The organism is Microbacterium suwonense (genome assembly GCF_030296555.1).
In the GTDB taxonomy this organism is placed as follows: domain Bacteria; phylum Actinomycetota; class Actinomycetes; order Actinomycetales; family Microbacteriaceae; genus Microbacterium; species Microbacterium suwonense.
The window spans coordinates 2,920,359-2,978,029 of record NZ_AP027728.1; the positions used below are offsets into that span (position 1 = coordinate 2,920,359).

A 57,671-nucleotide genomic window follows, 5' to 3' on the forward strand; every position below is an offset into this window, starting at 1 on the left:
CGACTGGACGAGCATCCGCAGGCCAAAGTCGAGGCCGCCTCGATCGCGCTCATCCTCGACATGACCCGCCCGTGGATCTGGGATCGGCTCGACGTCCTCACCCGGCAGCGCGTCATCGACTACCTGACACCCGTCGTGGGCGACGACACCTACCCGCGCAACAACTGGGTGTGGTTCCGCATCGTCGTGCAGACCTTCCTGCGCTCGGTCGGCGGACCCTGGTCGGCTTCCGACATCGCCGCGGACCTCGCCCGTCACGATTCCTTCGCGCGCGGCGACGGCTGGTTCTCGGACGGCGACGAGCGCGCCTACGACCACTACGTCGGCTGGGCGCTGCACCTGTACCCGGTGCTCTGGTCGCGCATGCAGGGCGCCGCCGAACTGGCGGCCGAGCTGGGTGAGGACCGCTTTGCGCGCGACGTCGAGGCGCTCGACCGCTACCTGCAGGATGCCGTGCACCTGGTCGGCGCCGACGGTGCGCCGCTCATCCAGGGCCGCAGCCTGATCTACCGCTTCGCCGCCGCCGCACCGTTCTGGGTCGGCGCCCTCGCCCAGGTGCCGTCCACGGATCTCGGAACCCTGCGGCACGTCGCGATGGGCGTCATCGCGCACTTCGACGAGCACGGCGCCCCCGACCAGGACGACCTGCTGAGCATGGGCTGGCACGCACCGTGGCGGCGGCTCGCGCAGAACTACTCCGGTCCGTCATCGCCGTACTGGGCGGCGAAGGGGATGCTGGGCATCGCGCTTCCCGCCGACCACCCGGTGTGGGCCGCCCCCGAACCGGCGCCGGGCTCCGACGATCTGCGCACGATCGCGCCGGCCGGCTGGATCGTGTCCGGCACCGCATCCGACGGCATCGTGCGCGTGATCAACCACGGCACCGACCACGCCGAGCCGGATGCCGAGGTCGGCGACTCCCCGCTGTACGCGCGGATGGGCTACTCCACCGCGTCCTCGCCGCTGCTCAACGGCGACGCCTGGGCCGAGCCGCTGGAGCAGTCCGTCGCGCTGGTGGACGCCGCCGGTCGCGCCACGCACCGGGCGGGCATGGCCCTGCTGCGGATCGATGCGGATGCCGACGGCGGCGTCGCAGTGGCAGCATCCGTCAGCCGTGTGCACTGGATCGACCCTGCCGAGGTGCAGGTGCGGCACGGCTCGGGGATCACCGGAGCGGTGACCGTCGCCGGGCGGATCACCACCTGCTCGATCGTCCGCGGTGCGTGGGAGGTGCGGCTGGTGCGCATCGACGTGCGCGACGGTGCGGGCCGTGACGCGGCGCTGCGCATCGGCGGATGGGCGCTGGCCGGCGAACCAGGACAGGTCGAGACGACGGTGTCGACGGATGCCGCATCCGCGCGCCTCGACGACCTCGTGAGCATCGTGGTGCCGCTCACGCCGGGTCTCGCTCCCGGCATCGAACGGCGGACGGATGCCAGCCCCCTCGGCCCCGACGCCGCCGTCCCCGTCGTCACGGGCGCCCCCGAGGACGGTACGTGGATCGCCGCGGCCGTGCTGCTCGGCGGCGCGGAGCCGCCGGCATCCGTCCCCTCGCTCGAGCTCCACGCCGAAGCAGCAGTGGTCGGCTGGCCGGACGGACGGCGCACGACCACCCGCCTGCCGCGGCCCAGCGGCGCCTGATACCAGAACACACCCCCGGACCCGCACGGGTCGATCGCAATCACGAAGGAGCACGAACAGCATGAACAGAAAGATCCTCGCTGCCGGCAGCATCGCGGCTGTGGCCGCGCTGGCGCTCGCCGGATGCAGCGCCGACGCCGATGAGCCCGCCGAGCCGGGCGGGCCCATCACGCTGAGCATGTCGGCGTGGAGCATCGACACCACGCCCGAGTTCCAGGCGCTCGCCGACGCGTTCCACGACCAGAACCCCGACATCACCATCGACCTGAAGGAATACGACCCGACCGACTACAACACGCTCGTCACCGCCGACCTCGCCGCCGGATCCGGCCCCGACATCATCACGCAGAAGGAGGTCAAGTACGTCACCACCCTGCAGGAGGGCGGTCAGCTGCTCGACGTCTCCGATGTGAAGCTGCCCGACGGCATCGGCGGTGCGGACTCGTACACGGTCGACGGCGTCGCCTACGCCACCCCGTACCGCCAGGACTCGTGGGTGCTGTTCTACAACAAGGATCTCTTCGAGAAGGCCGGTGTCACCGAGCCCGACGGCTCGTGGACCTGGGACGACTACGACGCGGCGGCCGCGAAGCTGACCGCCGGCGCGGGCGGCGCGAAGGGCAGCTACACGCACCGCTGGCAGTCGGTGGTGCAGGGCTTCGCCAACGCGCAGACCGGTTCGGACATCCTCAAGGGGAAGTACGACTACATGAAGCCGTACTACGAGCGCGTGCTGAAGCTGGACGCCGACGGCGATCAGGTCGACTTCAACACCTCCAGCGCGAACCAGCTCACCTACCAGGGCGAGTTCGGCAAGCAGAAGGCGGCGATGATGCCGATGGGCACCTGGTTCGTCGCCACGCTGATCGCCCAGCAGGCCTCGGGCGATGCAGACGACTTCGACTGGGGCATCGCCCCGATTCCGCAGCTGGACTCGTCGACCACCGGCACCGACAGCATCCCGGTCACCTTCGGCGATCCGACCGGCTTCGGCATCAACGCCGCGGTCAGCGCCGAGAAGGCGGCCGCTGCGAAGAAGTTCCTCGAGTTCGCCTCCAGTGAGGATGCCGCGCAGGTGCTCGCCAACATCGGCATCACCCCGGCGCTGAGCAGCGATGCGGTCGCCGAGACCTACTTCGCGGTCGCCGGGGCGCCCACCGATGACCTGTCGAAGTTCGCCTGGTCGACGCACAAGGTGCTGCCCGAGAACCCGACCTCGAGCAAGACCGCGGCGATCCAGGGCATCCTGGGCGACATGCACACCGCGATCATGTCCGGCTCCGCCGACGTCGACGATGCGATCGCCGAGGCAGAGGACCGCGTCGCCAACGAGGTGGGCCTGGACTGAGCCCAGCGGGGCCGGCCGTCTCGGCCGGCCCCGTGTTCCGCGCAGATGAGGATCTGCGCGGCCGATGCAGGAATCCGCGCATGATGAAGGAATCCCGATGACCCGCACCATCGCACCCGAGGCGCCCCTGGGCCGGTCGCCTCGCCGACGCCGCTCGGCGCGCGTGCGCCGCAGCACCCTGATCGGCTGGACGTTCATCCTGCCGAACTTCGCCGGCTTCGCGGCCTTCACCCTCGTGCCGGTGGTGATCCTGTTCTACATGGCGTTCACCAACTGGAACGTCTTTGGCAAGGCCGATTGGATCGGCCTTGCCAACTTCCAGCGTCTGCTCGGCGACAACAGCTTCCGCAATGCGTTCTGGAACACCATCTACTACTCGGCGATGCACATCCCGCTGACCATCGTCGTCTCGCTCGGGCTCGCGCTGCTGCTGAACAACAAGCTGCGCGGCGTGGCCTTCTTCCGCACCGCGGCCTTCTTCCCCTACATCACCTCGATCGTCGCGATCGCCGTGGTGTGGAACCTGCTGTTCAGCCCCGACTTCGGCCCGATCAACGCCGTGCTGCGCGCGATAGGGATCGAGAACCCACCGGGATGGCTGACCTCGAAGGACTGGGCGCTGCCCGCCGTGGTGATCGTGAGCACCTGGCGTGACATGGGCTACTACATGATCCTGTTCCTGGCCGGCCTGCAGACCGTGCCGCGCGAGCTGCACGAGGCCGCGCGCGTGGACGGTGCGAACACATGGCAGCGGTTCGTCAACGTGACCCTGCCATGCCTGCGTCCGACGATGTTCTTCGTCACCGTCATGCTCACGATCAACTCGCTGAAGATCTTCGACCTCATCCTGGTGATGACCGAGGGCGGACCGGGGCAGGCGACCATGGTGCTCTCGCAGTTCATCTACCGCAAGGGCTTCGAGGAGTCGCAGTTCGGCTACGCCTCGGCGGCCGCGGTGGCGTTGTTCTTCCTGTGCATCGTCGTCACCATCGCCCAATTCCTCTGGAACAAGAGGAGGAGCATCTGATGACGCAGACCCAGCTCATGGTCACGGGCGAGAAGCGGATGCGGCGCCTCTCCGACCCCGTTCCCCCGGCGGCCGTCGCGGAGCACGACGGGCAGGACGCGTGTTCGGCTACGCGGCGCTGATCGTCTTCGCCATCGGCCTGCTCGCCCCGTTCGCCTGGATGCTGCTGAGCTCGCTGAAGTCGTCGAACGAGGTGTTCTCGGCACCGATCGTCTGGTGGCCTGAGACCTTCGTCTGGCAGAACTACGTCGACATCTGGGCCAAGTCCGGGATGATGGTCTGGATCCGCAACACCCTGCTGCTGGCCGTCGTGGTCACGTTCCTGCAGGTGCTCACCGGATCGTTCGCCGCCTACGGCTTCTCGCGGATGCGGTTCCCCGGCCGAGACGTGCTGTTCCTCGCGTACGTCGGCACGATCGCCGTGCCGTGGCAGTCGTACATGATCCCGCAGTTCATCCTGCTCTCGAACCTGAAGGTGTCCAACACCCTGTGGTCGATCATCCTGATCCAGGCCTTCGGCGCCTTCGGCGTGTTCCTCATGAAGCAGTATTACGAGACCATCCCGGAGGAGCTCAGCGAGGCGGCGCGGATCGACGGCCTCAGCGAGTACGGCATCTGGCGGCGCATCATGGTGCCGCTGTCGGTGCCGGCCATCGCGAGCCTGGCGCTGCTGACCTTCGTGAACACCTGGAACGACTACCTGGGGCCGCTGATCTACCTGCGCAATCCCGATCTGTGGACGATCCAGCTGGGGCTGAAGAGCTTCGTGTCCAACCTGTACGACACGAACTACGCGCTGCTGTTCGCGGGACTGTGCATCTCGGTCGTCCCGATCGCGATCATCTTCATGCTCGGCCAGAAGTACTTCGTCGAGGGCATCGCCACCAGTGGCATGAAGGGCTGAACCATGAAGCGCGTCACGCACGACACCTGGGCGGCGATCCTGGGGATGCTGTACCTCGGGCTGATGGTGAACCTGCTCCTGCTCGTGACGGCATCACCGCTGGTGGTGCTGCTGATCACGACCGATCCGATGCGCTCGTGGCCGCTGATCGCGGTGGTGGCGCCCCTTGCGGCGCCCGCGCTCACCGCGGCGTTCGGCACCTTCCGGGCGTACGGCGAGGGCGAGACGCAGGTGGTGCGCACGTTCCTGGCGGTGTGGCGCGACACGCTGCGCAAGGCGCTCGCACTGGGCGCGATCGTCGTGGGTGCGGCCGTCGTGCTGCTGGTCGATGTGCGCGCACTGTCGGACACGACCGCGTCGGTCGTGGTCGTGCCGGTGCTGCTGCTGCTCACGCTGCTCGTGGCGGCCACCGGGCTGCTGGGTGCCGTCGCGCTCGCCGAGGTGCCGGCTGCCCGCCTGCGCGATGTGCTCCGCGCCGGCCTGTACCTGGGTGTGCGGCGCTGGTACTTCCAGCTGCTGTCCTTCGCGGTGCTCGGCGTGCAGCTGGGCGTGTTCGCGAGCATGCCGGCGATCGCGATCGGACTCACCGCGGCCCCCGCGCTGTACGTGGCCTGGGCGAACGGCCGCTACTGCCTTCGCCCGGTGCTGGACGAAGCGCCGGCGTGAGCGTGGTCTCTCAAGGGCGTGAGGAAACGGGCGGCTACGCGCTGCGGCCGAGGGAGGCGGAATCCATCGGGTGGAGCAGCGGGGCATCCGCGGCGTATGCGGCGAGCTCGTCCAGGGCGGAGTCGGTGAGCCTGCGCGTCTCCGTGCCCAGGGATCCCGCCAGGTGCGGCGTGATCGCGACGTTGGGCAGCTCGAGCAGCGGCGACGAGAGCGGCAGCGGCTCGGGGTCGGTCACATCCAGGATCGCGTCGATGCGCCCGGTGCGGCATTCCGCGAGCAGGGCGTCGTGGTCGAGCAGTGCACCACGGGCGGTGTTGATCACCGTTGCGCCGTCGGGAAGCGCCGCCAGCTCTGCGGCCGAGATCATGTGGTGCGTCGACGGCAGCGCCGGCGCGTGCAGCGAGAGCACGGCCACCCGGGGGAGCATCTCAGGCAGCGGCACGAGCTCCGCTCCCGCCGCGGCGACCTCCGCGGGGTCGGCGAAGGGGTCGGCGACCAGCACCCGCAGTCCGGAGAACGGGCGCAGCAGATCCACGACGCGCCGGCCGATGCGGGAGAAGCCCACCACGCCCACGGAGCGGTCCAGGTTGCCGATCGTATGCTGGCGCAGGTTGCCGCCCCAGTCCGCCTCGCCCAGTGAAGGGGTGCGCACCTGCACCAGTGCGCGCTTGCCGGCCAGCAGGATGGCGGCGAGGGTGAACTCGGCCACCGGAACGGCGTTGGCGTCGGCGGCGGTGGTGATGCGGATGCCGCGCTCCCAGAACTCCGCCGAGACGAGGTGGCGGATGCTGCCGGCCGCGTGGAAGACCGCGCGCAGTCGCGGCATCCGATCCAGCAGCGGCGCGTCGAAGCGCGGCGCCCCCCACGACGTCACGAGCACCTCGGTCTCGGCGAGCAGGCCGTCCAGTGCCGGATCCGACAGGTCGGCGATGTGCATCGGCGTGCGCACATCCGCCAGGGCGGCGAACCTCGCGCGCCGGGCGTCGTCGAAGAGCAGCTCGAACGTCTCGGTCGACATGACCGCGTGTGCCCGGGGGCGGGATGGGGGCATGTGGTTCTCCCTCGAGGTTCGCGTGGCCGTCCCCTTGTGTGAGAGGGCACTCCCAGTGAAGACTGATCATCCATTCATACGCAACTGATTCGAAAGCAATAATTCTCACTCGAACATGAAGATTCAACCAGGAGGACGGATGCTGATCCGCCGAGGCGCGCTGCTCGACCTCTGGTCGCACAGCGAAGCGGCCGACGACGCGATCCTCGCTGCGCCCGCATCGGACCGGGTGTTCTGGGACGGAGTCGATGAGCGCACCCGCCTGCTGATCATCGGCGAGGCCGATCGGCTGCGCGACGCCGCCTGGCCGCAGCCGCGTCTGCAGGACTGGAGCGCATACCCGCGCACGGGCGATCGCTCGGCGTACGAGCACGCCCTGTTCCTGCGCAACCGGCGCACGCGGCTGGCGGTTCTCGCCGCCGCCATCGAGCCGACCGAGGAACGACTGCTCGAGGCCGCAGACGGCCTCTGGCTGAAGGTCGAGCAGTCCACCTGGTGCTGGCCCGCGCACGACGACGTGTTCTCGCGGGGGCTGCGGGTGCCCGATCCCCGGCATCCGTTCGTCGATCTCGGCGCCGGAGAGGACGTCGCCCTGCTCGCCTGGTCGACTCTGCTGATCGGCACGGAACTGGAACAGCACGCTCCCGGGCTGCGCGAGCGGCTGGGGCATGAGGCGCGCACGTGCGTGCTGGAGCCGTTCGTCGAACGCGCCTGGCACTGGGAGGGCGACGAGGGGCACGTGCACAACTGGGCGCCGTGGATCCACGGGAACCTGCTGGTGGCAGCCGTCGCGTTCGCCGCGCCGCCGCTGCGCGCGCGGGTGATGGACCGCTGTGTGGACGGTCTGGATCGCTATCTGGCCCAGCTCCCCGCCGACGGCGCCATCGACGAGGGCTTCGGCTACTGGTGGCAGGGTGCGGGCCGGGCATTCGACGCGCTGGCGGTGCTGGACACACTCACCGACGGGTCAGTCGCCGCCGAGACGCGCGACGGTGCGCTGGCCCCGCTCGCGGAGCTGGCGAGATTCCCGCAGCGGATGCAGGTCGGGCCGGGCTGGTTCGCCAGCTTCTCGGATGCCGAAGCCCGCGCCGACGAGGGCACACCCTGGCATGTGCTGCACCGTGCGGCGATGCTGTGCGGACTGCCGGAGGTCGCGGAGTTCGCCCTGGCAGAGCGCGCCGGACGGGAGGAGCCGTCGCTGTGCGGACTGGACGAGGGCGTGCACGCGGGCCTCGGCCGCATGCTCGCGGAGATCTCCGATCTGAGCTCCGGCGTCGTGCCAGCGCAGCATCCGGCATCCGCTCCGCCTGCGGCGCAGCCGCGCGCGAAGGACGGCGTCTTTCTCGCCTCGATCGGCGTCGGCATCCGTGAGCGGGCGGGCCTGACCGTCGTCGTCAAGAGCGGGCACAACGGCGAGAACCACAATCACAACGACCTCGGCTCCATCGCCGTCGCCGTCGACGGCATCCCGTTGCTGCCCGACCTGGGGCGTGCGACCTACCGGGCCGAGACCTTCTCAGACCGGCGCTACGAGCTGTGGAACATGCGCTCGGACTGGCACAGCACGCCGCTTCCGCGTGGCGCGGCGCAGCTGCCCGGAGCGCAGTGGCGGGCCGGCGCCGCCGTCATCGACGACGGATGGCGCCTGGACCTGACTGAGTCGTACCCCGGACGGGAGCGCTGGATCCGCACCGTGCGCGTGACGGATGCCGGGATCAGCGTGCGCGATGAGAGCGAGGTCCTCGCCGATCCGGCGACGCGGATCGTCGTGGTGTGCGCGGGAGCGCCGGAGCGGGCGGGCGACGGCGTGCGCGTGCCGGGCCGAGCTGGGGCCCGCGATCTGCTGCTGAACTTCGAGGCCGCTGACGTGCAGTTCGAGACCGTGGAGGTCGACGACCCGTACCTGCGGCGGTCGTGGGGAGAGCGGGTGACCCGGATGCTGTTCGCACCGGCATCCGCACGGATGTGGGAGATGAGGGGAGAGGCACGATGACGGAGTCGGAGTCGCGGCCGGTGTTCGGGATCGCCCGGCGCGAGCGCATCATGGACGAGCTGCGGGTGGCCGGAGCAGTGCGCGTGGCTGACCTGGCCCGGGAGTTCGGGGTGTCGGAGCTGACCATCCGGCGCGACATCGGTGAGCTCGCCGATCGCGGTCTGGTGACCCGCGTGCACGGCGGCGCGACGCTGCGCAGTCGGCTCGACACGACGGTCGCGCCCCGTGCGTCGGCGGCCGGGCCGCGTTACCGGGTGGGGATGGTGGTGCCGTCGCTGAACTACTACTGGCCGCAGATCGTGATCGGCGCGCGCGCCTCGGCCACCGAGCTCGGCGTGCAGCTCGTGCTGCGCGGCGCGAGCTACGAGGCGGCCGATCAGCGCCGCCAGATCAGCTCGATGGTCGATTCCGGCGGCTTCCACGGCCTGATCGTCGCGCCCGAGAACCAGGGCCCGGACGGGCACGCCCTGCTCAGCTGGCTGGAGCAGCTGCCCGTGCCCGTGGTGCTCGTCGAGCGCCAGGCCCCGGCATCCCTCGGCCTCACCCGGCTGGAGTGGGTCAGCAGCGACCACGTGTACGGCGGCTATCTGGCCGCAGCGCACCTGGCGGCGCTGGGGCACCGGTCGGTGGGCATCCTCACGTCCGAGCGTTCGCCGACATCCTGGCAGCTGCGCCGGGGATGGGCGAAGGCCGTCGACGAACTGGGGCTGCACGAGACACTCGATCTGAATGCGGCGCTCGATCACATGGAGGGTCCCGAGCGCACCGTGCTGGTGGAGTCGATGCTCGACCGGCTGCGTGAGACCGACACGACGGCCATGCTGATCCACTCCGACCCACAGGCGCTGCTCGTGCAGCAGAACGCGCTCGATCGGGGCTGGTCGCTGCCCGAGGATCTGTCGCTGATCGCCTACGACGACGAGGTCGCCGAGAACGGCGCCCCGCCGATCACCGCGCTGCGCCCGCCCAAGCAGCATGTCGGCCGGCGTGCCGTCGAGGTGATGCTGGCACGGCTGGCCGAGGGGCCGTCGCGCCCGGTGGAGCGCGTGCAGGTGATCCCGGTGCTGCATCCGCGGGAGTCGACCGCCGCGGTGTGATCGGGTGCCCGGTGCGGGAAGGAATCGGGCGCCCTGTGCGGGAATAGTTGATCGAGGGCAATGGTTGAGGAACATCAACTAATCGTGTATCGTTGACGAAGATCAACCATCTCTCTGTTCAGGAGCATTCCCCTTTTGACTTCCATCGCACCATCCTCGACCGACGCCGTGCGCTCGGCCCGCGAGGTCTTCACCGCGATCTCCGGCCTCATCGTCGGCATGTTCGTCGCCGTGCTCTCCGGCACGGTCGTCTCGACGTCGCTGCCCGTCATCATCGCCGACCTCGGCGGAACCCAGGCGCAGTACACCTGGGTCATCACCGCGAGCCTGCTGGCGACCGCGGTCACCACCCCGATCTGGGGCAAGCTGGCCGACCTCGTCGACCGCAAGGTGCTCGTGCAGCTCTCGCTGGTGCTGTTCACCGCCGGCACCGTGATCGCCGGATTCTCCACCGACACCAACATGCTCATCGCCGTGCGCGTCATCCAGGGTGTCGGCGTCGGCGGCCTGATGTCGCTGGTCATGGTCGCGGTCGCCCTGATCATCTCCCCGCGCGAGCGCGGCAAGTACATGGGCGTCGTCGGCGGCATCATGGCCCTCGCAACGATCGGTGGCCCGCTGCTGGGCGGCTTCATCACCGACGTCTGGGGCTGGCGCGCCAACTTCTTCGTCGGCGTCCCCTTCGCCGTGATCGCCCTCATCCTGCTGCAGGTCACCTTGCACCTGCCCAAGCCGCAGAACGTCAAGGTCTCGATCGACTACCTCGGCATCGTGCTGCTCATGGTCGGCGTCTCCGGGCTGCTGATCTGGGTGTCGATGGGCGGCTCGCAGTTCGACTGGAACTCGGTCACCAGCTACGCGCTCGCGATCGGATCCGGCATCGCCATCATCGCCTTCGTGATCGTCGAGATCGTCGTGAAAGAGCCGATCATCCCGATGTCACTGTTCCGCAACCGCACGTTCACGCTGTCGGTGGTCGCCTCCATCGCGATCGGCGTCTCGATGTTCGCCACCGCGGTGTTCCTGGCCCAGTACTTCCAGCTGGCCCGCGGCGCCACACCCACCGAGTCCGGTCTGATGACGATCCCGATGATCGTCGGGCAGATGGGCGCCTCGATCATCATCGGGCAGCTGGTCAGCCGCTTCGGCAAGTGGAAGGGCTGGATGCTGCTGGGCTCCGCGCTCGCCCTGGTGGGCGTCAGCTTGATGTCGACGCTGCGCTACGACACCCCGTTCGTCCTCGTCGCGACGTACATGTTCGTCCTCGGCGCAGGACTCGGCATGGTCATGCAGAACCTCACCCTCATCGTGCAGAACGACACCCCGCCGCAGCAGCTGGGTGCCGCCTCGTCGGGCGTGAACTTCTTCCGCACCATCGCCGGCACGATCGGCGTGACGATCATGGGCTCCATCCTCGCGACCAACGTCGCCACCTACATCAAGGACGGGCTCGGGAAGTTCGTGCCCAGCTCCGCCGATGAGGTCGAAGCGCTCAAGCACCTCGCCTCCGGCAACGTGCCGAGCGTGGGCGACCTGCCGCACAGCATCCGCACCGTTGTGGAGTCCGCCTACGGCCACGGCGTCGCCGATGCCTTCATGGTCGCCATCCCGCTGGCCGTGATCGGGGTGCTCGCGATCGCGTTCATCCGCAACAAGCCGCTGTCGACGAAGAACTCCGCCGAGCAGCTGCGTGAGCAGGCCGAGGAATCCGCGATCGACGTCGCCGGCGCCGAGGTCGGGGCCACGACGGGCAGCGTGCGTGTCGTGGATGGGGCGGCAGCAGCGCACGCCGGTTCGGTGATGCTGCTCGAGCGTGAGGAGCCGGAGTCGGAGCAGGAACGCTGACATGGTGTCCGAGACCGCCGACGACGTGCTCGCGGACTTCCAGGGGCATCTGAACCTGATCTTCGCGCGCGCCCGGACGCTGTGGAAGGAGTCCGCACTGCGGGTGCATCCCGACCTGCAGCCTTCTGGCTACAAGCTGCTGGCGTACATCGCCCGCACCGGCGACGCGAACGCGCATCGGTTGGCCGAGTTGTTCGAGATGGACAAGTCGCTGGTGAGCAGGCAGATCCGGATGCTGGAGGATGCCGGCCTTCTGCAGTCGCGTCCCGATGAACGCGACGGGCGTATGCGCGTGCTCACCTCGACGCCGGCGGCCGACCAGGTGCTCGCCGAGCTGCGTGCCGAGAACGCCGAGCGGATGCGATCCGTGCTCGCTGAACTGACACCCGAAGAGGTGGCGGCCGCGTCGAAGGCCTTCCGGCTGCTCGCCGAGATCTGACGTCCGTGGTGTCGGGCCTCGACGGCACGGCCCTGACGCTCACAGCGCCGGCTCCCGGCATCCGCTGCGCGTGCCCCCGGCTCCCGATCGGAGCCGGGGGCTTCGCCGTAAACTGACGCCTATGAGCACCCAGCCGGATGATACCGCCGCGCCTTCCGGGGCCGGCGAGTCGGCCGCGGCCGGGGCGGGCGCCGTGCGCCGCGACGAGGCCGTCATCCGGGTGGAGCGGGAGTTCGGGCGGCTGTTCGCCCGCATCCGGATCGGCTGGCGGGAGGCGGCGGCGACGGTGCATCCCGAGCTGCCGGCGCTGGGGTATCAGGTGCTCGTCTCGGTCATCAGCGAAGAGGCGACCACCGCGGGGAAGATCATCGAGCGCCTGCAGGTGGACAAGTCAGTCGTCAGCAGGCACGTGCGCCAGCTGACCGAGCTCGGGCTGGTCGACAGCATCCGCGATCCCGACGATCGGCGTGCGCGCAAGCTGGTCGCCACCGATCTCGCGAAGGAGCGCGTCGCGATCGCGCGCGCCAACTACGAGGGCCGCATCGGCGAGCGGCTGCGCACCTGGTCGGCCGACGACCTCGATCACTTCGCCGACCTGCTGCACGCCCTCGGGGGCTGACCCTCCTCAGAACCCGTCTATTTGGCGCCCATGCACGCGACACGCCGGTGAAGGTGTGCACGAGCGCCAAATAGACGGGGTTGCGGGACGGGGTTGCGGGGCGGGGTTGCGGGGCGGGCTCGGGGTTGGTGCTTGCGCTGGCGTCAACGGCTGGCTACGCTGTGGGAAAGCGCTTACCGACATCGCCGGGGCGCGACAGACTCCCGAACGACAGAACGGAACCACCATGGCGAACGTGCGCGAGATCGGCATCATCATGAACGGCGTCTCCGGACGCATGGGCTACCGGCAGCACCTGGTGCGCTCGATCCTCGCGATCCGCGACCAGGGCGGCATCGAGCTGCCCGACGGTTCGAAGGTCACCGTCAAGCCGATCCTCGTCGGCCGCAATGAAGAGAAGCTCGCCGAGCTCGCATCCCGGCATGGCATCGACGACTACACCACCGACCTCGACGCAGCCCTCGCCGACCCGCAGTGGGAGATCTACGCCGACTTCCTCGTGACCAAGGCTCGCGCCAGCGCGATCCGCAAGGCCATCTCCGCTGGCAAGGCCATCTACACCGAGAAGCCCACCGCCGAGTCGCTGGACGAGGCGCTCGAGGTGGCACGCCTGGCGAAGGATGCCGGGGTGAAGACGGGCGTCGTGCACGACAAGCTCTACCTGCCGGGTCTGCAGAAGCTCAAGCGCCTGATCGACTCCGGCTTCTTCGGCCGCATCCTCTCGGTGCGCGGCGAGTTTGGCTACTGGGTGTTCGAGGGCGACTGGCAGCCCGCGCAGCGCCCGAGCTGGAACTACCGCACCGAGGACGGCGGCGGCATCATCAGCGACATGTTCCCGCACTGGAACTACGTGCTCGAGAACCTGTTCGGCGAGGTGCGCTCGGTGTACGCGCAGGCAGCCGTGCACATCGCCGATCGCTGGGATGAGAAGGGCGAGCACTACGACGCCACCGCCGAAGACGCCGCCTACGGCATCTTCGAGCTGGAGGGCGGCATCATCGCCGAGATCAACTCCTCGTGGACGGTGCGCGTGAACCGCGACGAGCTCGTCGAGTTCCAGGTCGACGGCACGCACGGATCAGCCGTGGTGGGACTCTTCGGCGCCAAGATCCAGCCGCGAGGCGCCACCCCCAAGCCGGTCTGGAATCCCGACATCGAGGACACGCACGACTACGACGCCGACTGGCAGCAGGTGCCGACGAACGAGGTGTTCCTCAACGGCTTCCGTCAGCAGTGGGAGGAGTACCTGACCTCGTACGTGCTCGGCACCGACTACGCCTTCGACCTGCTCGCCGGTGCCCGCGGGGTGCAGTTCGCCGAGGCGGGCCTCGCCTCCAGCGCCGAGGGGCGCAAGATCGCGATCGAGAAGCTGTCGCTGTGAGCACGATCCGTCTGCTGTCGGCATCCGGTGGGCTCTCGGATGCCGAGCTGAACGACTCCGGCGGGCGCACCCGGCCGGCCACGCCGCTGCGCTCGCGCGTCGCCTACGCGGCCGCGCATGTCGTACCCGTCGTGTGGGGCGACAACACCCCGGAGCGGCCCGCCGACATCGACTGGGATTCCACGCTCGCGTTCCGGCGGAACGTGTACTCGTGGGGGCTGGGCGTGGCGGATGCCATGGACACCGCGCAGCGCAATATGGGGCTGGATGCCGCGGCGACCCGCGAGCTGATCGCCCGCAGCGCCCAGGTGGCGCGCGAGGAGGGCGGCTCGGTGGTCGTGGGCGTCAACACCGACCACGTCGAGGATGCCGTCATCTCGCTGGATGCCGTGATCGACGCGTACCGCTCGCAGCTGGAGTTCACCGAAGAGCAGGGCGCGGGGCCTGTGCTGATGGCATCCCGTCACCTCGCCCGGGTCGCGACGAGCGCCGACGACTACCGCCGCGTCTACCGCGAAGTGCTCTCGCGTGCGACGACCCCGGTCGTGCTGCACTGGCTGGGAACCGCGTTCGACCCCGAGCTGGCCGGGTACTTCGGCTCCTCCGAATGGCCTGCCGCATCGGAGGTGCTGCTGGATATCATCGCCGAGAACCCCGGCAAGGTCGCGGGCGTGAAGATGAGCCTGCTGAACGCCGAGAGCGAGATCTCGGTGCGCTCCCGGCTGCCTGAGGGCGTGCGAATGTTCACCGGCGACGACTTCAACTACGTCTCGCTGATCGGTGGAGACACGGTCGGGGAGGGCGACGGGCACTCCGACGCCCTGCTTGGTGCCTTCGCGGCGATCACACCGGTGGCATCCGCGGCGATCCAGGCGCTGGATGCCGGAGACGCGGCGGCGTACCAGCGCATTCTCGGACCAACCGAGGAGCTGAGCCGCCAGGTGTTCGCCGCGCCCACGTTCTACTACAAGACCGGCGTCGCGTTCCTGGCCTGGCTGAACGATCACCAGCCCGCGTTCCAGATGGTCGGCGGCCTGCACTCCGCGCGCAGTCTGCCGCACCTGTCACGGATCGTCGAGCTGGCCAACGCCTCGCTCGCCCTGGAGAACCCCGAGCTCGCGCGTGAGCGCTGGCACGGCATGCTGCGACTGAACGGAGTGGACGCATGAACGCCCCCGACTCGCCCGCGCCCGGCTCGCCCGACCTCGCCTTCACCCCGGCCTCGCCACAGATGTCGGCGCAGAAGACGGATGTCGGTCGAAAACCGGCCGAATCCGCCGACATCCGTGATTTGAGCCGACAAGTGTCGGCCGACCCCCGCCTGTCGATCAACCAGGCGACCATCAAGCACGCCGACCTCGCCACCGCGCTGCGGGTGACGGCGGATGCCGGGGTGCAGTCCATCGGCCTGTGGCGCGAACCGGTGAACGAGGTCGGCCTCGACACAGCCGCACGGATGCTGGCGGATTCCGGTCTGCGCTTCTCCAGCCACTGCCGGGGCGGATTCTTCACGCTGCCCGAGGGCCCCGAGCGCATCGCGGCTCTGGATGACAACCGCCGGGCGATCGACGAGACCGCGACGCTGGCCGCCGCCGGTGCCGAGGGGTCCGCCGCCGTGCTCGTGCTCGTCGCCGGTGGCCTGCCGGAGGGATCCCGCGACCTCATCGGCGCCCGCGAGCGCGTGCGGGATGCACTCGGCCGGCTGGCGCCTTATGCGCAGAGCGCCGGGGTAACTCTGGCGGTCGAGCCCCTGCATCCGATGTACGTGTCCGATCGGGCCGTGGTCTCCACGCTCGGTCAGGCTCTCGACATCGCATCCGACTTCCCCTCCGAGGTCGTCGGTGCGGCGGTGGACACCTTCCACATCTGGTGGGATCCGCAGGTGCTCGAGCAGATCGCCCGCGCCGGATGCGAGGGCCGCATCGCCACCTACCAGGTGTGCGACTGGGCCACGCCGCTGCCCGCCGATGTGCTGCTCGCCCGGCACTACATGGGCGACGGGGTGATCGACTTCGCCTCGCTCACCCGCGCGGTGGTCGACACCGGCTACACCGGCGACATCGAGGTGGAGATCTTCAACGCCGACATCTGGGCCGACGACCCGGCCTCGGTCGTCGCGCGCACTGCGCGGTCCTTTACCGAGGCGATCAGCCCTCATCTGTGATTTCGTGTAGCTCAAGTTGCTGCGACGCGGGCCCAGACGGAGCAATTTGCGCTACATCAACGGACGGGGAGGAGAACCCGATGCGACCAGGACTGTGCTCGGTGACGTTCCGGCAGCTCACACCGGAGCAGATCGTGCCGCTCGCGGCGGATGCCGGGCTCGAGGTGATCGAGTGGGGCGGCGATGTGCACGTGCCGCCGGGCGATGTCGCGCGGGCAGCGCAGGTCGCTCGCGTGACGACGGATGCCGGGCTCGCCGTCTGCTCGTACGGCTCCTACTTCCGTGTCGGGGCCGACGAGGTGCTCACCCCGATCCTCGACAGCGCCGAGGCACTCGGTGCGGATCGGGTGCGCATCTGGGCCGGTCGCGTCGACTCGGCGGATGCGATGCCGGAGGAGTACGCGCGGATCGTCGGGCGGCTGCGGGAGGCCGCAGCCGAGGCATCCGACCGCGGAATCACCCTCGCACTCGAGTATCACCGGGGCACGGTGGCCGACGACCCGGATGCCGTGCTGCGCCTGCTCGCAGACGTCGGCAGCGCGGCGCTGTCGACGTATTGGCAGCCGTCGGTCGGTGCGGCGGACGCCGACGCACTCGCCGAGTTCGACGCACTGGCCGCGCACACCAGTGCCGTGCACGTGTTCTCGTGGTGGCCGGATGCGGAGCGCCTGCGCCTGCACGAGCGGGAGGAGCTGTGGCGGGGTCTGTGCACCGCGGCATCCGCTCTGCCCGCACCGCCGCGCGACGCACTGCTGGAGTTCGTGCCCGACGACGACCCTGCCCTGCTCGCCTCGGAAGCGGCGACCCTGCGCCGCTGGCTCGCCGCATGACACAGGCTGCGATGCGATCCGATACGGGAGGGAGAAGCGGTGCCCATCGATAGGCTCGACCTATGACCGCTGACGGCCTGCGCACGAGCGCAGCTCCCACCCTTCACGACGTCGCGCGGGTCGCAGGCGTCTCCCTGGCCACGGCGTCGCGGGTGCTGAACGGCTCGGAGCGCAAGGTCGCCGACTCGTTCCGCGTGAAGGTCGAGCTCGCGGCCGCCGAGCTGGGGTACACCCCGAACATCTCCGCGCAGGCGATCGCCCGCGGAACCTCACAGGTGATCGCGCTGCTGGTCGCCGACATCGCCGACCCGTATTTCGGTCTGATCGCCTCGGGCGTCGCGCGTGGCGCCGACGAGGAGGGCCTGGTCGTCACGGTCGCGATCACCGAGCGCGAACCCCAGCGCGAGGTGCGCATTCTGCATGCCCTGCGCGGACAGCGACCGCGCGGAGTGATCCTGGCCGCATCCCGTGCCACCGACGGGGGATCGAGCTCCGGAGGCACCGCAGCGGGTGCCGACGACGAAGACCGTGGTGCGAACGCCGGAGTCGCCGAGGAGCTCGCCGCGTTCCGGGCGCTGGGCAGCCGCACCGTCACCTTCGGGCCCGGCGGTGATCGCAGCGTCCGCATCGATAACCGCGGCGGCGCCGAGCAGCTGGGGCGCGCGATGTCGGCCCTCGGCTACCGGCGCGCGATCGCGATCGGCGCGGCAGAGGGCATGCGCACCTCCGATGATCGCCTCTCAGGATTCACCGCCGGATTCGCGACCGGCGGCGGCGAAGTCGTTCGCGTGCACCGTGGCGCGTTCCAGCGCGAATCGGGGGCGGCGGTGATGGCGGACGCGCTGAAGGAGGGCGTCGACGAGGGCACACTGGTCTTCGCGCTGAGCGATGTCATCGCAATCGGCGCGATGACCGCGATCCGCGAGGCCGGCCGCACGGTGGGCGCCGACATCGCCGTGTGCGGGTTCGACGACGTGCCGGTCAGCCGCGACGTCTCCCCGCAGCTGACCACCGTGCACGTGCCGCTCAGCGAGCTCGGCTACCAGGCGTTCCGGGCCACCGTGGATGCCGACTGGACTCAGCCCGCCCTGGACCTCGAGGTGCTCGTACGCGACAGCACCCCCGGAGTCGGGCGATGACCGACGCTCCAGGTCGCAATGGATGCCGCTTCGTGGCGGATTCAGCGGCCATTTCTGCGACCTGGACGTGGGGGAGAGCTCTCTGATGCGCGTCGTCTTCGCACCCGACAGCTTCAAGGGCACGATCACGGCGGCGGAAGCCGCGCGGGTGCTTGCTGACGCGTGGCGCGACGTGGACCCAGAAGCGCAGATCGTGCTGCGTCCGATGGCCGATGGCGGAGAAGGCACCGTGGCCGCGTTCGCTGCGGCTGTGCCGGATGCCGAGCGGATGCCGATCATCGTCACCGGCCCGGCCGGCGTGCCAGTCGACACCTCGTGGCTGCTGCTGCAGGCATCCGACGACGCCCCGCACGGCACCGCCGTGATCGACCTTGCCTCGACGTCGGGCATCGAACTGCTCGACCAGCTGCGCCCGTGGGACGTCGACACGACCGGCTTCGGCCAGGCTGTCGCCGCGGCACTCGACCACGGCGTCTCGCGCCTCGTGCTCGGAATCGGATCCAGCGCGTCCACCGACGGCGGCACCGGGATGCTGCGCGCCCTGGGTGCGCGATTCCTCGATCGGGCCGGCCAGTCGATCGCCCCCGGTGCTCGTGGTCTCTCGGCACTCGCGAGCGTCGACCTGAGCGCACTGCGTGCGGCACCGGAAGTGCTCGTGCTCACCGACGTCACCAACCCGCTCACCGGCCCCCGCGGCGCCGCCGAGGTGTTCGGCCCGCAGAAGGGGCTGACGGATGCCGCAGATCGTGCGGCCGCCGATGCCGGCTTGGCGCGGCTGGCGGAGCTGCTCGACCTCGACGCCACGGTTCCCGGAGCCGGTGCGGCCGGAGGAGTCGGCGGCGCCCTGGTCGCCTGGGGTGCCCGGCTGCTGCCCGGCGCGGAGGAGGTCGCCCGATTGATCGGGCTCGCGGATGCCGTCGCCGGGTCCGACGTGGTCGTGACCGGCGAAGGATCCTACGACGGACAGTCCGGCGACGGGAAGGTTCCGTCGTTCGTCGCGGCGCTCGCCGCGAATGCCGGCGCGCGCGCAGCGCTGGTCGCCGGGCGGATCACCACGGATGCCGACACGGGGCCGTTCGCTGTATCGGTGTCTCTGACCGAGCTCGCCGGATCCCCGGCATCCGCTCTTGCCGAGCCCACCCGCTGGCTGCACGAGGCCGGCCGGAGGCTCGCCCGCGACCTGCCTGCCCGCGACCTGCCTGCCCGCTGACGCCGTCCGGGCGCCCTTCCTTCTTGCTTCACGTGGCGCAACACGCCGTATCGTCCCGGGGCGTCACGGCGTGTTGCGCCACGTGAGCGGAGAGAGACGGCAGCGTGCAGCGTGCAGCGTGCAGCGTGCAGCGTGCAGCGCCGAGACCGCAGCGTGCAGCGCCGAGACCGCCGCGTGCAGCGCCGTGACCGCCGCGTGCAGCGCCGTGACCGCCGCGTCAGCCGCCGAGCGCCTCACTGACCACGGCCCGGGCCTCCTCCTGCACCTTCGCCAGGTGCTCCGGGCCGCGCAGGCTCTCGGCGTACAGCTTGTAGACGTCCTCGGTGCCCGACGGACGCGCGGCGAACCAGGCGTGCTCGGTCTGCACCTTCAGGCCGCCGATCGCGGCGCCGTTGCCAGGGGCGTGTGAGAGCTTCGCGGTGATCTCCTCTCCGGCCAGCTCCGTTGCCGAGACCGCCGATGGAGCAAGTTTGCCGAGCACCGCCTTCTGCTCCGGCGTCGCGGGTGCGTCCACGCGCTGGTAGGCGGATGCGCCGAATGCCTCCTCCAGCTCGCGATAGCGCTCCGACGGCGACTTGCCGGTGACGGCGATGATCTCCGCAGCGAGCAGGCAGAGCAGAATGCCGTCCTTGTCGGTCGTCCACACGCTGCCGTCGTGCCGCAGGAACGACGCCCCCGCCGACTCCTCGCCCCCGAACGCGACCGAGCCGTCGAGCAGCCCCGGCACGAACCACTTGAACCCGACCGGCACCTCCAGCAGCTTGCGGCCGAGTGACTCGGCGACGCGGTCGATGATCATCGACGACACGAGGGTCTTGCCGACGGCGGCATCGCGCGACCAGGAGGCGCGGTGCGAGAACAGGTAGTCGATCGCGACGGCCAGGTAGTGGTTCGGGTTCATCAGCCCGGCATCCGGAGTGACGATCCCGTGCCGGTCGGCATCCGCGTCATTGCCGGTGAGCACGTCGTAGTCGCCCTTCTTCGCGACCAGCGACGCCATGGCCGACGGCGAGGACGGGTCCATCCGGATCTTCTCGTCCCAGTCCAGCGTCATGAAGCGCCAGGTCGGGTCGACCTCGGGGTTCACGACGGTCAGGTCCAGGCCGTGCCTCTCGGCGATCAGCGCCCAGTACTCCACCGATGCCCCGCCCAGCGGGTCGGCGCCGATGCGCACACCGGCGCGCTTGATCGCGTCGAGGTCGATGATCGAGGGCAGGTCACTCACATATGCGTCACGGAAGTCGTACTGCCCGATCGAGTCGTCGTCGATGTCGGCGTGGGGAGTGCGCTTGACGCCGTCCAGCCCGGCCTCGATCAGCTCATTGGCGCGCTGGGCGATCCAGCCGGTGGCATCCGTGTCTGCCGGCCCGCCGTGCGGCGGGTTGTACTTGAAGCCGCCGTCGCGGGGAGGGTTGTGGCTCGGGGTGACGACGATGCCGTCGGCGCGTCCCGGATCGGATGCTGCAAGAGCACGGTTGTAGGTGAGGATGGCGTGGCTGAGCGCCGGAGTGGGCACCCAGGAGTCGCGCGAGTCGACGCGCACGTCGACGCCGTTCGCGATCAGCACCTCGATCGCGCTGCGTTCGGCGGGCAGCGAGAGCGCGTGGGTGTCGCGGCCCAGGAACAGCGGCCCGGTGATGCCCTGGGCGCTGCGATAGTCCACGATCGCCTGCGTGGTGGCGAGGATGTGATCCTCGTTGAAGCTGTTCGTCAGGGCGGAGCCGCGATGGCCGCTGGTCCCGAACACGACGCGCTGAGTGGGCACGGTCGGATCGGGGTGCCGGTCGTAGTACGCGGCGATCAGCTCGTCGACATCGATGAGGTCGTTCTCCTCCGCGGGGAGGCCTGCTCGGCTCGTCATGAGATCAGTCTGCCTCGCGCATCCGACATGCGCATCCTCTGCGTCATACGGATGCTGTGATTCGCCGGAATACGGATGCTGCGATCGGCCGGAACGGGCGGACTAGGCTTGCGGGGTGACCGAACGCCGCACCTACAGCTATCTGGGCCCTGCTGGAACCTTCACCGAGGCGGCACTCGATCAGGTGCCCGAGGCACGTGGACACGAGTGGAAGCCCGTACACAACGTCGGCGAGGCGCTCGCCGACGTGCTGGAGGGCCGCAGCTATGCGGCCATGATCGCCATCGAGAACTCCATCGAGGGCGGCGTGTCGACCACGCAGGACGCGCTGGCCGTCAACCCGGGGCTGCGGATCATCGGGGAGTACCTGGTCAAGGTGAACTTCGTGCTGGTCGCCGCGCCGGGCACGAAGCTCGAGGACGTGCGGGTGATCGCCGCGCACCCCGTCGCCTACGCCCAGTGCCATAGCTGGCTGGGTGCGAATCTGCCCGAGCACGCGCATGTGCCGGCGGCGAGCAATGTGGCATCCGCTCTGGGGATCCTCGACGGATCCCTGCCGGCACAGGCCGCGATCGCGGCACCCGGGATCGTGCAGCATGAGGACCTGGAGGTGCTCGCCGAGCAGATCGGCGACAACGACAACGCGGTGACGCGCTTTGTGCTCGTCGCACGCACGGTGGCCGCAGGCGAGCCGACCGGAGCCGACAAGACCTCGCTGATCGTCGAGCTGCCCGACGACCGGCCCGGCGCGCTGCTGGGGATGTTGGAGCAGTTCTCCACGCGCGGCATCAACCTCTCGCTCATCGAGTCCCGTCCGATCGGGGACGAGCTGGGCCGGTATCGTTTCGTGCTCGACGCCGACGGCCACATCCACGACGAGCGCATGGCGGACGCGCTGCTCGGCATCCGCCGATTCAGCCCCCGCGTCGTCTTCCTCGGCTCGTACCCCCGTGCCGACCGCCGGATCGTGCAGTACCCCGATCGCTATGCCGACGAGATCTTCGTCGAGGCCCGCGACTGGCTGCGCGGACTGATCGCCGGGGAGCCCGACGAGTCCTAGTCAGAAGGTCGGTCACGACAGGAGCAGCTCCAGGGTCTGCACCCGGCCGGGAGTCGCGTCGAGCGGCTCGGAGTCGAAGGAGCCCGCCACGGGGGAGAGCATGATCTCGTCGACGTCGTGCGCGGCGGCGAACGCCGTGAGCGAGGCCTGCACCTCTTCGCCGGAGCCCACGAACCAGTTCGAGACCATGCCATCGATGAGGGTCTGCTCGCCGGCATCCGCCGCCGCAGTCAGGCCCCGCTGAGCCTGCTCGACCGTCTCGAGCGCGCCGAGCGGCAGGTTGCGGCGCAGCCGCGCCATCATGCGCAGCTGCGGCAGGGCGCGGGCCTGCGCCTCCTCGTCGGTGGGCGCGGCGACGACGTTCGCGGTGAGGAAGGTGCGCGGCTCGGGCAGGGCCTCGCTGGGCTGGAACCCCGACCGGTACAGGTCCAGCGCACGCTGCAGCCCGGTGCCGGCGAAGTGGTTGGCGAACACGTAGGGCAGCCCGAGCGACGCCGCCAGCTGCGCCGAGTAGTCGCTGGATCCCAGCAGCCATATCTCGGGAGAAGCGGATGCCGCGGGCGTCGCGCGCACGGTGTACTCGCCGCCGCTGGTGAACTGCACGCCCGCGCCCTCGGCGCGGAGCATGAGCGAGATGTCCTGCACATGCGAGGGGAACCGCTCCACATCGCCCGTCGTGCCGGACTGCCGCAGCAGCTGGGTGATCACCGGATCGCTGCCGGGCGCCCGCCCGATGCCGAGGTCGATGCGACCGGGCGCGATGGCCTCGAGCGCGGCGAACTGCTCGGCGACGATGAGCGGCGCGTGATTGGGCAGCATGACGCCGCCGGATCCGATCCGGATGCGGGAGGTGCGCGACGCCGCAGCGGCGATCAGCACCGGGGGAGAGGTGGATGCCACCGCAGGCATGTTGTGGTGCTCGGCGAACCAGTAGCGCCGCAGCCCCAGCTCGTCGGCGCGCTGCGCGAGCGCCATCGAGGAGGTCACCGCCTGTGCGGTGGTCTGGCCGGTGCGCACCGGAACCAGATCGAGGACGGAGAGGGCCGGGGGCGTGGCGGAAGCATTCATCGCCGGATGCAACACGCCCGCGTGCGCGGGCATTCCGGATGTCGCATGCAGCCGATGATCGCGCTCCGCGCCCGCACGCCGGTAAGGTGTCGTCGTGGCATCACAACGGCGTCCTCCCGGATCACAGGCTTCACTGCGTGAAGCCAATAGACGTCGCGTCGTGGCCGCGATCAAGAAGCAGGGCAGTCTCACGCAGGTCGAGCTGGCGGCGGCGACGGGGCTCTCTGCGGCATCCGTGTCGAACATCGTCAAGGAGCTGGCCGCAGCGGGAGTGCTGCGCACCGCCCCCAGCATCCGCAGCGGGCGTCGTGCCACTCTCGTGTCGTTCGCCCGCGCGGTCGGACTGGTCGCTGGCATCCACGTCGCCGCGCGCCAGCTGCGCGTGCTCGTCGCCGATGTCAACGGCACCGTCCTCGGCGAGAACCACATGCCGCTCGCGCGGGATCACCGCGCTGACAATGAGCTGGATCGTGCGTCGCTGCTGCTGGCCGACATCCTCTCGAACCTCGAGTCCGGCTTCGATGAGCTGCGCGGCGTGGGCGTGGCGGTGTCGGCCCCCATCGACCGGGCATCGGGCCGGGTGGCCGGGCGCGGGATCCTGCGCGGCTGGACCGGCGTGGACATCGTCGAGGTGGTGCACCGCCGGCTGCGCCAGCCCGTCTTCCTCGACAACGCGTCGAATCTCGCGGCGCTCGCCGAGACGCGGCTGGGTGCGGGACGCGGTCGGCAGAACCTCATCTTCCTCGACGTCGGCGAGGGCGTGGGGGCTGGCCTCGTGCTGGAGGGCCGCGTGCTGCGCGGCCACAACGGCACCGCGGGAGAGCTCGGCCACACGGTCATCATCGAGGACGGTCCGCTGTGCCGATGCGGAAACCGCGGATGCCTGGAGGCGATCGCCGGGGGCCTGCGATCCTCGAGAAGCTCGGCGACGCCGGCGGGATCACCAAGATCAGCGATGTCGTGGTGCGGGCGATGGCGAACGACGGTGACTGCATCCGCGCCCTGGCCGAGGCGGGCCGTCACATCGGGCTCGCCGCCGGCAATCTGTGCAACCTCTTCGATCCGGAGCGCATCGTGGTCGGGGGCGACCTCGCCCGGGCCGGTGAGCTGCTGCTCGGGCCGATCCGCGTGGCGATGGAGCAGACCGTCGTCGGCGACGGCACCGTCGTGCCCGACGTCGTGCAGGGGCAGCTCGGCATCGGTGCGGCCGCGCGCGGCGCGGCAGTGCGGGTGATCGACGAGATGAATGTGCGGGAAACGACGTTGTGAACAGATTGAATTCAAGTCTTGACGTCAAGGCGTGAATCCTGCCATGCTCAGGTAGTCGCCGAAGTGGTCGACACAGCAATGGAGGTTTTCGATGAAGAACACGACCAAGCGGGCGCTGGTGGCAACAGCCGCGCTCGCGCTCTCGGTGGGCATGCTCTCGGCATGTTCCAACGGCACGCAGACGGGTGATGACGGCACCGCCGACAACTCCGACAGCAGCGCGGCCAAGATCGGACTGCTGCTCCCCGACAACGTCACCGAGCGCTACGCCAGTGCCGACAAGCCCTACTTCGAGGAGCGCGTCAAGCAGTTGTGCGATGACTGCACCGTGCTGTTCGCCAACGCCGACGGCGACGCCTCGAAGCAGCAGCAGCAGGCCGAGTCGATGCTCACCCAGGGCGTCGATGTTCTGGTGCTCGACCCGTTCGACGGCAAGGCCGCCGCGGCGATCGTGAACCAGGCGAAGTCCAAGAACATCCCGGTCATCTCGTACGACCGCCTGATCGACAGCGGCGATGTCTCGTACTACGTCTCCTTCGACAACGAGAAGGTCGGCGAACTGCAGGCGCAGGCGCTGGTCGACCGGATGAAGGAGCTCGGCCTTCCCGATGACTCCGGCATCATCATGGTCAACGGCTCGCCGACCGACCCGAACGCCGCGCAGTTCAAGAAGGGCGCGCACAGCGTCATCGACGCCTCGAGCCTGACCGTTCTCGCCGAGTACGACACCCCCGGATGGGAGCCGCCGAAGGCGCAGGACTGGGTCTCGGGCCAGGTGACCAAGTTCGGCAAGCAGATCACCGGCGTCTACGACGCCAACGACGACACCGCGGGCGGTGCGATCGCGGCGCTCAAGGCCGGTGGAATCACCCCGCTGCCTCCCGTCACGGGTCAGGATGCCGCACTCTCGGGCATCCAGCGCATCCTCGCGGGCGACCAGTACATGACCGTCTACAAGGCGTTCAAGCCCGAGGCGTACCAGGCGGCTGAGCTCGCCGTCGCGCTCACCAAGGGCGAGTCGCCGAAGGCGGATGCCACGGCCGACACCGCCAGCGGCGTCGCGGTCCCGTCCTTCCTGCTGACGCCGGTGGCCGTCACCGTCGACAACATCAAGGACACGGTCGTCGCCGACGGTCTGTACACGATCGACCAGATCTGCACCGCGGATTACGCTGACGCGTGTGCCGAGCACGGTCTGAAGTGATCCGATCCGCGGTGCCGGCGTCACGCCGGCACCGCGGCCTCACAGCGAAGGAGCCGCAGTGGCTTTAGCATCCGATCTCGACGAGCCGCACGACAGCGTCCGCGAGCCCGTCCTCTCGATCCGAGGTGTCTCGAAGGGGTTTGGCGCCGTCCGAGCCCTGACCGACATCGATCTCGACGTCTACCCCGGCGAGGTCGTCGCCCTCGTCGGCGACAACGGCGCCGGCAAGTCCACCCTGGTGAAGATCCTCGCCGGCGTGCATCCCGCCGACAGCGGCGTGATCACGTTCAACGGCGCACAGGTCTCGATCCCCTCGCCGACCGAGTCGCGCGAGCTGGGGATCGCCACCGTCTTCCAGGATCTGGCACTGTGCGACAACCTCGACGTCGTCGCGAACCTGTTCCTCGGTCGCGAGCGCGGCGGGTTCATGGTCGACGAGGAGCTCATGGAGCAGCAGGCGTGGGAGCTGCTGCGGCAGCTCTCGGCCAAGATCCCCTCGGTGCGCATCGCCGTGGCATCCCTCTCCGGCGGCCAGCGGCAGACCGTCGCCATCGCGCGCTCGCTGATCGGCGAGCCGCGCGTGGTGATCCTGGACGAACCCACCGCCGCACTGGGCGTCGCCCAGACCGCAGAGGTGCTCAACCTCATCGAGCGTCTGCGCGAGCGCGGACTCGGTGTCATCCTGATCAGCCACAACATGGCCGACGTGCAGGCGGTCGCCGACCGGGTCGTGGTGCTGCGGCTCGGCCGCAACAACGGCGTCTTCCGCACCTCCGATGTCAGCTACGAAGACATCGTCGCGGCGATCACCGGAGCCACCGACAACCCCGTCAGCAGCCGCAGCGCGGCCCAGTCGAGCGAGAAGGACGCAGAATGAGCGAGCAGAAGGACAACTCAGCGCCCACGACCATCGCCGTCGACCTGCAGGACGAGCGGGTGATGCGCGGCGAGGGCCTGCGCGGCGTGCTCAGTGGCTTCGGCACCCGCATCCGCACCGGCGACCTCGGCTCGCTGCCGGTGTTCCTGGGACTGATCGTGATCTGGATCGTCTTCCAGATCCTCAACCCGCGGTTCCTCTCGGCGACCAACCTCGTCGACCTCACGCTGCAGTGCGCGGCGCTGGGTGTGCTCGCACTGGGCGTGGTGGTGGTGCTGCTGGTCGCACAGATCGACCTGTCGATCGGGTCGCTCGCCGGACTGTCGTCGGCGATCCTCGGCGTCACCTTCGTGAACATGGGCTGGCCGATCTGGGTGTCGGTGCTCGTCGCGCTCGCGGTCGGGGCGGCGATCGGCTACCTGTACGGGTTCCTGTTCACACGGTTCGGGGTGCCCACCTTCGTGGTGACACTGGCTGGGCTGATGGGATTCCTGGGCCTGCAGCTGTGGGTGCTGGGGCCGACCGGAACCATCAACCTGCCGTACAACTCCTGGATCGTGCAGTTCGCGACGACCTGGTTCCTGCCGCCGTGGCTGGCCTACACGGTCGCCGGGCTCGTGGTGCTGGGGATCGTGCTCAACGACGTCACCAAGGCGCGACGCCGCACCAAAGCGGGCCTGTCCACAGGACCCGCGTCGCTCATCGTCATCAAGGCGGTGGTCATCGCCGTCGTGGCAGCGGTGGCGATCACCTGGCTGGCCACCAACCGCGGTGTGGCGGTGTCGTTCCTGCTGTTCATCGTGCTGGTGGCCATCATGGCGCTGCTGCTGACCCGCACCCGCTGGGGCCGCTGGGTATACGCGGTGGGCGGCAACGAAGAGGCCGCCCGTCGCGCCGGCATCAACGTGAAGGCGATCTACATCTCCGCGCTGATGGTCGGCACGGTGCTGGCCACCCTCGGCGGGCTCATGCTGGCGGCGCGTCTGACGGCGGCGAGCATCTCCACCGGTGGCGGCACGACGAACCTGGTCGCGATCGCGGCGGCGGTGATCGGCGGGACCAGCCTGTTCGGCGGGCGGGGCTCGGCCTGGTCGGCGCTGCTGGGCATCGTCGTGATCCAGTCGATCTTCAACGGTCTGACGCTGCTGAACCTGCAGTCCGATGTGCAGTTCATGGTCACCGGCGGCGTGCTGCTGCTGGCCGTGATCATCGACTCGCTCTCGCGGCGCTCCCGCGCTCAGCACGGGCAGTCCTGATTTCACGAAACGCTCTGCCCTCGGCATCCGTGATGCGGGTTCCGAGCGGGACAGCGACGACGGGCCTCAGGGCCGTGGACAGTGGTCCGCGGCCCTGAGGCCCGTCTGCGATCACGCGGCGATCATGGCCGGCTCGCGCTCGCTGGTCGTGTGCGCGAGCAGGTTGCGCTCCACCTCCCAGGCGGAGTCGTAGGTGAGCGGGGGCAGCGATCCGATCATCGCGAGCTCGTCCGCGCCGAGGCCGTCGCGCCGCGCCTCGCGCAGCAGATCGTCGTCGGTCGCCGGGTACTCCATGCCGAGCAGGAATGCATTCAGCATGGGGGTGATCGCGGCGGCTCCGCTGCGTTCTGCGATCATCTCTGTCACCTTCTTCCGAGGCTCAGGCGTCGATCGCCTGGTGGGTGTCGGCGGATTCGACGGTGATCTTGCGCGGCATGGCGCGTTCGCTGACGGGGATGATCACCGTCAGCACGCCGCTCTCGTAGGAGGCGCTGATCTGGTCGAGGTCGACGCCGTCGCCGAGCGTGAACTGCCGCAGCAGCGATCCGCCGCCGCGCTCGCGTGCGATCCAGCGCACGCCTTCGCGCGTGTCGGCGGTGCGCTGCGCACGGATGCTGAGCTGGCTGCCGTCGAGATCCACGTCGATGGATCCCGGGTCGACGCCCGGCATGTCGGCGTGCAGGATGTACCGATCGCCTTCACGGTAGAGGTCGACCGGCATGGAACGGGGTGCTCGAACGGAGTCGAACACGGATGCCGCGAAGCGATCCAACTGGCTGAAGGGGTCGAATGTCAGGGTCATGTGCTTTCTCCTTCCGTGCGTGGCCGTGATCTACGGCCTTCGGGATGCATTATCTGCATCTGATAATGTAGATTTGTTATAGGGCAGTTCTAGAAGATCTGCAAGTGTAACTAAGGAAATTCTCAGGATGGTGAATCAGAACTCTCGTACTCCGCTGTACAGCATCGCCGTCGCGGCACAGCTGCTCGACATGCCGGTGGCCACACTGCGCCTGTTCGAGAGCCGAGGTCTGCTCACTCCGTCGCGGACAGAAGGCGGAACACGGCGCTACAGCGATGACGACATCCATCGGCTCCGTCGAGTCTCGGGACTGCGCGACGAGGGGATCAACATCGTCGGCATCCGTCGAGTGCTGGAGCTGGAAGACGAGAACACCGACCTGAGATCCGAACTGGATCGCCGCGACGACGCGGGAGGAGCCGACGGGACGGACGGGGCGGGCTGATCGGACGCGCTGACAGGCTGATCCGCCCTCGCCGACGGGCTGATCGGTCCTCGCCGACGGGCTGCGCTCCATTAGGATTTTCAGATGGATGCCAGCATCTTCTTCGTCATCGTCGGTGCGGTCGCCGTGGCAGCTGTCGCGCGTTGGCGCGGCTGGCCGGCACCCCTCCTGGTCACGGTGGTGGCGCTCGCGGCATCCTTCCTCGACTTCGTGCCCAACCCCTCGATGGACGGGCACGTGCTGCTGAACCTCGTGCTGCCGCCGCTGCTGTACTCGGCCGCGCTCGATGTCTCATTCGTGAGCTTCACGCGTGCGATGCCGCAGATCCGGCGGCTGGGGATCGGCCTGGTGGTCGTCACCACCGTCGTGGTCGGACTGGTGGCCTGGTTGCTGATGCCGGAGCTGACCCTGCCGGGGGCGCTGCTGCTGGGGGCGATCGTCGCTCCGCCGGATGCCGTGTCGGCGGCGGCCATCGGCCGCAAGCTGGGTCTGCCTCGGCGGGTGATGACGGTGCTCTCGGGGAGAGCCTGATCAACGACGCCACCTCGCTCACGCTGTACCGGGTGCTGGCCGCCGCGGTGGTCGCCGGCTCCACGACCTTCAACCTCGGTTCGGCGATCTGGCAGTTCGTGGTCGCCGTCTTCATGGGCGTGCTGATCGGCGTGCTGTTCGGCGCGGCCATGCATCAGCTGCGCATGCGCAGCGATGATCCGGTGATCACCGGTACCTTCGGGCTGCTCGCACCGTTCGGTGCGTACGCGATCGCCGAGGAGCTGGGCGGCTCGGGTGTGCTCGCGGTCGTGGCCATGGGCCTCTTCGTCGGCTTCAACGCCCCGCGAACCAGCTACACCACCCGTCAGCAGGAGGCTCCGCTGTGGCTGTCGGCCGACTTCCTGCTGGAATCGTTCGTGTTCGCCTACATCGGTCTGCAGCTGCCGCGAGTGGTCTCCGAGCTTAACGACGGCGAGGTCGGTCCGGTGATCGGGCTGTCGGGCGTGGTGCTGCTGGTCGTGCTGCTCGTGCGCCCGCTGTTCGTGTACCCGGCGAACGCGTGGGGACAGTGGTGGACTCGCATGCGGCTGCGCAAGTGGGAGCAGATGAAGCTCAGGGGCGCGTCGGCGCCCGTCAGCAGAACACGTCGCGGGCGTGAGGAGCTTACCGACCAGCAGCTGCGCCAGCGTCTTTCCGAGACCAAGCTGTCGTGGCGTGACAACGCCGTGATCTCCTGGGCGGGCATGAGGGGCGTGGTCACCCTGGCGACAGCGCTCGCCGCATCGGATCTGGCGCGGCTGGACGAGCGGGCCGCGCACGCGCTGGTCGTGGTCGCCTTCGTCGTCACGGTCGGCACACTGCTGCTGCAGGGGCTGACTCTGCCGTGGGTGATCCGCTGGCTCAAGGTGATCGACGGCAGCGAGGCGCAGGAGGATGCCAGGCAGATGGCTGCGGTTCGGGAGCGCAGCCGCGAGGCGGGCAAGGCATACCTGAGAGACAAGCGCACCGAGTGGGCGCAGGAGCGCGGCGAGGGAGCGCTGCGTGAGTTCGACCTGTTCGCGAAGCGCTTGGTTCGGGTGGAGCTGGATGCCGAGACCGCGCAGATCGATCTGCAGCAGCCGCGGATGACGCAGGACGACCTGATGGCGATGTCGAAGGGCTGGCTGGCCGTGCGCCGGCAGCTGCTGCTCGAGGAACGCGATGCCGGGAACCTCAGCGAGGAGGTCATGCACGAGCTCATCACGGCGATCGACGCCGAGGAGCTCGCGCTGGACACCCGCGTCGCCACCCGCGGGCAGAGCCGCCCGTAGGCGGGGCCCGGGGCGCGGGCCCGGATTTCGGCACCGGGGTGCCCGGGTTTCGGTACCGGGGTGCCCGCCGCCCCTGCTCAGCTACGCCGCCCCTGCTGATTCACGTGAACCAGTAGGGGCGGCGTAGCCCAGTAGGGGCGGCGTTCACGAGGCTGGAGACGCGAGAGCGCCCCACCCGAAAAGGGGTGGGGCGCTCGGTGGGAGAGCGGATGCTGTCAGTGCGCGACCGCGGGCTCCTTGTCGGACTCCGGCTCGGCGGTATCCGTCTGCTCGGCATCCGTGTTCCCGGCATCCGTGTCGTCGAGATCCTCCGCGAAGGGGAGGCCGTTGCGGGGAGCGTTGTAGAGCTCCTCGTCGAGGATTCCTTCGCGCTTGGCGACAATGGTGGGAACCAGCGCCTGGCCCGCGACGTTCAGTGCGGTGCGGCCCATGTCGAGGATCGGGTCGATAGCCAGCAGCAGGCCGACGCCCTCGAGGGGCAGGCCCAGGGTCGACAGGGTGAGGGTGAGCATGACGATCGCGCCGGTCGTCCCAGCAGTGGCGGCGGAGCCGACGACCGACACAATGACGATCAGCAGATACTGCACGAGATTCAGGTCGATGCCGAAGAACTGTGCGACGAAGATCGCTGCGATGGCCGGGTAGATGGCCGCGCAGCCGTCCATCTTGGTGGTCGCGCCGAGCGGCACGGCGAAGGAGGCGTAGCCGCCGGGCACGCCGAGGTTGCGCTCGGTGACGCGCTCGGTGAGGGGCAGGGTGCCGATCGAGGAGCGGCTGACGAAGCCGAGCTGCACCGCCGGCCACACGCCCGAGAAGTACTGCTTGATGGAGAGCCCGTGCGTCTTCACCAGGATCGGGTAGACGACGAACAATACCAGGGCCAGGCCGATGTAGATGGCGCCGGCGAACCAGGCGAGCGAGGTGAGCTTGTCCCAGCCGTACTTGACCACGGCCGAGCCGATCAAACCGAAGGTGCCGATCGGGGCGATGCGGATGATCCACCACAGCACGCGCTGGATGATCTTCAGCAGCGACTCGGTGAAGGCCAGGAACGGCTCGGCGCGCTTGCCAGCCTTCAGCGCCGCGATGCCGACGACGGCGGCGACGACGATCACCTGCAGGATGTTGAAGCCGACGCCCGACGTCACGATCTGCGCGTCGGCGTCGAATGAGCTGTTGACGGTGAGGCCGAGGAAGTTCTGCGGGATGAGTCCGAGCAGGAAGTTCCACCAGGTGCCCACGGTGTAGGGCGCACCGGTCTCGAGACCTTCGCCGGCCTTCGCGCCCGGCTGGATGACCAGACCCAGCACGATGCCGATCGACACGGCGATGAACGCGGTGATCGCGAACCACAGGAGCGTCTGGCCGGCCAGGCGCGCGGCGTTCTGCACGCGGCGCAGGTTCGAGATGCTCGCGACGATGGCAGTGAAGATCAGCGGCACGACCGCGGCGCGCAGCAGTGTGACGTACGAGCTGCCGATGCGATCGAGCGTGTCGGAGAGCACAGTGTGCTCGGTGCCGCTCGCTCCGAGCGAGACGGCGATCAGGCCCACGGCGATGCCGAGGACGAGGGATGCGAGGATCTGGAACCCGAAGGAGGTCAGGAGCTTCCGGACCGGTCCTCGGGTGTCAGGCGCCTTCTGGGCGCGGGCTGTGCTGCTCACGGGGACTCCATGTCTACGCGCGCACGGTGCGCGCCACGTGGATCAACGTTAAGAGGACTCCGATGCTCCGTGGCGGACATGACGAAGGATGACGGATGCCGTGGGTGGGCCGCCTCGAGGCGCGGGGAGCGTCGCCGATGACGTCACGAAGCGAGGCGGCGACGGTCAGGCCGTGCGGCGGCGGCCGTCGGATGCGTTGGCCGGGAACATCTCCAGCGTGAGGTCCGTGAGGAAGTAGTCGATCGGCGTGCGCATTGCGACGGCGATGCGCAACAGGGTGTGGATGCTCGGCATCGCGCGGCCGGATTCGTATGCCCGGATATTGGACGAGTCGATGCCGCTTCGCGAAGCCAAATCGTCCTGAGTCATCGTCGAGGACTCGCGTGCGCCGCGAATGCGACCCCCGATGTGCACAGCAGCAGGGGAGGGGACGCGAGGCATTCCTCAAGCGTCTGGAATGTCCGTGACTTGTGCCAGGGTTAACAAACCCGGGTACAAGTACCGCCCGGGGTTTCCCTGGGAGGTGCAGATGGCCGTCGAGCCACTGGTTGCGGAAGAACTCGACGCGCTCCTTGCGGAGTTCCGCGGACTTGCGGACAGCAAGCGCATGGTCGGCAACTATCTGGAGCAGCTCGCGCGCCACTATCTGACCGTCGAGCCACTGTGGGCGGATCAGCTGGGGGCGGTGTGGCTGTGGAAGGACTGGCCTGGCCGCGATGGTCGCCCGGACACGGGCATCGATCTGGTCGCCGAGATCCAGGGTGGCGGGTTGCTGGCCATACAGGTCAAGTTCTTCGCTGAGACCCATCGGATGCAGAAGGGCGACCTCGACTCGTTCTTCGAGGCGATGGGCAAGGAGCCCTTCACCGAGGGCCTTGTCATCGACACGACCAGTGCGCCGTGGTCTTCGAACGCCGAGGAGGCGCTGAAGAACCGTACGAAGCCGGTGCGTCGGGTATCGCTCGCGGAGCTGCGGCACAGTTCCATCGACTGGTCGACATACGAGCTGCTCAAGCCCGAGGTGGCGCCCGAGCGCCATGCGCTCAAGACGTTGCGTGCCCACCAGCACGAGGCCGTGCACGCTGTGATGGAGGGCCTCAAGCCGGGCAGCGGCCAGGATCGCGGCAAGCTCATCATGGCCTGCGGCACGGGCAAGACCTTCACTGCGCTCAAGCTCGCCGAGCGGTGGACGAACGAGATCGCCGGCGGCGCCGCAACTGTGCTGTTCATGGTGCCGTCGTTGGCGCTGCTGCAGCAGTCACTCGACGAGTGGTCGCGTGAGCGTGACCCGGAACTGGGCTTCCGTGCATTCGCGGTCGGGTCCGACACCAACATCGGTCGTCGCAAGAACGACGATCTCACCAGCATCCTCATGGAGGATCTCGGGGCGCCGGCGACGACTGATGGCCCGACGCTCGCGAAGCTGCTCGGCGATGTCGACGAGGAGCACGAAGGACTCACTGTCGTCTTCTCGACCTACCAGTCGATCGAGGCGGTCTCCGAGGCGCAGCGCCTGCGCGGCGACACGTTCGATCTCGTCATCTGCGATGAGGCGCACCGGACGACCGGCGTGACACTCGCGGACGAGAGCGAGTCGCACTTCGTCAAGGTGCACGACAACACGGTGATTCCGGCATCCGCCCGCGTCTACATGACCGCGACTCCGCGTATCTTCGCGCCGGAGGTCAAGAATGCGGCGTCCCAGAAATCGGCCGAGCTCGTGTCGATGGACGACGAGGAGCTGTTCGGGCCGGTGCTGTACCGGATCGGCTTCGACGAAGCCGTGCGCAAGGGGCTGCTCACCGACTACAAGGTCGTGGTGCTCGGCATCAGCGAGGACGAGATCGTCGAGACGCTGCAGCAGGAGCTCGCCTCCGAGGGGCGCGAACTGGTTGTGACCGACGTCGCCAAGCTCATCGGCTGCTGGAACGCCCTGGCCAAGCGCAACGCGGGTGCGATCGCCGAGGGCTTCGGCACGGATGTCGCGCCGATGCGCCGGGCAGTCGCGTTCGCGAAGGACATCAAGACGTCGAAGGGTGTCGCGAGCGACTTCACCGCGCTCGTCGAGGGACACCTCTCGAACATCACCAACGACGACGAGACCGATGACCTGACCGTCGAGGCGGAGCACGTCGACGGCACCATGAACGCCACTCAGCGCGGGGAGTTGCTGGATTGGCTGAAGGCCGCACCGGAAGAGGACCAGTACGGTCGACCGGTCGCGCGCGTGCTCACGAATGCGCGTTGCCTCAGCGAGGGTGTGGACGTACCAAGTCTGGATGCGGTGCTGTTCCTCAGCCCGCGCAAGAGCCAGGTCGACGTGGTGCAGGCCGTGGGGCGCGTGATGCGCCGGTCGCCGGGCAAAAACCTCGGCTACATCGTGCTGCCGATCGCGATTCCCGCGGGCGTCTCGCCCGAGGAGGCGCTCAACGACAACGAGCGCTACAAGGTCGTCTGGCAGGTGCTTCAGGCGCTACGTGCACACGACGAGCGGCTGGATGCCGCGATCAACCAGGCGACGTTCACGGGGAAGCTCCCCGAGCAGGTCGTGATCGAGCGGGTCCCGCTTACCTCGACGAAGAAGCGCGACGGGTCTGCGTTCGACTCCGAACGGGATCACGCGGAGAAGCCCGACTCGGGCGAGCAGTCCGGCCCGTCGCACCTTGCGCCGACTCTTCCCGGGCTGACCTCGACGGCGGATGCCTGGAAGGACTCGGTCTACGCCAAGCTCGTCGCCAAGGTCGGCGACCGCATGTACTGGGACGACTGGGCCGGCGACATTGCTCTGATCGCTCAGCGTTTCATCGCTCTGATCACCGCGCACGTCAATGCTGAAGGCGCCGACCGAGCGGCGTTCGAGGGATTCGCGAAGGCGCTGCGTGCCACGGTGAATCCCGAGGTCACCGAAGCCGAGGCGATCGAACTGCTGGCGCAGCACCTGATCACCAAGCCGGTATTCGAGGCGATGTTCCCCGAGGGATCCTTCGCACAGGACAACCCGGTGTCGACGGCGATGGAGCAGGTGCTCGCGACGTTCGCCGAGAACTCCGCCTTCGCCCGTGAGCGCGAGCCGCTCGACACCTTCTACGCCAAGGTCACCGAGCGTATCCGCGGGCTGGACTCCGTGCGAGCCAAGCAGCAGATGCTGGTCACGCTCTACGACAAGTTCTTCACCAAGGCGTTCCCGCTGCTCGCTGACCGCATGGGCATCGTCTTCACCCCGGTCGAGGTGGTCGACTACATCCTTCGCTCAGCGGACGCCGTACTGCACCAGCACTTCGGTAAGCGGCTCAGTGATGAGGGTGTGAACATCCTCGAGCCGTTCGTCGGGACGGGCACCTTCCTGACTCGACTGATGCAGACCGGGCTGATCAAGCCGGAGGACCTGACGCGCAAGTACACGCAGGAGCTTTTCGCCAACGAGATCGTGCTGCTGAGCTACTACATCGCCGCGGTGAACATTGAGAGCGTGTATCGCGAGTTGTGCGCCGAGCACGGAGTCGAGCCGGTGGATGGTGGATTCCCGGGGATCTCGCTGACGGATACCTTCGCGATGGACGAGCGGGACAGTCAGCTGGCCGGTGGGGTGTTCCCGGAGAATACCGCGCGGCTGGAGAAGCAACGGGCGACGAAGGTGGACGTCATCGTGATGAATCCGCCTTACCGCGCGGGACAGTCGAGCGCGAATGATGGAGCGCAGAACGCAAAGTATTCGAAGACGGATGCGCGGATCGCGGAGACGTACGCGAAGCGGTCAACCGCTTCGAACAAGAACGGGCTCTACGACTCGTATTACCGCGCACTCCGTTGGGCGACCGAACGCTTGGGAGACCAGGGAGTGCTCGCCTTCGTCTCGAACTCCGGATTCATCGATGGAGGCACGGCTGCAGGGGTGCGTTTGAGTTGGGCCGATGAGTTCAGCGACATCATTGTCTACAACCTGCGCGGGAACGCCCGCAACATAGGTGAAGCGCGAAGACGGGAGGCTGGGAACGTCTTCGGTGAAGGCACGCAGACCGGTATCGCTCTTACGATCCTCGTCAAGGACTCCACGCAAGCAGCGCCGGCGCGGGTCCATTACGCGGACATTGGCGACTACTTGAGCCGCGAGGAAAAGCTGGACCAGATACGGGTCGACGCCTCTGTCGATGCCACAGCCTTCCAGTTGCTGTCCCCTAATGAAGAGGGCGACTGGATCAATCAGCGTGACGAACGTTTCGCGCAGTGGCGGGCGCTCGGGGTGAAGGCAACGAAGGGGCAAGCCGAAACTGTCGGGGTATTCCGGGATTTCTCTAACGGAGTGAAGACGAACCGGGACGCTTGGACATTCAACTTCTCGCTAGCATCACTTCGGGATGGCGTCCGAGTGCATGTGAATCATCTGAATTTGGAGCGGGGGAGGGTCTGGGATTTGATCCGCGCTGGCGATTCGCGCGCTCCCGAGCAGATTCTGTTTCGAGACTCCACTAAGGGAACATGGTCGTCCTCGAATATCGCAGACCTGAAGCGTAATCGTGACACAGTAATAGACGCGGCAGGGTTCCGATCGGCGGTGTATCGACCATTCATGAAGCAGCACGTCTACCTCGATGGCGCAGGCAAGCTCACCGAGAGGCTCTACCAGATACCGAAGCTGTGGCCGGCTGCGAGCCTTTCAAACGTCGCGATCAGCGTCGACGCGGGCAGCGGGACTCCGCTCCTTGTTGATAATGTTCCTGATCTCCACGTCAACGGTGACGCCCAGGTCTTCCCCCGTTACACATGGGAACCGGCATCCGCACCCGACGGCGCTCTCAACCTCGACGCGCTCGCGGCATCCGATTCGGACGAGATCGTCGACGGCTACCGCCGCATCGACAACATCACCGACGCCACTCTCGCCACCTACCGTGAGGTCCACGGCGGCGCCGTCACGAAGGACGACATCTTTTACAGCATCTACGCGTTGCTGCATCACCCGACCTATCGGGAGAGGTATGCCGCCGATCTGCAGAAGATGCTCCCGCATATCCCGCAGGTGGAGGGCTTCATCGAATACGCGCGCATCGGCCGCGCCCTCGCCGACCTCCATGTCGATTACGAGTCCGTCAAGCAGCATCCGCTGGGGGAGGAACTCTCGCTCACCGCGCCCGAAGACGCTTACGAGCGATACCGCATCGACAAGCTCTCGTGGATCTCGCGCAAGGACCACACGGCGATCCGCTACAACTCGCATCTGACGATCACCGGAATCCCGGAAGATGAGGCGCTCTACAAGGTCGGTGGCCGCAGCCCGCTCGAATGGGTGATCGACCGGTACAAGGTGACGACCGACAAGAAGTCCGGCATCGTCAACGACCCGAACGCGTGGCTGCGTGAGCACGAGAATCCGCGCTATGTCGTCGATCTCATCCGCTCGCTCGTCACGGTCAGTCTGGAGACCCAGCGGCTGATCGCCGAGTTGCCCGCGTTCGAGGTGATTGAGAACTGACAGAATGAGTCACAGACGGATGGAGCCGCGCAGATGAAGAATATGGTCGACCAGCACATCGCCGTGTTCGGTGAGAGCGGCAGTGGCAAGACCGTGCTGCTCTCATCCTTTTATGGTCCCACGCAGGAGAAGGGGTTCGCCGAACGCAACCGCTTCAACGTCGTCGCGGAGAGCCAGACGCAGGCGGTTTCGCTGTACCAGAACTATGTCGGTATGAGGGACTCCCGCATCCTGCCCGAACCCACACAGTTCCGCTCCACGGCATATTCTTTCCTGCTCAAGATGGCTGTGAGAACGCCCGGGGCGCAGAAGAACAAACCGTCGCACGACATGATGCGGGTCGTCTGGCACGACTACCCTGGCGAGTGGTTCGAGAAGGATGTCTCGGGCGAAGAGGCGGATCGGCGGGTCGAAGGGTTCCGGGAACTCCTCGGCTCTGATGTCGCCATCCTTCTCGTAGACGCGCAGCGCCTGATCGACAACGCAGGTCAGGAGCATGCCTATCTCAAGTCGCTGTTCTTCAACTACCGCCAAGGGTTCGAAGCGTTGAAGGACAGTATCCTCGATGACGGTTCACCGCTCACGCGTTTTCCTCGTATCTGGATGATCGCGCTTTCCAAGGCGGACCTTCTCCCCGATCTCGACGTCCACGCCCTCAAAGACCTGGTCATCGGCAAGGCTGGCGCGGATCTCGCTCGGCTCAACGAAACGATCTCCTCTATGGTTCAAGCGCCCGACGCACTCTCTGTCGGCGATGATTTCCTGCTCCTGTCGTCGGCGAAGTTCACCCCGGAGGAGATTCGACTGGAAGACCGCATCGGCCTCGACCTGATCCTGCCGATCGCGTCGGTTCTGCCGTATGAGAGGCACTTGCGCTGGGTGAACGCGAAGCAGCTGCCGGTCGAGGTCGGCAAGCGCCTGCTCAGCAGTGCGGATGCCCTGGCTGGTGTTCTCGGCGGAGTGCTCGGTTTGCTGGCACGGCGCGCTCCGGTCAGGATCCGCCCCGTGGTCGGGCTCGTTGCCGGTTTCCTCTCGAAGGACAAGGTTGAGCAGTTCGTCGAGATGGGACGGGACAGGCTCGAAGAAGTCGAGCGGACCGCCGTCGAGAAGCGCGAGTACCTCATCGCAACTTTGGCGAAGTTTCGTATCGACCTCCAGGCGGGCGAAGCGGACGATGTGCTGCTGCGAAGCCTGCGATGAGATTCATCTGGGCGACCCGCGGTCGCTCCTGGGGATTCACCTTCCTGTCGGACGGAGGTTTTCAGGATCCGCTTCGTGCTTATGAGCAGGTGATGTCCGTCCTGGACGGCGCGGCGAGCGGCTGTGTGCGGGCTGGCGATGCTGTGGCGCTGAAGTTTGGTGATCCAGATCAGCGTCGTGATCGGGCTGGCCGACTCATCCCGCACTCCTTCGTTCTCTACGACGACCTTGCTCAGCGCGTTGCCACGGTCGAGGACGGGATGCGTGAGGTCTGGCCGCTGGTCTCTGAACGCTACGCCGAGGTGTGGGAGAAACCGACTGCGCCGTGACTCGTGGCCCCGTGGCAAGCACTGGCAGATGGAGTCATTAGCGATAATGAGAGTCGTGAACTCACACAGATCGCGACGATCCTCGACGTGCCTGTGCCGGAGGAGATTGCGTGCGACGCGGCTGCGGAGTCATCCCGTAGGGTCGTGGGTTACCCACCCGCTCAGAAGCTGCGTGGGAACAGCAGCGCACCAGCCCTTGCTACCGGTGCGCAGTCCCCGTACCTATGCGGATGCCGTGCCCACCCGCGTCATCCTGATCGACGGCAACCGCTTGGCGCGGCTGATGATCCGGTATGGCGTCGGCGTGCAGGTACATGAGACGTTCAGGGCGATTGAGATCGACGAAGATTTCTTCGCATGAAGCTTCACCTTCATCCACATTGGACGCGGTGAATTCGGCCTCGGCATCCGCTCCTGCCGCTCGCGCAGCATCCCTCATCTTCTTGAGAACAGCCGCGGCCGCGCGGTAGTTGCTCTTGTCGGTGACCTCGAGCGTCTGCAGCACGATCTCCCGATAGACGGGCAGCGTGTCAGTAGGCCGCTTCGCGATCCACCACGAACGTGACGAGCTTCTGATCCCAGCCGCGTCCGTCGAGCGCGATGCCGATGTGCGCGTCGGCGACGGCATCCGTGTGCAGTCCCGCCTCTTCGAGGTCGGTGTCGGCGATCGCGGCTCGGTGCTGCGCGATGCTCCGCCTGGGTGAGTGGGGGAGCCGTCGTGCGCACCGCTTGGCCGTACGCATCGAGCAGCGTTCACACCAGGCCGCCCTGCATCCCCGACGAGTCATCGGATCTCAGGGTTGCGTGGGTCGCAAGGATGATCGCCCGCTCGATCATGGGAATGAGCGCGGGGGTCGCAGCCGGCTGAGCCTCGAGAAGACCGACGGTGTCGCACGCGTCGGAGGCGTAGCTGTTCGCCTGCCAGTGGTCGTAGAAGCGTCGACTCGGCGTGAGGTCGCGGTTCACGATCGCCAGCAGATCGGCAGGATCATCGGATGGATGAGTTATCCACAGATTAACGAAACTATCTTCGAATGTCGGTGGTGTCTGAGAGTATGAAGTATGGCTGATTTCACCGATGTTGCAGCGCTGATCCCCACACTCAGCGCTCACCTCTCCGACGCCGGTGACGCGGAACTCGCCCGCGCGTCGATGATGTCGATGACGGATGCCGAGATCGTCGCGGTTCTCCGGGAGACGGCGTCCCTGGCGCGGGAGGTCGATCAGATCCAGGTGCTGGCGGCGGGCATCGCCGCAGTGCGGTCGAAGCGCGAGCACGGGCACTCCGGGCTCTCGCAGTCGCGTGGGCATCGCTCGGCTGCCGCGCTCATCCAGGACATGACCGGATCGACCAGGGCTGACGCCAACCGCAAGGTGCGGGTGGGGGAGTCGGTGATAGACGACACGGATGCGGCGAGCTCGTCCGGCGATGCGCGGGCGAGCGCGCAGCCGACTGCAGCGGAGCCCTGGTACCAGCCCCTGCGCGACGCACTGCGTGACAGCCGCCTGACGTCCTCGCAGTTCGATGCGATTCAGCGCGGGTTGGGTGATCCGCCGGAGGTGGACGATCGGGCGGACATGGATGCCGGTGCGACGGATGCTGGTGCGACGGATGCCGACGCGGTGGATGCTGAGACGGTGGATGCTGAGAGCACCCACATGCGCGATGCCGGGCGTGCGGCCTGGCGGCAGGCGGCGGAGCAGCTCATCGGTGAAGCCGCCGAGCGCACGGTCGAAGAACTGTGGCAGGCGGCGCGGACGATCCGCGACCTGCTCGATCCGGAGGGGGCCGAGGCGCGGTTCCTCGACAGGTTCGAGAAGCGCTCCTTTCGCACGTACCGGGGGCAGGACGGGCAGAAGCGCGCGAGCATGGTGCTCGATGACGAGGGTGATCTGTTCATCGAGACCGTGCTCGGGTCGGCGCTGAGGCCGCGACGCGGTGGTCCACGATTCGTGGATCCCGCAGAGAAGCAGCAGGCCGCCTCTCTGGTGGATGACCAGCGAACCAACGACCAGCTCGCCTACGACTTGATCATGGACGTGTTGCGCGCCGGTGTGCTCGCCGATGCCGAGAGTGTGTTCGGCACTCGTCAGGCCGGCGTGCGACTTGTGCAGGTTGTGGATGCAGACGGCGCTGGGGCGCCGGTCGCTCACAGCGAGGACCATCTGATTTCACTGCCTGGCTCGGTCGCGGCGCAGCACATCTGCGACAGCGGAACGGTCACGGTCACCGTCGACTCCTGCGGCAACGCGCTGGACGTGGGGCGCGAGCAGCGACTGTTCACGCCGAAGCAGCGCATCGCGTTCGCGATCCGAGATGGCGGATGCCGTTGGCGCGGCTGCGACCGCCCGGCCTCCTACTGCGAAGCGCATCACATCGATGAATGGATGCGAGATCGGGGAAGAACCGACATCGATCGCGGCATTCTGCTGTGCCGATATCACCACATGACGCTCCATCACGGCAGGTGGCGGATCACCCGCGACGGCAAAGACGACTTCGTCCTGCACCACAGGTCAGGTGAGGCGTTCCCCATGCGACCGCGCGCGGCATTGAGCTGTGCATGGGGTGGGATCGATCCGCCACCGAAGCGCTTCAGACCTGCGGCATGAACCGCCGGTCGCGCGCCGGTTGGGTGCGTTCTGGCCCGTGCGGTGGTGTGCACCATGACCTGCGCGCGGTGGTGTGCACCATGACCTGCGCGCGGTGGTGTGCACCCTGATCTGCGCGCGGTCGTGTGCATCGTGAATCGCGGGACGGGCGCGTCACATCTGCGATGATTCCACCATGTTCATGGTGACGACCAACGATGTCCCCGGCTACCGCATCACCCAGGTGCTCGGCGAGGTGATGGGCATCACCGTGCGCGCGGCGGACTTCGGCCGCAGCATCACCGCGGGCTTCCGCTCACTCGGCGGCGGCGAGATCCCCGAGTACACGCAGATCATGTACGACAGCCGTCAGGTGGTGATGCAGCGAATGTGGGCCGAAGCGCAGGCGCGCGGCGCCAATGCCGTCATCGCCATGCGCTTCGACACCGGTGCCATCGGCACGTACAGCGAGGTGTGCGGCTACGGCACCGCCGTCATCATCGAACCCCTGCCGGCCTGAACCCCGCACCCCGCCAGCGGCACACCACCCGCGGAGGTGTCAACCGCTCGCTCGCTGGAATCGCGCAGACTCGCGCCCTGCTGCTCCACTTGTGAGGTGAGCGCCGAGAGGCAGAGGGCCGGCTTCTGCTCACTCCCGAGGCGCGAGCACCAGCAGCTCGCCGACCTCGCAACCCAGCGCCTCGCAGATCGCCCGCAGAGTGGAGTAGCGGATCGCCCGCGCCCGATCGTTCTTCAGCACCGACAGGTTCACGATGCTCACGCCCACCCGCGCGCTCAGCTCGGTCAGCGTCATGTTCCGCTCGGCGAGCAGCTCGTCCAGACGGCAGTGGATGCCGGTGAACTCGTCCTCCGCTTCGGCCGGACTCACACCAGTCCCTCCGTTTCCCGCTGCAGCTGTGCTCCGTACCGGAAGATCGCAGCAAGGGCGAGCAGGCCGAGCGCGACCGCGAACGGCCACACCGGCGGCTGGAACACATAGGGCACGGTCACTCCCGGTGTCCATTCGAGCGCTCGAGCTGCGAGTGTCATCCCGATCGTCGTGGCGACATCCGCGACGAGCCCCGCACCCAGCGTGACGAGAGCGGCCCGAGTGAATGTGCGGTGCACCGAGGGATGAAACGGCTCGCGCTGACTCGCCAGCAATGCGGCCGTGTAGATCGACCAGGCGACCGCGATGGTCGCCAGGAAGGTGAACACCGCAGCCAGGAACAACGCGAGTCTCGGGGTGTGCGGCAGGTAGTTGATCGCACCCTTGCAGTATGAGAGCGCACCTTCGGCAGCGGGTGACCCCTCGACGAACGAGCCGTCCACGTCGCACGCGGGACTCTGCAAAGAGCCCAGATGATCGTCCACCCACGTGCGCATATTGTCATTGAGCCACGTCGGCTGCGCGACGAACTGATTGATGCCGCCGAAGATGAGCCCGACGAGCGACAGTCCGATGACGATGCCGGCGAGACTGCGCGTGACGCTGAGCGCGAGCGTATCGCTGCCGCGACGCCGTGCCCACCAGATCCCGAGTCCCACGACGACCCCGAGACCCGCCAGCCAGGCGAACGACTGCAGCAACCCCGGCCAGAGCTCATCAGAAGTCCACATCAGACCAGTCCTTCCGTATCATTCTGCATCCGGGTGCCGAGCTGGAACGCCCCGGCGAGAAGCCCGATCACCAGACCCCACCCGATCGGGGAGAGATCGATCGCGACCGCCAGCGAAGCGAACACGACGTCCTCCGATGCGCCGGCATTGAGAAATGCCGCGGCCTCCGCGCGTGCGATCCCTGCGGCCAGCTGGCCGAACAGGCCGCACACCATCACGGCGGATGCGACGACGACGAGCGCGAGAGGGAATCGGCGTGCGAACGGGCGCCCGTGCAGCATCCCGATCGCCAGCCAGACGGCGGTGGCGCACACGACCAGCACCAGCAGGATCGGCAGCAGATCCGCGGTCAGCAGCCAGGCCGATACGCTCGCCGGGGCATCGTCGATCGTCACGTCCACGGCGGTGGAACTTGCCCATTCGATCTGGGGGAGCGCCATCAGCGCATCCTCGACCTGTGCCACGCGTCGAGCCATGTTGTAGACCGTGACCGAACCGGGAGAGAGCGAACCGAAGAGCGTGTCGACCGCGTTGCCCAGAGCGACCACGCCGACGAACACCGCCCCACCCGCCACGAACGCGGTGCCGATGCGGTCCGACTTCGCCATGCCCTCGATCGATACCGGAGCGCGCCTCAGCAGCAGCACCATCGACCCAGCTCCGGCGCCGGCGCCGAGGAGCAGGCTGGCGACCACGATGATGTCCCCCGGCGTGAGATTCCACATGACAGCCCTCTCTTATCGATATTCGTTGTTATCGATGGTCGTTAACATAACGACAGTCGATATGGCGAGTCAAGAGGGCGGGGCCGTAAGGCCCGGACGATGAGTCGGCGCACGCTATGCCGACGGCGAACACGGGCATCCGTCGCCGTCGTGGTCGTTACGCTCGATGTACAAGGCGCCACCGCCGCTTCGCCCCGCGCGAAAGGAAGTCACAGCATGTTCGAGAGATTCACGGACCGAGCCCGTCGAGTTGTCGTCCTCGCCCAAGAAGAGGCGAAGATGCTCAACCACAACTACATCGGTACCGAGCACATCCTGCTCGGCCTGATCCACGAGGGCGAGGGTGTCGCAGCGAAGGCGCTCGAGAGCCTGGGCATCTCCCTCGACGCTGTGCGCGAGCAGGTGCAGGACATCATCGGTCAGGGTCAGCAGCAGCCGACAGGCCACATCCCGTTCACCCCGCGCGCCAAGAAGGTGCTCGAGCTGAGCCTGCGCGAGGCACTGCAGCTCGGCCACAACTACATCGGCACCGAGCACATCCTGCTCGGCCTGATCCGCGAGGGCGAGGGCGTCGCGGCCCAGGTGCTCGTCAAGCTCGGCGCCGACCTGAACAAGGTGCGCCAGCAGGTCATCCAGCTGCTCTCCGGTGCTCCCGGGCGTGAGACGGCCGCCGTCGGCGCGCAGGCGAACGACGGTCCGGCCTCCGCACAGGGCGGCTCGCAGGTGCTCGATCAGTTCGGCCGCAACCTCACCCAGGCCGCCCGTGATGGCAAGCTCGACCCGGTCATCGGCCGCGAGAAGGAGGCCGAGCGGGTCATGCAGATCCTCTCGCGCCGCTCCAAGAACAACCCCGTCCTGATCGGCGAGCCCGGCGTCGGCAAGACCGCCGTCGTCGAGGGGCTCGCCCAGGCGATCGTCAAGGGCGACGTGCCCGAGACGCTCAAGGACAAGCAGCTCTACTCGCTCGACCTCGGCTCGCTGATCGCCGGCTCCCGTTACCGCGGCGACTTCGAGGAGCGCCTGAAGAAGGTCACCAAGGAGATCCGCACCCGCGGCGACATCATCGTCTTCATCGACGAGATCCACACCCTGGTGGGTGCGGGTGCCGCCGAGGGCGCGATCGACGCGGCCAGCATCCTCAAGCCGCTGCTCGCCCGCGGTGAGCTGCAGACGATCGGCGCGACCACGCTGGACGAGTACCGCAAGTACTTCGAGAAGGATGCCGCACTCGAGCGTCGCTTCCAGCCCGTGCAGGTGCACGAGCCGACGCTGCCGCACGCGATCAACATCCTGAAGGGTCTGCGCGACCGCTACGAGGCGCACCACAAGGTGCAGATCACTGACGGTGCTCTCGTCGCTGCAGCGAACCTGGCCGACCGCTACGTGTCCGACCGGTTCCTGCCCGACAAGGCCATCGACCTGATCGACGAGGCGGGGGCGCGTCTGCGCCTGAGCATCCTCTCCTCGCCGCCCGAGCTGCGCGAGTTCGACGAGCGGATCGCCAAGGTCCGCGAGGACAAGGAGACCGCCAGCGAGGAGCAGGACTTCGAGAAGGCCGCGTCGCTGCGCGACCAGGAGAAGGAGCTGCTCGGCGAGCGGCTGCGCCTGGAGAAGCAGTGGCGCGCCGGAGACGTCTCCGGCCCGGCGGTCGTCGATGAGGGGCTGATCGCCGAGGTGCTCGCCCAGGCCACCGGCATCCCGGTCTTCAAGCTCACCGAGGAGGAGTCCAGCCGCCTCGTGTTCATGGAGCGGGCACTGCACCAGCGCGTCATCGGCCAGGAGGAGGCCATCGCCGCCCTCTCGCGCACGATCCGTCGCCAGCGTGCGGGGCTCAAGGACCCGAAGCGCCCCTCGGGCTCGTTCATCTTCGCCGGCCCCACCGGCGTCGGAAAGACCGAGCTGGCCAAGGCGCTCGCCGAGTTCCTGTTCGACGACGAGGCCGCGCTGATCTCCCTCGACATGTCGGAGTTCGGTGAGAAGCACACCGTCTCGCGCCTGTTCGGAGCCCCTCCCGGGTTCGTCGGGTTCGAAGAGGGCGGCCAGCTCACCGAGAAGGTGCGTCGCAAGCCGTTCTCGGTGGTGCTGTTCGACGAGATCGAGAAGGCCCACCCCGACATCTTCAACTCGCTGCTGCAGATCCTCGAAGAGGGCGCCTGACCGACGGTCAGGGCCGCATCGTCGACTTCAAGAACACCGTGATCATCATGACGACCAACCTCGGCTCGTCGGCGATCGCCGGTGGCCCGGTCGGCTTCCAGATCGAGGAAACTCGCAGACCACCTACGAGCGGATGAAGGGCAAGGTCGACGAAGAGCTCAAGCGCCACTTCAAGCCCGAGTTCCTCAACCGTCTCGATGACATCATCGTGTTCCCGCAGCTGAACAAGGATGAGCTGCGGCAGATCGTCGGCCTGTTCACCAAGCAGCTGGCCGATCGTCTGCTCGACCGCGACATGACGGTGGAGCTGTCGGACACCGCGAAGGACAAGCTGATCGACATCGGCTTCGACCCCTCGCTCGGCGCCCGTCCGCTGCGCCGCGCCATGCAGCGCGAGATCGAGGACATGCTCAGCGAGAAGATCCTGCACGGCGAGCTCAACAGCGGCGACCACGTGAAGGTCGACGTCGTCGACGGTGCGTTCACCTTCGACGCCGCACCGCGCGGAGAGAAGGTGTCGGTCGGCATCAACACCGGCGGCGGCATCTCGGGCACACCCGATCTGGCGGTCGCCAGCGGCGACTGACCGGTGCGTCAGACAGGGGCGCGGATGCTTCGGCATCCGCGCCCCTTCTGCGTCGTGCGGCGTGCCGTCCGGCACCACCCCGGCTCGCTTCACGTGACGCAGATGGCGGCATCAGGCGAGCGGATGCCGCGATTCGAGCCACCTGAGCGCAGAAGGAGCGCGGAAGGAGCCCGGTGACGAGCGCTGCGGGGAGAGCACTGGGAGCGGGTCACCCGGCGGCGAGGAACCACCAGATGCAAGCAGCGCTCGCCACGGCCGTCGCGAATGGGCCGATGATGTTCACCAGCGGGGTTCCCATCCCCGCAGAGCGAGCACGAAGGGCGATCGCCCCGTCGATCGCCTGGACGATCAGCATCGCGACGGCGATCGCCAGCAGCCATCCGTCGAACCGCCCGCACAGCGGGACGATCGCGAGCAGGAACAGCGCCAGGCTGCGCGCGGTCGTGTACTGCGCGATCACGCGGGTCTTCGGGTCGGTGCTGCGCATCTCCACCGCCGAGAAGAACAGGCTGGGCGCGGTGCTGATCAGCGTCACGATCGCCAGTACGAGGTAGGGCGCGTTCATACGCGAACTGTAGACCCGGCGGTGACCGAGCGGAAGGGCGAGTCTGCAGAAGAGCCCCCGCCGACGAGTCCTAGTCTGGAACGGTGACCGAGTACACCATCCGCGCAGCCCGCACCGCCGACATCTCCGGCATCCATGCGCTTCTGGAGCCGCTGGTCGAGCGACGTATCCTGCTCGGCAAGGATCTGGCGGTGCTGTACGGCGCGGTGCAGGAGTTCGTCGTCGCCGAGGTGGCGGGCGAACTGGTCGGATGCGGGGCCCTGCACGTCATGTGGGAGGACCTCGGAGAGGTGCGCACCCTGCTCGTGCGCGACGACCATCTGAATCACGGCATCGGGCGTGCGATCGTCGAAGGCCTCGAGCTGCGAGCCCGGGAGCTGGGCCTGTCGCGGCTGTTCTGCCTGACTTTCGAGACCGGCTTCTTCATCCGCCGTGGATTCGAGCCGATCGGCGAGCACATCGTCGACCCCGACGTGTACTCCCGCGCTGCGCAGCGGCGACGCGGGTGTGGAGGAGTTCCTCGACCTGGCGCACGTCAAGCCGAACACGCTCGGGAACACCCGGATGCTCAAGCACCTGAGCTGACTCGCCTAGCCTGGAATCATGCCCCGTCAGTCCGCCGCCGTCTACCGTCGCCGGCGGCTCGCCGTGCTCCTGGTGCTCATCCTGCTGATCGCCCTCATCGCAGGTGGGGTGTGGCTGGCGGTGGCCCAGCCGTGGAGCACCGCCGCCGATCCCACGCCGTCCGCCTCGGCACCGGCATCCGATACGCCGACTGCGGGCGCGACGGACGCGCCCGCCACCCCGTCGGACTCGCCGAGCCCGGATCCGTCCGAGACTCCGGGCATCGTCGCCTGCGAGGTGGGGGATGTCGAGGTGACGGCGGTGACGGATGCCGACACCTATGCCGCCGGGGTGCTGCCGAAGCTGTCGATCACCCTCACCAGCAAGAGCGATCACGACTGCACGCTGAACGTCGGATCGAGCACGCAGAAGTTCACGGTGACGAGTGGAAAGGACGTCTGGTGGCGCTCGACCGACTGCCAGACCGAGCCCAGCGATCAGATCGCGACGCTCAAGGCGGGATCGACGGTGAGCACCAAGAATCCGGTGGTGTGGGACCGCACGCGGTCGTCAGTGGACACCTGCGATCAGAAGAATCGTGCTCGCGCGCCGGGTGGTGGTGCGTCGTATCACGTCAGCGTATCGATCGGCGGATTCGACAGCGTCGCCTCGAGGCAGATCATCCTGCGCTGAGTCATCGGACAACCAGTATTTTGGGATACCATAGAACGAGGTTGTCCGTTCTGAGCGGTGAAGCCATCCCCAGTGGTGTCGTATCAGCGTCCCCAGCGCTTCGACACTCGCCGCGGAGACAACCGGAGGACCCTCTCGAATACTCCAGTCCCCACTGGATGATTCGAGAGGGTCCCACTCTCTTAAGCTGGATGCATGGCGAAGAAGAGGGCGGGCGCGAAGCGCCCCAGTCCCGGGGATTTCCGCTCGGAGGCGCTGGCTCAGGCGCTGGAGAAGCAGGACATGGCGGCGGTGGCGCTGGCGTTGCGCAACGGCAACACCGTGGTGCCGCTGATCAAGCCTGGTCCGCGTGATAATCCGCTCGATGGCGGCGAGGTGTGGACCTATCGCGATCCGACCACCGGCGATGTCGCGCTGCTGCTGTTCAGCGACGCCAAGAACAAGCCGGCGAACCTGCCTCCCGGCGTGGGGATCTACTCCCCGGCCTGGCTGAAGTCCTTTCTCGTCGCGCACCGCGACACCATCACCACCGTGTTCCTCGACATTGCAGGGCCGCACCCCATGCAGGCTCCGCCCGCCGAGCTGCTGAAGGCATTGGAGGTCTCGTCCGGATCCTGACGCGGTGCGCTCAGAACGGAGGGATATCGTCTTCGCGGCGTCGCTCGGTCATGCGCGAGCGTATGTCGCTCAACGCGGAGCGCAACGTCTTCGAGCGGTCGTCGACCACCTGCCGGTAACCCAGCCGCGCCGCCTCGCTGCGCCGCTGTGTCGCCTGTGTGACCGGACGGATCTCGCCTGCCAGTGACAGCTCGCCGACGGCGGCGACGGTGCGAGGCACCGACAGCTGTCGGATCGACCCCGCCACGGCGACGGCGATCGCCAGATCCGCCGCCGGCTCGGTGAAGCGCACCCCGCCCACCGTCGACACGTAGACGTCGAGCTTAGAGGTCTGGATGCCGGCACGGCGCTCAAGGATCGCCAGCACCATCGCCACCCGCGAGGAGTCCAGGCCGTGTACCACGCGGCGTGGATTCGGTGCCGTCGACTCGATGGTGAGCGCCTGCACCTCCACGGGCAGCGCACGCCTGCCCTCCATCGCGATCGCCACGCACGTGCCCGGCTCTGCGGCGCCCTGCGACAGGAACAGCCCGCTGGGATCGGGCACCTCGGCGATCCCCGCACCGGTCATCTCGAAGCATCCGACCTCGTCGGTCGGCCCGAAGCGGTTCTTCAGCGCGCGGATGAAGCGCAGCGCCGTCTGCCGATCGCCCTCGAAGTGGCAGACCACGTCGACGAGATGCTCCAGCACCCGCGGGCCCGCCACCTGGCCGTCCTTGGTGACATGACCGACGATGATCACGGGCAGGCCGCGGTCCTTGGCGACGCGGATGAGGGTGGCCGCCACCTCGCGCACCTGGCTGGGCTGCCCGGCTGCGCCGTCGATCAGGCCGGATGCCACGGTCTGCACCGAGTCCACGATCACCAGGTCGGGCTTGACCTCGTCGATATGCCCGAGGATCGTGGCCAGATCGGTCTCGCTGGCCAGGAACAGCTCCTCGTGCAGTGCGCCGGTGCGCTCCGCCCGCAGCCGCACCTGCGCGGGCGACTCCTCGGCACTGGCGTACAGCACGCGGCGCCCGGACTTCGCCGTGGCCGCCGCGACCTCCAGCAGGAGCGTGGACTTGCCGACACCGGGCTCACCGCTGAGCAGGATCGCGGCGCCCGGCACGATGCCGCCGCCGAGTACCCGGTCGAACTCGCCGACGCCGCTGCTGCGCCGCGGGGCGTCGGCCGTGGTGATCTGCGTGATCGGGCGTGCGGCGCGGTCGGCGGCCGGGGCCACGGCATCCGTCTGCCGCAGGATGCCGGCCTTCGCACCCTGCTCCTGCACCGTGCCCCACTGCTGGCATTCGCCGCAGCGGCCGACCCACTTCGCCGTCGTCCAGCCGCATTCCGTGCAGACGAAGGCGGGCGGTGCGGGTCGACGGGTGGTGGCCATGCAGCAAGGTTATCCGTGGCATCCGACAGCGCCCCCGTCGCGCGCCGATCCCCGCTTCAGGTGGCGCAGCTGGCTGCTTCCCGCGCGAGGAAGCGGCGTGTTGCGCCACCTGAAGCAAAGAGGGCGGAGAGGAAGAAGGGGAGAGGGGTCAGGGGGAGCGAGGGGTCAGAGGGGAAAGAGGGCGGAGAGGGGTCAGGGGCCTTGCGGCCGACGTCCTTCAGCATCCCTGCCACCACCAGCGCGAACGCGCCGACCAGCACCAGCAGCCACAGCCCCAGCGAGTACGAGCCCGACTCCGGGTGGTAGGTCGCGCCCATCACCAGCGGTGGGAAGTACCCGCCCAGGCCTCCGGCTGCGGCGACCACGCCGCTGACCGCACCGACCTTCTCCTTCGGAGTGGACGGCCCGATCCACGCGAACACCGCTCCCATCCCGAGTCCCATCGCCGACGCCATCAGGATGAATGTCACCCCGGTGACGATGCCTTCGGCGGGCTGCTGACCGACCACGTAGGCCAGGGTGACGATGCCGCCCAGTGAGATCAGCGAGATCACCTTCGGGCCGAATCGATCGGCCAGCACACCGCCGACGGGCCGGGCGATCACCGCCGCGGCGGCGAACAGCGCCGTGCGCATGCCGGCACCGAGAACATCCACCTCATCCGGGTAGATCGTGGTCAGATACTTGGGCAGGAAGTTCGAGAAGGCCACGAACCCGCCGAACACGATCCCGTATAGGAACGCCATCTCCCACGTGACTGGCAGCTTCAGCGCGCCGATCACCTTCGGCACCAGCTTCTCGCGGTTCGGCTGCCACACCGGCGACTCCCGCATGCCGAACCACACCACCGCGGCCATCGCCACCAGCGCCCCGGCGATCACCAGGTGCGTGGGCAGGTAGCCGATGTCCTGCGCCAGGCGTGGCGTCGCCAGCGCCGAGACGGCCGTGCCGATCATGCCCATGCCGAAGACGCCATTGGCGAAGCCGCGGCGCTGTGGCGGGAACCAGGCGCTGGAGAACGGCACGCCCACCGCGAAGATCGTGCCCGCCACACCCAGATAGAACCCGGCGATCAGCAGCAGCGGAAAGCTGCGGATGCTGCCGGCCAGCGCCACCAGCAGCACCGCCGGTGCCGACAGCAGCAGCACGGCCGTGAACATCCGCCGGCCGCCGAACCGGTCGGTCATCGCCCCGATCACGATGCGACCGAGCGCGCCGACGAGCACGGGGGTGGCCAGCATGAGCGAGATCTGCCCCTCGTCCAGGCCCATCTGAGAGGCGTAGGTCTGCTGCAGCGGAGAGATGGACATCCACGCCCAGAAGCCGATGGTCGAGGCGAGCGTGGCCAGCAGCACCTGCGCGAATCCGCCGGTGAGGTCCGTCGTCGATGGCGCAGCGGAGGTGGTCGGAGCAGTCATCAGGCTTCCCTTCGATAACGGTGACCGTAGCCTGCGTCGGCGCCGGTGGCTATACCTGGAGCCGGAGAAAACCCGGATCGGGCGATTCCCGTAGCGCCCGCCCACAGCACCCGGCAGCGGCGCCACACAGCAGCATCCGATTAAACACGGCCCGCCCTTGTGTCGGTTCGCCCCGTGAAGCAGGATGCTGAAGTACCACGTGTACTCCGGGAAGGAGCAGCGATGACCACCGGAACCCGCACTCATGGTGCGCCTGCGACAGACGGGCCGCTCGCCGATGCCCTGCTGAACATGGGTCGCTTCGTGCGACCGGGCCAGACCAGCGAAGACCTGCGCGCGGTGTTCCTGCAGGGCGGGCGCGCGGGAGACGCGTTCTATCGCGACCGCTGGTCGCACGACAAGGTGGTCCGCTCCACCCACGGCGTGAACTGCACCGGATCGTGCTCGTGGAAGGTGTACGTCAAAGACGGCATCATCACGTGGGAGGCACAGCAGACCGACTACCCGAGCGTCGGCCCCGACTCGCCCGAGTACGAACCGCGCGGCTGCCCCCGCGGCGCCGCGTTCAGCTGGTACACCTACTCGCCCACCCGCGTGCGCTACCCGTACATCCGCGACACGCTGGCCCAGCTGTACCGAGCGGCCAAGGCGCAGCATCCGGATCCCGTCGACGCCTGGGCGTCGATCGTCGAGGATCCCGAGAAGGCGCAGAGCTACAAGCGCGTGCGCGGCAAGGGCGGCCTGGTGCGCACCACGTGGGACGAGGTCATGGAGATCGCCGCCGCCGCGCACGTGCACACGGTGAAGACCTACGGGCCCGACCGCGTGGCGGGCTTCTCGCCCATCCCGGCCATGTCGATGGTCTCGCACGGCGCCGGCTCGCGCTTCATGAACCTCATCGGCGGCACGATGCTGTCGTTCTACGACTGGTACGCCGACCTGCCGGTCGCCAGCCCGCAGGTGTTCGGCGATCAGACCGACGTGCCGGAGTCGGCCGACTGGTGGAACGCCGGCTACCTGATCATGTGGGGCTCGAACGTTCCCGTCACCCGCACACCCGACGCGCACTTCATGGTCGAGGCGCGCTATCGCGGCCAGAAGGTGATCACCGTGTCGCCGGACTACACCGACAACACGAAGTTCGCCGACGAATGGGTCGCACCGCACCCCGGCACCGATGCCGCGCTGGCCCTGGCGATGGGCCACGTCATCCTCAACGAGCACTTCGTGCAGAAGCGCACCGAGCGCTTCGAGGACTACATGCGCCGCTACACCGACGCGCCCTTCCTCGTCGAGCTCGAGGAGCGCGACGGCGGGCTCGTGCCGGGCAAGTTCGTCACGGCATCCGATCTGCCGGGCGCGGAGGCCGACCAGTCCCGGGCCGACTTCAAACCCGTGCTGATGGATGCCGACGGCACACCGGTGGTGCCCAACGGCTCGCTGGGGCACCGCTTCAGCCCCGAGGATCAGGGCCGGTGGAACCTGGATCTGGGAGACGTGGTGCCGCCGCTGTCGGTTGCCGACCTGGCGTCGTGGGACGGCGCGGCCGCCGAGGTGCGGCTGCCCCGCTTCGACCTGGACCCGGAGCCGGGGCAGGAGCACGCCGGCGGATCCGGCGCGATCACCCGCGGCGTGCCGGTGCGCACGGTCGCAGGCAGGACCGTCACCACCGTGTTCGACCTGATGCTCGCGCAGTACGGCGTGGGGCGCGAGCGGATGCCGGGGCAGTGGCCCACCGGCTACGACGACGCGTCCAGCCCGGGCACGCCCGCCTGGCAGGAGGAGCACACCTCGGTGCCGGCGCCGCAGGCCGAGCGCATCGCGCGCGAGTTCGCCGACAACGCCGAGCGCTCGGGCGGCCGCTCGATGATCCTGATGGGGGCCGGCACCAACCACTGGTTCCACTCCGACACCATCTACCGCACCTTCCTCGCGTTGACGACGATGACCGGATGCCAGGGTGTGAACGGCGGGGGATGGGCGCACTACGTCGGGCAGGAGAAGGTGCGCCCGCTCACCGGCTACCAGCAGTACGCCGGCGCCTCGGACTGGGTGCGCCCGCCGCGGTACACGATCGGCACGGCGTTCTTCTACCTATCCACCGACCAGTGGCGCTACGACGGGCTGCCGGCGGATCAGCTGTCCTCTCCGCTCGGCAAGGGCACCTTCCACGGCCGCACCACCGCTGACTGCCTGGTGGAGTCGGTGCAGCGCGGCTGGATGCCCAGCTATCCGACCTTCGATCGCAACCCGCTCGACCTCGTGGACGAGGCCGAGGCGGCGGGCAAGGATCCCGCTCAGCACGTCGTGGACAGTCTCGACGACGGCTCGCTGCGCTTCGCTGTGGAGGATCCGGATGCTCCGGAGAACTTCCCGCGCGTGATGACGATGTGGCGCGCCAACGTGCTCGGCTCCTCGGGCAAGGGCAACGAGTACTTCCTCAAGCACCTGCTGGGCACGGATGCCGCCGTGCGCGCGCCGGAGGCCGCAGAGGGCTCCCGCCCGGTGTCGATGACCTGGCACGAGAAGGCGCCCGAGGGCAAGCTCGATCTGCTGATGACCGCGGATTTCCGCATGACCAGCACCACACTGTTCAGCGACATCGTGCTGCCGGCGGCGACCTGGTACGAGAAGTACGATCTGTCGTCCACCGACATGCATCCGTTCATCCACGCGTTCAACCCGGCCATCTCGCCGCCCTGGCAGACCAAGACCGACTTCGAGACGTTCCGCATCCTCGCCGAGAAGTTCAGCGAGATGGCCCGCACCCACCTCGGTGTGCGGCGCGACGTGGTCGCCACCCCGCTGCAGCACGACACCCCCGACGTGATGGCCACCCCGCACGGCCGCGTGCAGGATCTGCCGCGGGTCCCGGGCGTCACCATGCCGAAGCTGACGGTCGTCGAACGCGACTATCCGAAGCTCGCCGAGCAGTGGAAGGCACTCGGCCCGCTCACGGCGAAGCTGGGGCTGACGACCAAGGGCATCACCTACCGCGCCGAACCCGAGATCGAGATGCTGAAGAGCAAGAACGGCACGGTCGGCGCAGGTCCCTACACCGGCGCCGTGCGGCTGGACAGCGACCAGCGCGCCTGCGAGATGATCCTGGCGTTCTCGGGCACCAGCAACGGACGCCTGGCCGTGCAGGGATTCCGGACGCTCGAGAAGCACACCGGCCAGCAGATGGCCTTCCTCGCCGACGAGCACGAGGGCACGCACCTGAGCTTCCAGGACGTGTCGGTGCAGCCGCGCAGCGTGATCACCTCGCCGGAGTGGTCGGGATCCGAGCACGGCGGCAGGCGGTACACCGCCTTCGCGATCAACGTCGAGCACCTCAAACCGTGGCACACGCTCACCGGCCGTCAGCACTTCTACCTCGACCACGACTGGATGGACGAGCTGGGCGAGGCGCTGCCGATCTACCGGCCGCCGCTGGACATGCACCGCCTGTTCGGCGACGTGGTGCCGGGCACGGCATCCGCCGCCGAGGTGAACGTGCGGTACCTGACCCCGCATTCGAAGTGGTCGATCCACTCCGAGTACCAGGACAACCTGTTCATGCTCTCGCTCTCGCGCGGCGGCCCCACGATCTGGATGAGCCCGCAGGACGCCGAGAAGATCGGTGTGCGCGACAACGACTGGATCGAGTCGTACAACCGCAACGGCGTGGTGGTAGCGCGGGCCAACGTCTCGCATCGGATGCCGGAGGGCACGGTGTACATGTACCACGCCAAGGACCGCACCGTGGATGTGCCGATCAGCGAGACCAGCGGGCTGCGCGGCGGCATCCACAACTCGCTCACCCGCATCCTGCTCAAGCCGAGCCACCTGATCGGCGGCTACGCGCAGCTGGCGTGGGCGTTCAACTACCTGGGGCCGACGGGGAACCAGCGCGACGAGGTCACCACGATCCGCCGCCGCAACCAGGAGGTGGTCTACCGATGAAGGTCATGGCGCAGATGTCGATGGTGATGAACCTCGACAAGTGCATCGGATGCCACACCTGTTCGGTCACGTGCAAGCAGGCGTGGACGAACCGCACCGGCGTGGAGTACGTGTGGTTCAACAACGTCGAGACCCGGCCCGGCGTCGGGTATCCGCGCGGGTACGAGGATCAGGACAAGTGGCAGGGCGGCTGGGTGCGCAACAAGCGGGGCCGGCTCAAGCTGCGTTCGGGCGGGCGCCTGGCGAAGCTGGCGCGGATCTTCTCGAACCCGAAGCTGCCCGGCATCGACGACTACTACGAGCCGTGGACCTATGACTACGACATGCTCGTGAACGCGCCCAGCGGTGAGCACACTCCGGTGGCCAGGCCCAAGAGCCTGATCACCGGCAAGGACATGAAGGTGTCGTGGTCGGCCAACTGGGATGACGATCTGGGTGGCTCGGTGGAGACCATGCAGCAGGACCCGATCCTGCAGAAGATGAGCGAAGAGGTGAAGGCCGAGTTCGAGAAGGCCTTCATGTTCTACCTGCCGCGCATCTGCGAGCACTGCCTGAACCCCTCGTGCGTGGCATCCTGCCCCTCCGGTGCGATGTACAAGCGCCAGGAGGACGGCATCGTGCTCGTCGACCAGGACGCCTGCCGCGGCTGGCGGATGTGCGTCTCGGGCTGCCCGTACAAGAAGGTGTACTTCAACCACAAGACCGGCAAGGCCGAGAAGTGCACGATGTGCTACCCGCGTATCGAGGTCGGATTGCCCACGGTGTGCTCGGAGACCTGCGTCGGCCGGCTGCGGTACCTGGGACTGGTGCTCTACGACGCCGACCGGGTGGCAGAGGCCGCCGCCGTGGAGGACGAGCACGAGCTGCTGGCCGCGCAGCGGTCGGTGCTGCTGGATCCGCACGATCCCGAGGTGATCGAGGCGGCGCGCCGCGACGGCATCGCCGAGGACTGGATCGAGGCCGCCCAGCGCAGCCCGGTCTGGCGGCTCATCCACGACTACGAGGTGGCGTTGCCGCTGCATCCGGAGTACCGCACCATGCCGATGGTCTGGTACATCCCGCCGCTGTCGCCGGTGGTCGACGTCGTGACCGGCTCCGGCAACGACGGCGAGGATGCCAGGACGCTGTTCGCCGCGATCGACAAGC

At 68.0% G+C, this 57,671-nt stretch carries 47 protein-coding genes and 4 pseudogenes (2 of these 51 cut by a window edge); 35 read left to right on the top strand and 16 right to left on the bottom strand.

Annotated features, from left to right (window positions below; all coding sequences use genetic code 11):
• The 6 genes from QUE33_RS14585 to QUE33_RS14610 form a co-directional block, all read left to right on the top strand.
• Window positions 1-1,641, top strand: the 3' portion of a protein-coding gene (locus QUE33_RS14585; protein WP_286300948.1) for a DUF2264 domain-containing protein. The gene continues 315 nt to the left of window position 1, outside the view; only the last 1,641 of its 1,956 coding nucleotides appear in the window; the start codon falls outside the window, past its left edge; the stop codon is at window positions 1,639-1,641.
• 61 nt (window positions 1,642-1,702) lie between these two features.
• Complete coding sequence (locus tag QUE33_RS14590) at window positions 1,703-2,989, top strand: extracellular solute-binding protein (RefSeq protein WP_286300950.1); 1,287 nt, start codon at window positions 1,703-1,705, stop codon at window positions 2,987-2,989.
• Window positions 2,990-3,086: 97 nt separating this feature from the next.
• Window positions 3,087-4,016, top strand: a complete 930-nt coding sequence (locus QUE33_RS14595) for a carbohydrate ABC transporter permease (protein ID WP_286300952.1) — start codon at window positions 3,087-3,089, stop codon at window positions 4,014-4,016.
• Complete coding sequence (locus QUE33_RS14600; protein WP_286300954.1) at window positions 4,016-4,138, top strand: hypothetical protein; 123 nt, start codon at window positions 4,016-4,018, stop codon at window positions 4,136-4,138. Before QUE33_RS14595 ends, QUE33_RS14600 begins: the two co-directional genes overlap by 1 nt.
• Window positions 4,117-4,920, top strand: coding sequence for a carbohydrate ABC transporter permease (locus tag QUE33_RS14605; RefSeq protein WP_286300956.1), 804 nt, complete (start codon window positions 4,117-4,119; stop codon window positions 4,918-4,920). The genes QUE33_RS14600 and QUE33_RS14605 overlap by 22 nt, the downstream gene beginning before the upstream one ends.
• Before the next feature lie 3 nt (window positions 4,921-4,923).
• Entirely contained in the window at window positions 4,924-5,586 is a 663-nt protein-coding gene (locus QUE33_RS14610; protein WP_286300957.1) for a DUF624 domain-containing protein, read from the top strand.
• 34 nt (window positions 5,587-5,620) lie between these two features.
• Here QUE33_RS14610 and QUE33_RS14615 read toward each other — a convergent pair whose 3' ends face one another.
• A complete protein-coding gene (locus QUE33_RS14615) occupies window positions 5,621-6,637 on the bottom strand; it encodes a hydroxyacid dehydrogenase (RefSeq protein WP_286300958.1) in 1,017 nt (338 codons plus the stop codon).
• A 139-nt stretch (window positions 6,638-6,776) separates the two neighbouring features.
• Between QUE33_RS14615 and QUE33_RS14620 the strand changes: the two genes are divergently transcribed.
• The 11 genes from QUE33_RS14620 to QUE33_RS14670 all read left to right on the top strand — a co-directional run bounded on the left by QUE33_RS14620 (window position 6,777) and on the right by QUE33_RS14670 (window position 19,354).
• Window positions 6,777-8,630, top strand: coding sequence for a heparinase II/III family protein (locus tag QUE33_RS14620; RefSeq protein WP_286300959.1), 1,854 nt, complete (start codon window positions 6,777-6,779; stop codon window positions 8,628-8,630).
• Window positions 8,627-9,727, top strand: a complete 1,101-nt coding sequence (locus QUE33_RS14625) for a substrate-binding domain-containing protein (RefSeq protein ID WP_286300961.1) — start codon at window positions 8,627-8,629, stop codon at window positions 9,725-9,727. The genes QUE33_RS14620 and QUE33_RS14625 overlap by 4 nt, the downstream gene beginning before the upstream one ends.
• A gap of 219 nt (window positions 9,728-9,946) precedes the next feature.
• Window positions 9,947-11,572, top strand: coding sequence for an MDR family MFS transporter (locus tag QUE33_RS14630; RefSeq protein ID WP_434019633.1), 1,626 nt, complete (start codon window positions 9,947-9,949; stop codon window positions 11,570-11,572).
• A 1-nt stretch (window position 11,573) separates the two neighbouring features.
• Window positions 11,574-12,011: a MarR family winged helix-turn-helix transcriptional regulator gene (locus tag QUE33_RS14635; protein WP_286300965.1), complete on the top strand. Its 438-nt coding sequence runs from the start codon at window positions 11,574-11,576 to the stop codon at window positions 12,009-12,011.
• Between the two features lie 121 nt (window positions 12,012-12,132).
• The gene (locus QUE33_RS14640; RefSeq protein WP_286300966.1) at window positions 12,133-12,630 is read left to right on the top strand and encodes a MarR family winged helix-turn-helix transcriptional regulator; all 498 of its coding nucleotides are present in this window, start codon (window positions 12,133-12,135) and stop codon (window positions 12,628-12,630) included.
• Window positions 12,631-12,856: 226 nt separating this feature from the next.
• A complete protein-coding gene (locus QUE33_RS14645) occupies window positions 12,857-14,011 on the top strand; it encodes a Gfo/Idh/MocA family protein (protein ID WP_286300968.1) in 1,155 nt (384 codons plus the stop codon).
• Entirely contained in the window at window positions 14,008-15,180 is a 1,173-nt protein-coding gene (locus tag QUE33_RS14650; RefSeq protein WP_286300970.1) for a dihydrodipicolinate synthase family protein, read from the top strand. Before QUE33_RS14645 ends, QUE33_RS14650 begins: the two co-directional genes overlap by 4 nt.
• Window positions 15,181-15,314: 134 nt before the next feature.
• The gene (locus QUE33_RS14655) at window positions 15,315-16,175 is read left to right on the top strand and encodes a sugar phosphate isomerase/epimerase family protein (protein WP_286303177.1); all 861 of its coding nucleotides are present in this window, start codon (window positions 15,315-15,317) and stop codon (window positions 16,173-16,175) included.
• Window positions 16,176-16,255: 80 nt separating this feature from the next.
• Window positions 16,256-17,005, top strand: coding sequence for a sugar phosphate isomerase/epimerase family protein (locus tag QUE33_RS14660; RefSeq protein ID WP_286300972.1), 750 nt, complete (start codon window positions 16,256-16,258; stop codon window positions 17,003-17,005).
• Window positions 17,006-17,067: 62 nt separating this feature from the next.
• Window positions 17,068-18,144, top strand: a complete 1,077-nt coding sequence (locus QUE33_RS14665) for a LacI family DNA-binding transcriptional regulator (protein WP_286300974.1) — start codon at window positions 17,068-17,070, stop codon at window positions 18,142-18,144.
• An 85-nt stretch (window positions 18,145-18,229) separates the two neighbouring features.
• Window positions 18,230-19,354, top strand: coding sequence for a glycerate kinase (locus QUE33_RS14670; RefSeq protein WP_286303178.1), 1,125 nt, complete (start codon window positions 18,230-18,232; stop codon window positions 19,352-19,354).
• Between the two features lie 217 nt (window positions 19,355-19,571).
• On the opposite strand, the gene pgm is transcribed toward QUE33_RS14670, so the two are convergent.
• Window positions 19,572-21,215, bottom strand: coding sequence for a phosphoglucomutase (alpha-D-glucose-1,6-bisphosphate-dependent) (pgm, locus tag QUE33_RS14675; RefSeq protein WP_286300976.1), 1,644 nt, complete (start codon window positions 21,213-21,215; stop codon window positions 19,572-19,574).
• Window positions 21,216-21,330: 115 nt separating this feature from the next.
• On the opposite strand from pgm, the gene pheA reads away from it, so the two are divergent.
• Entirely contained in the window at window positions 21,331-22,275 is a 945-nt protein-coding gene (gene pheA, locus QUE33_RS14680; RefSeq protein WP_286300977.1) for a prephenate dehydratase, read from the top strand.
• A gap of 12 nt (window positions 22,276-22,287) precedes the next feature.
• Here the strand turns inward: pheA and QUE33_RS14685 are convergent, their stop codons facing one another.
• Entirely contained in the window at window positions 22,288-23,343 is a 1,056-nt protein-coding gene (locus QUE33_RS14685; protein WP_286300979.1) for an LLM class flavin-dependent oxidoreductase, read from the bottom strand.
• 160 nt (window positions 23,344-23,503) lie between these two features.
• Here QUE33_RS14685 and QUE33_RS14690 point away from each other — a divergent pair.
• The 4 genes and pseudogenes from QUE33_RS14690 (at window position 23,504) to QUE33_RS14705 (ending at window position 27,949) form a co-directional block, all read left to right on the top strand.
• A pseudogene (locus QUE33_RS14690) lies at window positions 23,504-24,612 on the top strand (ROK family transcriptional regulator).
• 91 nt (window positions 24,613-24,703) lie between these two features.
• Window positions 24,704-25,816 carry an ABC transporter substrate-binding protein gene (locus QUE33_RS14695; protein WP_286300981.1) on the top strand — a complete coding sequence of 371 codons (1,113 nt, stop codon included), beginning with the start codon at window positions 24,704-24,706 and terminating at the stop codon, window positions 25,814-25,816.
• Between the two features lie 58 nt (window positions 25,817-25,874).
• On the top strand, window positions 25,875-26,693 hold the full coding sequence (locus QUE33_RS14700; protein ID WP_286300983.1) for an ATP-binding cassette domain-containing protein: 819 nt from the start codon (window positions 25,875-25,877) through the stop codon (window positions 26,691-26,693).
• Window positions 26,690-27,949: a sugar ABC transporter permease gene (locus QUE33_RS14705; protein ID WP_286300985.1), complete on the top strand. Its 1,260-nt coding sequence runs from the start codon at window positions 26,690-26,692 to the stop codon at window positions 27,947-27,949. The genes QUE33_RS14700 and QUE33_RS14705 overlap by 4 nt, the downstream gene beginning before the upstream one ends.
• A 111-nt stretch (window positions 27,950-28,060) precedes the next feature.
• Here the strand turns inward: QUE33_RS14705 and QUE33_RS14710 are convergent, their stop codons facing one another.
• Both QUE33_RS14710 and QUE33_RS14715 read right to left on the bottom strand, forming a co-directional pair.
• Window positions 28,061-28,306: a DUF2795 domain-containing protein gene (locus QUE33_RS14710; protein WP_286300987.1), complete on the bottom strand. Its 246-nt coding sequence runs from the start codon at window positions 28,304-28,306 to the stop codon at window positions 28,061-28,063.
• 22 nt (window positions 28,307-28,328) lie between these two features.
• Window positions 28,329-28,751, bottom strand: coding sequence for an Hsp20/alpha crystallin family protein (locus QUE33_RS14715; RefSeq protein ID WP_286300989.1), 423 nt, complete (start codon window positions 28,749-28,751; stop codon window positions 28,329-28,331).
• 127 nt (window positions 28,752-28,878) lie between these two features.
• Between QUE33_RS14715 and QUE33_RS14720 the strand changes: the two genes are divergently transcribed.
• Both QUE33_RS14720 and QUE33_RS14725 read left to right on the top strand, forming a co-directional pair.
• Window positions 28,879-29,196: a MerR family transcriptional regulator gene (locus QUE33_RS14720; protein WP_286300990.1), complete on the top strand. Its 318-nt coding sequence runs from the start codon at window positions 28,879-28,881 to the stop codon at window positions 29,194-29,196.
• 84 nt (window positions 29,197-29,280) lie between these two features.
• Window positions 29,281-30,998: pseudogene (locus QUE33_RS14725) on the top strand (cation:proton antiporter).
• Between the two features lie 215 nt (window positions 30,999-31,213).
• Here QUE33_RS14725 and QUE33_RS14730 read toward each other — a convergent pair.
• Together QUE33_RS14730 and QUE33_RS14735 are read right to left on the bottom strand one after the other, a co-directional pair.
• A complete protein-coding gene (locus QUE33_RS14730) occupies window positions 31,214-32,662 on the bottom strand; it encodes a dicarboxylate/amino acid:cation symporter (RefSeq protein ID WP_378761034.1) in 1,449 nt (482 codons plus the stop codon).
• Between the two features lie 165 nt (window positions 32,663-32,827).
• Window positions 32,828-33,031 carry a helix-turn-helix domain-containing protein gene (locus QUE33_RS14735; RefSeq protein ID WP_286300992.1) on the bottom strand — a complete coding sequence of 68 codons (204 nt, stop codon included), beginning with the start codon at window positions 33,029-33,031 and terminating at the stop codon, window positions 32,828-32,830.
• A gap of 160 nt (window positions 33,032-33,191) precedes the next feature.
• Between QUE33_RS14735 and QUE33_RS14740 the strand changes: the two genes are divergently transcribed.
• The 3 genes from QUE33_RS14740 to QUE33_RS14750 all read left to right on the top strand — a co-directional run bounded on the left by QUE33_RS14740 (window position 33,192) and on the right by QUE33_RS14750 (window position 39,661).
• Window positions 33,192-38,132, top strand: a complete 4,941-nt coding sequence (locus tag QUE33_RS14740; RefSeq protein WP_286300994.1) for a type ISP restriction/modification enzyme — start codon at window positions 33,192-33,194, stop codon at window positions 38,130-38,132.
• Between the two features lie 33 nt (window positions 38,133-38,165).
• Complete coding sequence (locus QUE33_RS14745) at window positions 38,166-39,332, top strand: TRAFAC clade GTPase domain-containing protein (protein ID WP_286300996.1); 1,167 nt, start codon at window positions 38,166-38,168, stop codon at window positions 39,330-39,332.
• A 92-nt stretch (window positions 39,333-39,424) separates the two neighbouring features.
• Window positions 39,425-39,661, top strand: a complete 237-nt coding sequence (locus tag QUE33_RS14750; RefSeq protein WP_286300997.1) for a hypothetical protein — start codon at window positions 39,425-39,427, stop codon at window positions 39,659-39,661.
• Between the two features lie 199 nt (window positions 39,662-39,860).
• Here QUE33_RS14750 and QUE33_RS14755 read toward each other — a convergent pair whose 3' ends face one another.
• From QUE33_RS14755 to QUE33_RS14765, 3 genes are read right to left on the bottom strand one after another with little or no spacing between them, the layout of a single operon-like run.
• The gene (locus QUE33_RS14755) at window positions 39,861-40,166 is read right to left on the bottom strand and encodes a hypothetical protein (protein ID WP_286300999.1); all 306 of its coding nucleotides are present in this window, start codon (window positions 40,164-40,166) and stop codon (window positions 39,861-39,863) included.
• Between the two features lie 25 nt (window positions 40,167-40,191).
• A complete protein-coding gene (locus QUE33_RS14760; protein ID WP_286301000.1) occupies window positions 40,192-40,404 on the bottom strand; it encodes a hypothetical protein in 213 nt (70 codons plus the stop codon).
• 10 nt (window positions 40,405-40,414) lie between these two features.
• The gene (locus tag QUE33_RS14765) at window positions 40,415-40,627 is read right to left on the bottom strand and encodes a hypothetical protein (protein ID WP_286301001.1); all 213 of its coding nucleotides are present in this window, start codon (window positions 40,625-40,627) and stop codon (window positions 40,415-40,417) included.
• A gap of 96 nt (window positions 40,628-40,723) precedes the next feature.
• Here QUE33_RS14765 and QUE33_RS14770 point away from each other — a divergent pair, with 96 nt between their 5' ends.
• Window positions 40,724-42,274: an HNH endonuclease signature motif containing protein gene (locus QUE33_RS14770; protein ID WP_286301002.1), complete on the top strand. Its 1,551-nt coding sequence runs from the start codon at window positions 40,724-40,726 to the stop codon at window positions 42,272-42,274.
• Window positions 42,275-42,449: 175 nt separating this feature from the next.
• A complete protein-coding gene (locus QUE33_RS14775; protein WP_286301004.1) occupies window positions 42,450-42,773 on the top strand; it encodes a YbjQ family protein in 324 nt (107 codons plus the stop codon).
• 129 nt (window positions 42,774-42,902) lie between these two features.
• Here the strand turns inward: QUE33_RS14775 and QUE33_RS14780 are convergent, their stop codons facing one another.
• The 3 genes from QUE33_RS14780 to QUE33_RS14790 are packed head-to-tail and all read right to left on the bottom strand — an operon-like array spanning window position 42,903 to window position 44,598.
• Window positions 42,903-43,142: a helix-turn-helix domain-containing protein gene (locus QUE33_RS14780; RefSeq protein ID WP_286301006.1), complete on the bottom strand. Its 240-nt coding sequence runs from the start codon at window positions 43,140-43,142 to the stop codon at window positions 42,903-42,905.
• Window positions 43,139-43,873: a hypothetical protein gene (locus tag QUE33_RS14785; protein ID WP_286301007.1), complete on the bottom strand. Its 735-nt coding sequence runs from the start codon at window positions 43,871-43,873 to the stop codon at window positions 43,139-43,141. Before QUE33_RS14785 ends, QUE33_RS14780 begins: the two co-directional genes overlap by 4 nt.
• On the bottom strand, window positions 43,873-44,598 hold the full coding sequence (locus QUE33_RS14790) for a hypothetical protein (RefSeq protein ID WP_286301008.1): 726 nt from the start codon (window positions 44,596-44,598) through the stop codon (window positions 43,873-43,875). The genes QUE33_RS14785 and QUE33_RS14790 overlap by 1 nt, the downstream gene beginning before the upstream one ends.
• A gap of 216 nt (window positions 44,599-44,814) precedes the next feature.
• Here QUE33_RS14790 and QUE33_RS14795 point away from each other — a divergent pair.
• A pseudogene (locus tag QUE33_RS14795) lies at window positions 44,815-47,341 on the top strand (ATP-dependent Clp protease ATP-binding subunit).
• 208 nt (window positions 47,342-47,549) lie between these two features.
• Here the strand turns inward: QUE33_RS14795 and QUE33_RS14800 are convergent.
• A complete protein-coding gene (locus tag QUE33_RS14800) occupies window positions 47,550-47,906 on the bottom strand; it encodes a hypothetical protein (protein ID WP_286301010.1) in 357 nt (118 codons plus the stop codon).
• 83 nt (window positions 47,907-47,989) lie between these two features.
• Here QUE33_RS14800 and QUE33_RS14805 point away from each other — a divergent pair.
• The 3 genes and pseudogenes from QUE33_RS14805 to QUE33_RS14815 all read left to right on the top strand — a co-directional run bounded on the left by QUE33_RS14805 (window position 47,990) and on the right by QUE33_RS14815 (window position 49,781).
• Window positions 47,990-48,491, top strand: a pseudogene (locus tag QUE33_RS14805) (amino-acid N-acetyltransferase).
• Between the two features lie 18 nt (window positions 48,492-48,509).
• Window positions 48,510-49,163, top strand: coding sequence for a hypothetical protein (locus tag QUE33_RS14810; protein WP_286301012.1), 654 nt, complete (start codon window positions 48,510-48,512; stop codon window positions 49,161-49,163).
• Between the two features lie 195 nt (window positions 49,164-49,358).
• Window positions 49,359-49,781 (top strand): dehydrogenase, encoded by a 423-nt coding sequence (locus tag QUE33_RS14815; RefSeq protein ID WP_286301014.1) that lies wholly within the window; start codon window positions 49,359-49,361, stop codon window positions 49,779-49,781.
• 10 nt (window positions 49,782-49,791) lie between these two features.
• Here the strand turns inward: QUE33_RS14815 and radA are convergent, their stop codons facing one another.
• Together radA and QUE33_RS14825 are read right to left on the bottom strand one after the other, a co-directional pair.
• Window positions 49,792-51,162, bottom strand: a complete 1,371-nt coding sequence (gene radA / locus QUE33_RS14820; protein ID WP_286301016.1) for a DNA repair protein RadA — start codon at window positions 51,160-51,162, stop codon at window positions 49,792-49,794.
• Between the two features lie 56 nt (window positions 51,163-51,218).
• On the bottom strand, window positions 51,219-52,580 hold the full coding sequence (locus QUE33_RS14825) for an MFS transporter (protein ID WP_286301018.1): 1,362 nt from the start codon (window positions 52,578-52,580) through the stop codon (window positions 51,219-51,221).
• A 222-nt stretch (window positions 52,581-52,802) separates the two neighbouring features.
• Between QUE33_RS14825 and QUE33_RS14830 the strand changes: the two genes are divergently transcribed.
• The gene (locus QUE33_RS14830; RefSeq protein ID WP_286301019.1) at window positions 52,803-56,525 is read left to right on the top strand and encodes a nitrate reductase subunit alpha; all 3,723 of its coding nucleotides are present in this window, start codon (window positions 52,803-52,805) and stop codon (window positions 56,523-56,525) included.
• Window positions 56,522-57,671, top strand: partial view of a nitrate reductase subunit beta gene (gene narH, locus QUE33_RS14835; RefSeq protein WP_286301020.1) — the 5' portion only. 551 nt of this gene lie beyond the right edge of the window; 1,150 of the gene's 1,701 nt are visible here — the first part of the coding sequence; its start codon is at window positions 56,522-56,524; its stop codon lies beyond the right edge, outside the window. The genes QUE33_RS14830 and narH overlap by 4 nt, the downstream gene beginning before the upstream one ends.

Bases quoted from the DNA above. Each gene is read 5' to 3' on its own strand.
- QUE33_RS14590 (WP_286300950.1), top strand. From the start codon at position 1,703: ATGAACAGAAAGATCCTCGCTGCCGGCAGCATCGCGGCTGTGGCCGCG.
- QUE33_RS14595 (WP_286300952.1), top strand. From the start codon at position 3,087: ATGACCCGCACCATCGCACCCGAGGCGCCCCTGGGCCGGTCGCCTCGC.
- QUE33_RS14600 (WP_286300954.1), top strand. From the start codon at position 4,016: ATGACGCAGACCCAGCTCATGGTCACGGGCGAGAAGCGGATGCGGCGC.
- QUE33_RS14610 (WP_286300957.1), top strand. From the start codon at position 4,924: ATGAAGCGCGTCACGCACGACACCTGGGCGGCGATCCTGGGGATGCTG.
- QUE33_RS14615 (WP_286300958.1), bottom strand. From the start codon at position 6,637: ATGCCCCCATCCCGCCCCCGGGCACACGCGGTCATGTCGACCGAGACG.
- QUE33_RS14620 (WP_286300959.1), top strand. From the start codon at position 6,777: ATGCTGATCCGCCGAGGCGCGCTGCTCGACCTCTGGTCGCACAGCGAA.
- QUE33_RS14625 (WP_286300961.1), top strand. From the start codon at position 8,627: ATGACGGAGTCGGAGTCGCGGCCGGTGTTCGGGATCGCCCGGCGCGAG.
- QUE33_RS14630 (WP_434019633.1), top strand. From the start codon at position 9,947: ATGTTCGTCGCCGTGCTCTCCGGCACGGTCGTCTCGACGTCGCTGCCC.
- QUE33_RS14635 (WP_286300965.1), top strand. From the start codon at position 11,574: ATGGTGTCCGAGACCGCCGACGACGTGCTCGCGGACTTCCAGGGGCAT.
- QUE33_RS14640 (WP_286300966.1), top strand. From the start codon at position 12,133: ATGAGCACCCAGCCGGATGATACCGCCGCGCCTTCCGGGGCCGGCGAG.
- QUE33_RS14645 (WP_286300968.1), top strand. From the start codon at position 12,857: ATGGCGAACGTGCGCGAGATCGGCATCATCATGAACGGCGTCTCCGGA.
- QUE33_RS14660 (WP_286300972.1), top strand. From the start codon at position 16,256: ATGCGACCAGGACTGTGCTCGGTGACGTTCCGGCAGCTCACACCGGAG.
- QUE33_RS14665 (WP_286300974.1), top strand. From the start codon at position 17,068: ATGACCGCTGACGGCCTGCGCACGAGCGCAGCTCCCACCCTTCACGAC.
- QUE33_RS14670 (WP_286303178.1), top strand. From the start codon at position 18,230: ATGCGCGTCGTCTTCGCACCCGACAGCTTCAAGGGCACGATCACGGCG.
- pgm (WP_286300976.1), bottom strand. From the start codon at position 21,215: ATGACGAGCCGAGCAGGCCTCCCCGCGGAGGAGAACGACCTCATCGAT.
- QUE33_RS14685 (WP_286300979.1), bottom strand. From the start codon at position 23,343: ATGAATGCTTCCGCCACGCCCCCGGCCCTCTCCGTCCTCGATCTGGTT.
- QUE33_RS14695 (WP_286300981.1), top strand. From the start codon at position 24,704: ATGAAGAACACGACCAAGCGGGCGCTGGTGGCAACAGCCGCGCTCGCG.
- QUE33_RS14705 (WP_286300985.1), top strand. From the start codon at position 26,690: ATGAGCGAGCAGAAGGACAACTCAGCGCCCACGACCATCGCCGTCGAC.
- QUE33_RS14710 (WP_286300987.1), bottom strand. From the start codon at position 28,306: ATGATCGCAGAACGCAGCGGAGCCGCCGCGATCACCCCCATGCTGAAT.
- QUE33_RS14715 (WP_286300989.1), bottom strand. From the start codon at position 28,751: ATGACCCTGACATTCGACCCCTTCAGCCAGTTGGATCGCTTCGCGGCA.
- QUE33_RS14720 (WP_286300990.1), top strand. From the start codon at position 28,879: ATGGTGAATCAGAACTCTCGTACTCCGCTGTACAGCATCGCCGTCGCG.
- QUE33_RS14735 (WP_286300992.1), bottom strand. From the start codon at position 33,031: ATGACTCAGGACGATTTGGCTTCGCGAAGCGGCATCGACTCGTCCAAT.
- QUE33_RS14740 (WP_286300994.1), top strand. From the start codon at position 33,192: ATGGCCGTCGAGCCACTGGTTGCGGAAGAACTCGACGCGCTCCTTGCG.
- QUE33_RS14745 (WP_286300996.1), top strand. From the start codon at position 38,166: ATGAAGAATATGGTCGACCAGCACATCGCCGTGTTCGGTGAGAGCGGC.
- QUE33_RS14750 (WP_286300997.1), top strand. From the start codon at position 39,425: ATGTCCGTCCTGGACGGCGCGGCGAGCGGCTGTGTGCGGGCTGGCGAT.
- QUE33_RS14760 (WP_286301000.1), bottom strand. From the start codon at position 40,404: ATGCGTACGGCCAAGCGGTGCGCACGACGGCTCCCCCACTCACCCAGG.
- QUE33_RS14770 (WP_286301002.1), top strand. From the start codon at position 40,724: ATGGCTGATTTCACCGATGTTGCAGCGCTGATCCCCACACTCAGCGCT.
- QUE33_RS14775 (WP_286301004.1), top strand. From the start codon at position 42,450: ATGTTCATGGTGACGACCAACGATGTCCCCGGCTACCGCATCACCCAG.
- QUE33_RS14785 (WP_286301007.1), bottom strand. From the start codon at position 43,873: ATGTGGACTTCTGATGAGCTCTGGCCGGGGTTGCTGCAGTCGTTCGCC.
- QUE33_RS14790 (WP_286301008.1), bottom strand. From the start codon at position 44,598: ATGTGGAATCTCACGCCGGGGGACATCATCGTGGTCGCCAGCCTGCTC.
- QUE33_RS14800 (WP_286301010.1), bottom strand. From the start codon at position 47,906: ATGAACGCGCCCTACCTCGTACTGGCGATCGTGACGCTGATCAGCACC.
- QUE33_RS14810 (WP_286301012.1), top strand. From the start codon at position 48,510: ATGCCCCGTCAGTCCGCCGCCGTCTACCGTCGCCGGCGGCTCGCCGTG.
- QUE33_RS14815 (WP_286301014.1), top strand. From the start codon at position 49,359: ATGGCGAAGAAGAGGGCGGGCGCGAAGCGCCCCAGTCCCGGGGATTTC.
- radA (WP_286301016.1), bottom strand. From the start codon at position 51,162: ATGGCCACCACCCGTCGACCCGCACCGCCCGCCTTCGTCTGCACGGAA.
- QUE33_RS14825 (WP_286301018.1), bottom strand. From the start codon at position 52,580: ATGACTGCTCCGACCACCTCCGCTGCGCCATCGACGACGGACCTCACC.
- QUE33_RS14830 (WP_286301019.1), top strand. From the start codon at position 52,803: ATGACCACCGGAACCCGCACTCATGGTGCGCCTGCGACAGACGGGCCG.